Annotated in this window: 36 protein-coding genes and 2 rRNA genes (2 of these 38 only partly in view); 14 read left to right on the top strand and 24 right to left on the bottom strand. The window is 62.4% G+C overall.

Annotated elements, in window-relative coordinates; translation table 11 throughout:
* The 6 genes from KSS91_RS08740 to KSS91_RS08715 form a co-directional block, all read right to left on the bottom strand.
* On the bottom strand, positions 1-3,304 hold the beginning of the coding sequence (locus KSS91_RS08740) for a non-ribosomal peptide synthetase (RefSeq protein WP_217837640.1). Its footprint begins 8,504 nt before the window's first position; 3,304 of the gene's 11,808 nt are visible here — the first part of the coding sequence; it begins with the start codon at positions 3,302-3,304; the stop codon falls past the left edge of the window.
* The gene (locus KSS91_RS08735; RefSeq protein WP_217837639.1) at positions 3,301-6,399 is read right to left on the bottom strand and encodes a non-ribosomal peptide synthetase; all 3,099 of its coding nucleotides are present in this window, start codon (positions 6,397-6,399) and stop codon (positions 3,301-3,303) included. Before KSS91_RS08735 ends, KSS91_RS08740 begins: the two co-directional genes overlap by 4 nt.
* An 11-nt stretch (positions 6,400-6,410) precedes the next feature.
* On the bottom strand, positions 6,411-7,469 hold the full coding sequence (locus KSS91_RS08730; protein ID WP_217837638.1) for a TauD/TfdA family dioxygenase: 1,059 nt from the start codon (positions 7,467-7,469) through the stop codon (positions 6,411-6,413).
* 52 nt (positions 7,470-7,521) lie between these two features.
* Positions 7,522-16,755, bottom strand: coding sequence for a non-ribosomal peptide synthetase (locus tag KSS91_RS08725; RefSeq protein WP_217837637.1), 9,234 nt, complete (start codon positions 16,753-16,755; stop codon positions 7,522-7,524).
* Positions 16,756-16,998: 243 nt separating this feature from the next.
* A complete protein-coding gene (locus tag KSS91_RS08720) occupies positions 16,999-17,733 on the bottom strand; it encodes a thioesterase II family protein (protein WP_217837636.1) in 735 nt (244 codons plus the stop codon).
* A gap of 186 nt (positions 17,734-17,919) precedes the next feature.
* Positions 17,920-19,092, bottom strand: coding sequence for an MFS transporter (locus KSS91_RS08715; RefSeq protein WP_217837635.1), 1,173 nt, complete (start codon positions 19,090-19,092; stop codon positions 17,920-17,922).
* Positions 19,093-19,348: 256 nt separating this feature from the next.
* On the opposite strand from KSS91_RS08715, the gene KSS91_RS08710 reads away from it, so the two are divergent.
* Entirely contained in the window at positions 19,349-21,172 is a 1,824-nt protein-coding gene (locus KSS91_RS08710; RefSeq protein WP_217837634.1) for a glycoside hydrolase family 15 protein, read from the top strand.
* Positions 21,173-21,506: 334 nt separating this feature from the next.
* The gene (locus tag KSS91_RS08705; protein WP_217837633.1) at positions 21,507-21,896 is read left to right on the top strand and encodes a hypothetical protein; all 390 of its coding nucleotides are present in this window, start codon (positions 21,507-21,509) and stop codon (positions 21,894-21,896) included.
* An 11-nt stretch (positions 21,897-21,907) separates the two neighbouring features.
* On the opposite strand, the gene KSS91_RS08700 is transcribed toward KSS91_RS08705, so the two are convergent.
* A complete protein-coding gene (locus KSS91_RS08700) occupies positions 21,908-22,891 on the bottom strand; it encodes a GlxA family transcriptional regulator (protein WP_217837632.1) in 984 nt (327 codons plus the stop codon).
* A gap of 89 nt (positions 22,892-22,980) precedes the next feature.
* Here KSS91_RS08700 and inhA point away from each other — a divergent pair, with 89 nt between their 5' ends.
* Entirely contained in the window at positions 22,981-23,667 is a 687-nt protein-coding gene (gene inhA, locus KSS91_RS08695; RefSeq protein WP_217837631.1) for an isonitrile hydratase, read from the top strand.
* Positions 23,668-23,953: 286 nt separating this feature from the next.
* Here inhA and KSS91_RS08690 read toward each other — a convergent pair whose 3' ends face one another.
* Entirely contained in the window at positions 23,954-24,442 is a 489-nt protein-coding gene (locus KSS91_RS08690) for an SRPBCC family protein (protein ID WP_217837630.1), read from the bottom strand.
* Between the two features lie 199 nt (positions 24,443-24,641).
* Between KSS91_RS08690 and KSS91_RS08685 the strand changes: the two genes are divergently transcribed.
* Entirely contained in the window at positions 24,642-25,040 is a 399-nt protein-coding gene (locus KSS91_RS08685; protein WP_217837629.1) for a GFA family protein, read from the top strand.
* A gap of 63 nt (positions 25,041-25,103) precedes the next feature.
* Entirely contained in the window at positions 25,104-25,505 is a 402-nt protein-coding gene (locus tag KSS91_RS08680; protein ID WP_015094134.1) for a lysozyme inhibitor LprI family protein, read from the top strand.
* A gap of 138 nt (positions 25,506-25,643) precedes the next feature.
* On the opposite strand, the gene peaD is transcribed toward KSS91_RS08680, so the two are convergent.
* From peaD to peaA, 4 genes are all read right to left on the bottom strand, one after another.
* On the bottom strand, positions 25,644-26,762 hold the full coding sequence (gene peaD, locus KSS91_RS08675) for a quinohemoprotein amine dehydrogenase subunit beta (protein ID WP_217837628.1): 1,119 nt from the start codon (positions 26,760-26,762) through the stop codon (positions 25,644-25,646).
* A gap of 21 nt (positions 26,763-26,783) precedes the next feature.
* Entirely contained in the window at positions 26,784-27,107 is a 324-nt protein-coding gene (gene qhpC, locus KSS91_RS08670) for a quinohemoprotein amine dehydrogenase subunit gamma (RefSeq protein WP_007971075.1), read from the bottom strand.
* A gap of 1 nt (position 27,108) precedes the next feature.
* Complete coding sequence (peaB, locus tag KSS91_RS08665) at positions 27,109-28,539, bottom strand: quinohemoprotein amine dehydrogenase maturation protein (RefSeq protein WP_102701350.1); 1,431 nt, start codon at positions 28,537-28,539, stop codon at positions 27,109-27,111.
* Positions 28,540-28,634: 95 nt separating this feature from the next.
* A complete protein-coding gene (peaA, locus tag KSS91_RS08660; protein ID WP_217837627.1) occupies positions 28,635-30,215 on the bottom strand; it encodes a quinohemoprotein amine dehydrogenase subunit alpha in 1,581 nt (526 codons plus the stop codon).
* Positions 30,216-30,704: 489 nt separating this feature from the next.
* Here peaA and KSS91_RS08655 point away from each other — a divergent pair, with 489 nt between their 5' ends.
* The gene (locus KSS91_RS08655; protein WP_217837626.1) at positions 30,705-32,195 is read left to right on the top strand and encodes an aldehyde dehydrogenase family protein; all 1,491 of its coding nucleotides are present in this window, start codon (positions 30,705-30,707) and stop codon (positions 32,193-32,195) included.
* A gap of 140 nt (positions 32,196-32,335) precedes the next feature.
* Here KSS91_RS08655 and qhpG read toward each other — a convergent pair whose 3' ends face one another.
* From qhpG to KSS91_RS08610, 9 genes are all read right to left on the bottom strand, one after another.
* Positions 32,336-33,631, bottom strand: a complete 1,296-nt coding sequence (qhpG, locus tag KSS91_RS08650; protein WP_217837625.1) for a flavin-dependent monooxygenase QhpG — start codon at positions 33,629-33,631, stop codon at positions 32,336-32,338.
* Positions 33,628-34,305: a subtilisin-like serine protease QhpE gene (gene qhpE, locus KSS91_RS08645; RefSeq protein WP_217837624.1), complete on the bottom strand. Its 678-nt coding sequence runs from the start codon at positions 34,303-34,305 to the stop codon at positions 33,628-33,630. The genes qhpG and qhpE overlap by 4 nt, the downstream gene beginning before the upstream one ends.
* Positions 34,295-36,013: an ABC transporter ATP-binding protein gene (locus KSS91_RS08640; protein WP_217837623.1), complete on the bottom strand. Its 1,719-nt coding sequence runs from the start codon at positions 36,011-36,013 to the stop codon at positions 34,295-34,297. The genes qhpE and KSS91_RS08640 overlap by 11 nt, the downstream gene beginning before the upstream one ends.
* Positions 36,013-37,917, bottom strand: a complete 1,905-nt coding sequence (locus KSS91_RS08635) for a sigma-54-dependent Fis family transcriptional regulator (RefSeq protein WP_217837622.1) — start codon at positions 37,915-37,917, stop codon at positions 36,013-36,015. The genes KSS91_RS08640 and KSS91_RS08635 overlap by 1 nt, the downstream gene beginning before the upstream one ends.
* 292 nt (positions 37,918-38,209) lie before the next feature.
* Positions 38,210-39,043, bottom strand: a complete 834-nt coding sequence (locus KSS91_RS08630) for a class I SAM-dependent methyltransferase (protein WP_217837621.1) — start codon at positions 39,041-39,043, stop codon at positions 38,210-38,212.
* Positions 39,037-40,194, bottom strand: coding sequence for an acyltransferase family protein (locus KSS91_RS08625; protein ID WP_217837620.1), 1,158 nt, complete (start codon positions 40,192-40,194; stop codon positions 39,037-39,039). Before KSS91_RS08625 ends, KSS91_RS08630 begins: the two co-directional genes overlap by 7 nt.
* A complete protein-coding gene (locus KSS91_RS08620; protein ID WP_217837619.1) occupies positions 40,191-41,057 on the bottom strand; it encodes a class I SAM-dependent methyltransferase in 867 nt (288 codons plus the stop codon). Before KSS91_RS08620 ends, KSS91_RS08625 begins: the two co-directional genes overlap by 4 nt.
* The gene (locus KSS91_RS08615; RefSeq protein ID WP_217837618.1) at positions 41,054-42,358 is read right to left on the bottom strand and encodes a glycosyltransferase; all 1,305 of its coding nucleotides are present in this window, start codon (positions 42,356-42,358) and stop codon (positions 41,054-41,056) included. Before KSS91_RS08615 ends, KSS91_RS08620 begins: the two co-directional genes overlap by 4 nt.
* Positions 42,352-43,941 carry a glycosyltransferase gene (locus tag KSS91_RS08610; protein ID WP_217837617.1) on the bottom strand — a complete coding sequence of 530 codons (1,590 nt, stop codon included), beginning with the start codon at positions 43,939-43,941 and terminating at the stop codon, positions 42,352-42,354. Before KSS91_RS08610 ends, KSS91_RS08615 begins: the two co-directional genes overlap by 7 nt.
* 422 nt (positions 43,942-44,363) lie before the next feature.
* Here KSS91_RS08610 and KSS91_RS08605 point away from each other — a divergent pair, with 422 nt between their 5' ends.
* From KSS91_RS08605 to KSS91_RS08570, 8 genes are read left to right on the top strand one after another with little or no spacing between them, the layout of a single operon-like run.
* Positions 44,364-45,278, top strand: a complete 915-nt coding sequence (locus KSS91_RS08605) for a GDP-mannose 4,6-dehydratase (RefSeq protein WP_217837616.1) — start codon at positions 44,364-44,366, stop codon at positions 45,276-45,278.
* The gene (gene gmd, locus KSS91_RS08600) at positions 45,275-46,246 is read left to right on the top strand and encodes a GDP-mannose 4,6-dehydratase (RefSeq protein ID WP_015094126.1); all 972 of its coding nucleotides are present in this window, start codon (positions 45,275-45,277) and stop codon (positions 46,244-46,246) included. Before KSS91_RS08605 ends, gmd begins: the two co-directional genes overlap by 4 nt.
* Positions 46,247-46,249: 3 nt before the next feature.
* Positions 46,250-47,692 (top strand): mannose-1-phosphate guanylyltransferase/mannose-6-phosphate isomerase, encoded by a 1,443-nt coding sequence (locus tag KSS91_RS08595; protein ID WP_217837615.1) that lies wholly within the window; start codon positions 46,250-46,252, stop codon positions 47,690-47,692.
* Entirely contained in the window at positions 47,693-48,490 is a 798-nt protein-coding gene (locus KSS91_RS08590; protein WP_217837614.1) for an ABC transporter permease, read from the top strand. It abuts the gene before it with no gap.
* Positions 48,490-49,749: an ABC transporter ATP-binding protein gene (locus KSS91_RS08585; protein WP_217837613.1), complete on the top strand. Its 1,260-nt coding sequence runs from the start codon at positions 48,490-48,492 to the stop codon at positions 49,747-49,749. The genes KSS91_RS08590 and KSS91_RS08585 overlap by 1 nt, the downstream gene beginning before the upstream one ends.
* Positions 49,746-51,122, top strand: a complete 1,377-nt coding sequence (locus KSS91_RS08580; RefSeq protein WP_217837612.1) for a glycosyltransferase family 4 protein — start codon at positions 49,746-49,748, stop codon at positions 51,120-51,122. Before KSS91_RS08585 ends, KSS91_RS08580 begins: the two co-directional genes overlap by 4 nt.
* Positions 51,106-52,236: a glycosyltransferase family 4 protein gene (locus KSS91_RS08575; RefSeq protein WP_217837611.1), complete on the top strand. Its 1,131-nt coding sequence runs from the start codon at positions 51,106-51,108 to the stop codon at positions 52,234-52,236. The genes KSS91_RS08580 and KSS91_RS08575 overlap by 17 nt, the downstream gene beginning before the upstream one ends.
* A 1-nt stretch (position 52,237) precedes the next feature.
* The gene (locus tag KSS91_RS08570; protein WP_217837610.1) at positions 52,238-53,368 is read left to right on the top strand and encodes a glycosyltransferase family 4 protein; all 1,131 of its coding nucleotides are present in this window, start codon (positions 52,238-52,240) and stop codon (positions 53,366-53,368) included.
* Between the two features lie 169 nt (positions 53,369-53,537).
* Here KSS91_RS08570 and mrdA read toward each other — a convergent pair whose 3' ends face one another.
* The 3 genes from mrdA to KSS91_RS08555 all read right to left on the bottom strand — a co-directional run.
* A complete protein-coding gene (mrdA, locus tag KSS91_RS08565; RefSeq protein WP_217837609.1) occupies positions 53,538-55,430 on the bottom strand; it encodes a penicillin-binding protein 2 in 1,893 nt (630 codons plus the stop codon).
* Between the two features lie 201 nt (positions 55,431-55,631).
* Positions 55,632-55,747: ribosomal RNA gene (gene rrf / locus KSS91_RS08560) — 5S ribosomal RNA — on the bottom strand.
* 166 nt (positions 55,748-55,913) lie between these two features.
* A 23S ribosomal RNA gene (locus KSS91_RS08555) occupies positions 55,914-57,671 on the bottom strand; it runs 1,136 nt beyond the window's last position.

Below are 57,671 nucleotides of genomic sequence, written 5' to 3'. Positions count from 1 at the left end.
TGACCAGCCCGGCGCTGCGCACAGCGACCTTCGCCAGGCTCTGCACGGTCTGGTGCTGGAACAGGTCGCGCGGGGTGATGCGAATCCCGGCCTGACGCGCGCGGCTGACCACCTGGATGGAGATGATCGAGTCGCCCCCCAGCTCGAAGAAGTTGTCATCGATGCCTACGCGCTCGAGCTTGAGCACGTCTTGCCAGATCGCCGCCAACTCGGTCTGCATGTCATCCATCGGTGCCGTGTAAGCCTGCTGCGCCAGCGCCGCATCAGGCTTGGGCAGTGCGTTGCGATCCAGCTTGCCGTTGCTGGTCAGCGGCCAGTGCTCGAGTCTGAGCAGGTGCGCCGGCACCATGTAGTCCGGCAGACCGCCCTGCAAATGTTCGCGCAGGGACTGGCGCAAATCCTTGTCGTCGTTGGTCGCGGTGAACCACGCCACCAGTTGCTGGCTGCCGTTGACCTGCGGTGCCAGGACCAGCGCCTGCTCGATGGCCGGGTGGCTTTGCAGGCGGTCCTGGATTTCCCCCAGTTCGATGCGAAAGCCACGGATCTTCACTTGATGGTCGATACGCCCGGCGTACTCGATGCTGCCATCGGCGCAATATCGCGCCAGGTCACCGGTGCGATACAGGCGCGCGCCCGGCTCGGCGGCGAACAGGTCCGGCACGAAGCGCGTGGCGGTCAGGTCGGCACGCTGATGATAACCCCGGGCCAGACCGGCACCGCCGACGTACAGCTCACCGACGCAGCCCTTGGCCACCGGGTTCAGGCGCGGGTCGAGCACGTACCAGCGCAGGTCGGCGATCGGCTCGCCCAGCGGCGAGCTGTTGGCGCCATCGAGGTCGGCGCGGGACAGCGGGCGGTAGGTCACGTGCACCGTGGTTTCGGTGATGCCGTACATGTTGATCAGCAACGGCTGCCGGTCGTCGAAAGCGTCGTACCACGGCCGCAGGCTGGCCACGTCCAGCGCCTCGCCACCGAACACCACGTAACGCAGGGCCATGCCTTGTGCGTTGGCGCAGGCGAACGGCATCAACTGGCGGAAGGCCGAGGGGGTCTGGTTGAGTACCGTGACACCTTCATCGCTGAGCAAGCGGGCGAAGTCTTCCGGGGAGCGGCTGACCGCGTGCGGCACCACCACCAGCTTGCCGCCGTAGAACAGCGCGCCAAAGATTTCCCATACGGAAAAGTCGAAGGCATAGGAATGGAACAGGCTCCAGACGTCGTCCGCATTGAAACCGAACCAGTGCCCGGTGGCGCTGAACAGGCGGGTCAGGTTGCTGTGGGGCAGCAGCGTGCCCTTGGGTTTGCCGGTGGAACCGGAGGTGTAGATGACGTAGGCCAGGTTCGCTGCAGCGGTCAGGTTCGGCAGGTTATCGGCGCTGGCCTCATCGAGCCAGTCGCTGGCGTGATCGAGGCAGATCACTTCAATGCCTTCGTTCAACGGCAGACGCGGCATCAGGGCCGAATCGGTGAGCAACAGGCGCGTGCCGCTGTCGGCGAGCATGTAGGCCAGGCGATCCTGCGGGTAATCCGGGTCCAGCGGCACATAGGCGCCACCGGCCTTGAGGATCGCCAGCAGGCTGACGATCATCTCCAGCGAACGCTCCAGGGCGATGCCCACCAACACGTCCGGGCCGACCCCGCGTTCGCGCAGACGATGGGCAATGCGGTTGGCGCGGCTGTTCAGTTCGGCGTAAGTGAGGGTGATGCCCTCGCAGGTCACGGCAATGTTGTGCGGGTGCGCGGCGGCCTGGGCTTCGATCAGTTGATGGGCACACAGGGCATTCGCAGCTTCTGCCGTGTTGATTTCGGCGCTGCGATTCCAGTCCAGCAAGGTGGCCTGCTGTTCGGCAGCGTCGAGCATGCTCAGGTCGGCCAAGGCCACACCGGCATCGGTGCAGATGGCCTGCAACAGGTTCAGCCAGTGCCGACCGAGACGCTCGATGGTCGCGGCGTCGAACAGTTCGGTGGCGTAGACGAACGACGCGTGGATGCTCTCGTCGCTTTCGACGGTGTCGAGCATCAGGTCGAACTTGGTGGTCTTTTCGTCCCAGATCAGCGGTTCGACGCTCAGGCCCGGCAGGTCCCAGCATTGCGGGTCGCCACTGTCGCGCTGGTGGTTGAACATCACCTGGAACAGCGGCGTGTGGCTCAGGCTGCGCTCCACGCCCAGGCCATCGACCAGTTGCTCGAACGGCAGGTCCTGATGGGCCTGTGCGCCGAGTGCCGCGGCCTTGATCTCGGCCAGCAACTGCACGAACGGCTGGTCGGCCCGGGGCTGGCTGCGCAACACCTGGGTGTTGACGAAAAAGCCCAGCAGGTTTTCCACATCCTGGCGGGTACGGTTGGCAATCGGCACGCCGACGCGAATGTCCTGCTCGCCACTGTAGCGATGCAACAGCGTCTGCAGTGCCGCCATCAGCAGCATGAACAGGGTGCAGCCTTCGCGGCGGGCCAGTTCGCGCAGTTGAGCGGTCAACGCAGCGGGGATTTTCAGCTCGACGCTGGCGCCCTGCTGGCTCGGGATCGCCGGGCGACGGCGGTCGGTCGGCAGGTTCAGCCGTGGATGCTCGTTGCCCAACTGCCCACGCCAGTAATCGAGCTGACGCTCGGCCTCGCCGGCCTCCAGCCACAGGCGCTGCCAGCGGGCGAAGTCGGCGTATTGAATGCCCGGTTCCGCTAGCTGCACGGCCTGCCCGGCACTCAACTGCCCGTAGACCCGGGTGAATTCCTGCAACAGGATCGGCAGCGAGCCGCCATCGGTGACGATGTGATGGAAGGTCAGCACCAGCACATGTTGCCGGGCATCGAGGCGGATCAAGCGGCAGCGCATCAACGGGCCGTGCTGCAGGTCGAACGGCTGCTCGGCGTTGAGGCCGATCTGGCGTTGCAGTTCGATGTGGTCGGCGGCAGTGACCTCGACCAGCGGGGTGTCCATCTGCGGATGGATGTGCTGCAGCACTTGCTGTTCATCGAAGACGAACGTGGTGCGCAACACCTCATGACGTTGCACCAGTGTCGCCAGGGTCTGCGCCAATGCATCGCGGTTAAGCTCGCCATTTAGGCGAAAGGCACCGGTCAGGTTGTAGGCCGTGGCCTGGGGCTGCATCTGCCAGAGGAACCACAAGCGCTGCTGCGCGTAGGACGCCGGCAGCGTGTCGACGGCGCGGTCCCGTGGCGGGATCGGCAGCAATTCCAGGGTCAGCCCCTGAGCGTGCATCTTTTGTTGCAACGCACGCCGGGCGTCCGCGCTCAAGCCGCAGAAACGCTGGGCCAGGGTCATCATTCTGTCCGGTGCAGCACTCATTGCGCGTGTTCCTCATCCACTTCGTCGAACAACGCTTCGAGGGCGTCTAGATCGTTTTCCTGGTGTTCACTTTGCTCGCGGAACTGCTCGATCTGCGCCGCCAGGCGTTCCAGGGTATCGCCGTCGAAAAACAGCTTGAGCGGGATCGCCAGGTTCAGTTCGTCCTGAATCCGCGCGCGAATGCGCGTGGCCAGCAGCGAGTGCCCGCCGAGCTCGAAGAAGCTGTCGTGCACGCCCACGCGCTCGACGTGCAGCGCTTCGGCCCAGATCGCCGCCAGGGTTTTTTCCAGGTCGTTGCGCGGCGCGACGAAGGCGCTGCGGCGTACATCGAGATCGAGCAAGGCCTGGCGATTGAGCTTGCCGTTGGGCATCAGCGGGAAACGTTCCAGTACCTGCAAGCGCGCCGGCTGCATGTGCTCGGGCAGCGCCTGCCCCAGATGGCTGCGCAATTCGTTGAGGCGGATGTCGGCGGTGTCCGCCGGGGACACCACGAAGCCCAGCAGTTGCGGGCCGGTCGGGGTTTCCCGGGCGATGACGGCGGCGTCCTCGATGCCCGGCGCGCTGCGCATGGCCGCTTCGATTTCGCCCAGTTCGATGCGGAAGCCGCGGATTTTCACCTGGTGATCGACCCGGCCCAGATACTCCAGCACGCCATCGGCGCGATAGCGCGCCAGGTCACCGGTGCGGTACAGGCGTTGGCCCGCCGCGTTCACGAACAGGTCGGGGACAAAACGTTCGGCCGTCAGCGTGGCACGCTGCAAGTAACCCCGGGCAATGCCGGCACCGCCGACATAGAGTTCACCCTCCACGCCCACCGCCACCGGTTGCAGGTCCGGGCCGAGCACGTGAATGCGCATGCCGGCAATCGGCTGGCCGATCGGAATGCTGTCGGCGTCCTGGCTGAGCGGCAATTCCCAGGCCGAGCACCACACGGTGCCTTCGGTTGGGCCGTATTCGTTGACCAGTGCCACCCCCGGCAATGCCTCGCGATGTCGCTGCACCAGGGCGTTGCTGCAGGCTTCGCCGGCAACGATGACGCAGGCCAGGGTCTGTTGATCGAGGTGTTCGAGAATCTGTGCGTGGTAGGACGGCAGAGTCAGGTAGTGGGAAATCTCTTCGCGCCGGATCAGTGCCGCCAGTTGCGCCGGATCCTTGTAGCTGTCCTCGTCCGGCAGGCACAGGGTCGCGCCCTGCCCCAGCGCCCAGAACACCCCGGCCACCGAGCTGTCGAAGGAGAACGACGAGAGCATCAGGAACGCGCGCAGCGGCTGGCGATAAAACCCCGTGCGCGCCAGGGTCGAGGCCACGGCGTTGGCATGACTGATCATCACGCCCTTGGGTTTGCCGGTGGAGCCGGAGGTATAGATGACGTAGGCCAGATTGGCGCTGTCGCCCTGAGGCGCAGGTTCGGTTTGCGCGGCGGCCCAGACGTCGGCCCCCGGCATCAGGGAAGTTATCTGTTCATGACGCAATGCGTCCGGCAGCGGCTGGCAGGCCAGCACCTGGCGCGCGCCGGTATCGGCGAGCATGAACGCCAGGCGCTCGATCGGGTAGTTCGGGTCCAGCGGCAAGTACGCAGCGCCGGCCTTGAGCGTACCCAACAAGGCAATGACGATTTCCAGCGAGCGCTGGCCGTAGACCGCGACGATTTCATCCGCCGCCACACCTTGGGCGCGCAAGGTATTGGCCACCTGGTTGGCGCGCGCATCCAGCTCGGCATAGGTCAGGCGCTGACCGTTGATACTCAGGGCGATGCGTTGCGGATGCAGGCGTGCCTGTTCGCTGAACAGCTCTTGCAGGAAACGGCACGGCAAGGCCTGGCCGGTGGCGTTCGGGTTGAAGCCTTCGATCAGGCGGGTCAGTTGTGCAGCATTGACCAGACTCGCCTGAGCCAGGGTCAGCTCGGGCGATGCCAGCAATTGACGGCTGAACTCGACAAACTGCTCCAGCCATTCGGCCAGCATCGACTCCGGCAGCGCACCGTCGAGACACGACAGCTGCAACTGCTCGCCCTGGACACGCAGGCGCAAGACTTCGGGGTTGGCGTCGTCCACCTCGATACCGGCTTCAGGGGCGGCTTGATAGACGAAACCGTAACGCAGCGGCGCCGTGCCTTCGGCGCTCAGTTCGAACTCGTTGAGGCAGTCGAGCCAGGACAACGACTGCTCAACGCTGGCCACAAAGGCTGCCAAGGCTTGCGCCAGCGTCTGCTGGCTACGGTGCTCGAAGGCCACCGGCAGACGCCGGGCGAAACGGCCGAGGGTGGCGGCGGTCTGCTCGTTGCGACCGTCCACCTGCCAGCCCATCAGCAGTTTTTCCTGCTGGCCGATGCGTGCAACGAACGCGGTCCACAGCAACAGCGCCAATTGCTCCGGCTCAACGCCCGCTTCGACAGCGGCCCGTTGCACGCCAGCCAACCATGGGCCGTCAATCAAGGTGGCCTGACGACGAACCAAGGTGACATCGAGTGCTTTTTCGAAGGGCAAGCGATGGCCCACGGCGAACTGCTGTTGCAGGTTGCGCCAGAACGCGGTGCCCTGGTGGCCGATGTCTTCTTCGCGCAGCGCTTGCTGCCAGGCGCTGTAGTCCAGGTATTGCAGCGCGTCCTCGTCTTCGACCAGGGTTTCGCCGCGCAACAGACTGGCGAGTTCAGCCGACAACACCCGCAGCGAGGCCTCGTCGAAGCTGCACGCCGGGGTCAGCAGCGTGACGATGGATTGCCCTGCTCCGCCCTCGACCTGTGCCACCACCAGCACTTGGTTCGAATCTTCTGCCAGGATTTCACGGCTGCGGCTCAAGGCCTCGGCCACCGAAGGCTGGTCGCCCAGCACTGTCAGTGGCAGCGCCTCGCACAGGCTCTGCACCGGCCACTTCATGCCCGGCAGGCGGCGGTACACCGTGCGCAGGGTTTCGTGACGCCGGCCCAGTGTCTCCAGCGCCACACGTAACGCCTGGGCATCCACCGGCCTGGCGACCGGCAATGTCAGGGCGGCGAACAGCGGCTGTGCGCCCAGTTCCTGGACGCGCAAATAAAAGGCCTGCTGGGCCGAAGTCTGGAAGACGTCTACCGAAGGTTCGAGGGCGGTGGTGTTCATGTCGGGTGTCCTTATTCCTGATCCAGGTCGGCGCTTTTCTGCGCGATGGCCATGGCCGTGAGGATTTTTCTGTAGCCGGTGAATTCGTTGCGCGCATGCACGCTGAGGATGTTGTCGAGCAGGACCACGTCGCCCTTCTCCCAGGCGAACTCGACCATCACCTCGCGGTAGATGCCTTGCAGGTGGCGGATCACGTCGTCGGGAATCGGCGAGCCGTCGCCGAAGAAGGTGTTCTGCGGCAGGTCTTGCGGGCCGAACTCACGCAGCAGGTTGTCGCGGATGCTGTCCGGCAGGGTCAGCGCGTTGAAGAAGGTGCCGTGGTTGAACCAGATGCGCTCGCCGGTCAGCGGGTGGCGCACGATGGCCGGACCGTTCTGCCGGGTGCGCAGGCGGTTGCCGGACTTCCACTCGGCCTGGATACCGATTTTGGCGCAGTAGGCTTCGACCTCCGCGCGGTCCTCGCTCTGGAACACGGTCTGCCACGGCAGCCCCATGCCGTCGCCGTAGTTGCGCACGTACATGATGCGTTTACGGGCAAATTCTTCGCGCACCGCCGGGTCGATCCGCGCGAGGATTTGGCGGGTATCGCCGAAGGGTGTTTCGCCGCCGGTGGCCGACGGGGTGTCGCAGTAGAAATACAGGTGACGCGGGAACACCGGCGAATACGAGTGTTCGTTGTGCGGGAAGATTTTCTCCGGCGCCGGGTAATCGGTGGAGCTGTAGATCTTGAACTGACCGGTGATCTGGGTGCGTGGCGAGGCGCGGAACAGGTACTCCAGCGCGCCGCCGGAAATCGCATCGACACAGCGGTTGAACTCGCCGATATCGGCCACCTGGAAGCCACGGAACAGGATTACCGCGTGTTCCAGCAGCTTGCTTTCGATCAGCGCGCGATTCTGGCTCGCCCATTCCACCAGGTTCACGCCCGACACGGCCGGACGGCACACCAGCGGCATACTGTGGCCTTCGAACATCGGCGCAAAACTCACCAGCCGCGTCGGATCGGTGGACAGGCTTTTGCGGGCACCACGACCCATCTTGGGAATGGACTTGGTCGTTGAAACGGTCATAAACCCCTCCAGAAAATGTTGACGGCGGCGCTAAAGGACGCCGTCGCCTGAATCAGTCCGCTGCGGTTGGCGCTGTCGACGCGCCCCGGTTCGCCGAGCGGCGCTTGATCGCCATGGCACCGCCGAGCAGGGCCTTGCGTTGCTCGTTCAAGCGCACATCGGCACGGCGCTGGACATCGCTGGCCAGGTTCAGCAACTCACCGACCTGCAATGGCTCAGCGCCTACCAAGGCCTCGAGCACCGCCCGGATCTGTTCGAACAGACATTCCAGCGTGCTCGGCAGGTACTGGCCGGCCGGTGTCTCGAAGCTCAGGTGGATGTGCTGCGCGTCGTTGTAGAACGCAGCGACCATGCCGATCTCGGCGGCCTGACGCCCGGAGGGGAAATCCTCCACGTGCACCCCATCCATCGAGGGCAAGCGAGCGACGCCTTCCTGGTAAATCAGCTTGATGTCGAACAGCGGCGAACGGCCGGCCCGGCGCGGCAAGCGCAAGGCTTCCACCAGGCGCTCGAACGGCAGGTCCTGATGGTCCGAAGCCTCCAGCACCGCCCGGCGACAGGCCTCCAGCAACTGCGCTGCCGGCTGCCCGGCATCGACTTCCACTTGCAGTACTAGTTGGTTAACGAAGAAGCCGACCATTTCTTCAAGCTCGGCTTGATTTCGGTTGGCGATATCGGTGCCGATGCGCACCCGAGCGACCTCGGTACGCTGGTGCAACACCAGGGTGAAACCGGCCAGCAGCAGCATGAACAGCGACAGGTCGCGCTGTTGGGCAAAGTCGCGCAACTGCTGGCTGAGTTCGGCACTGAAGGTGAAATGCGCGCTGGCGCCTTCCTGCGCCGTGCGCCGGTCGCCATCGGCGGGCAACTCCAGCACGGTTTGCGGCTCGGCAAGGCGCTGCTGCCAGTAGTCGAGCTGGCGCTGCAACTCGCCGCCCTGCTCCAGCCACTGGCGCTGCCATTTGGCGAAGTCGGCGTACTGCACGCTGTGCGCCGGCAGTTGCGGGGTCTGGCCACGGTTGAGGGTTGGATACAGCGTGACGAATTCATTGATCAGCACGCGGAACGACCAGTCATCGGCGACGATGTGATGCACCGTCAGCAACAGCACATGCTGATCATCCGCGACCCGCAGCACCCGCACCCGCAGCAACGGGCCGTGGCGCAGGTCGAATGGCCGCGCGACTTCCTCGCGGGCCAGGTGTTGCGCCTCGACGTCCGGCGCCGGCAGATGCCGCAGGTCGCCGGCCTCGAAGCTCAACGGCAATTGCCGGTGTACCCGCTGCCAGGTCTGGCCGTCTTCTTCGTAGAAGGTGGTGCGCAACACCGCGTGGCGCTGCACAAGGGTTTCGAAGGCCTGGCGCAGGGCGTCGAGGTTCAGCTCGCCGCGCAGGCGCAAGGCACCCGGCATGTTGTACATCGAGCTGTCCGGCTCCAGGTTCCACAGGAACCACAGGCGCTGCTGGGCAAAGGACAGCGGCTGGCGTTCACCTGAGGTGTCCGCCACCAGCGCCGGGCGTTCACAGCGGTGTTGCAGTGTCTGTACCTGTGCGGCGAAATCCTCAAGGCGCGGGTGTTCGAACAGGCTGCGCAGGCTCACCGACAGGCCCATGCGCTGGCGGATCTGCGAGACGATTTGCGTCGCCAGCAACGAGTGCCCACCCAATTCGAAGAAGCTGTTCTCGCGGTCGACGCGACTGACCTGCAACACCTGCTGCCAGATCTGCGCCAGCTGGATTTCCAGTGCCCCTTGTGGTGCGCTACCGGTTGCGGCCTCCCAGACTGGCGGGGCCGGCAACGCGGCGCGGTCGAGTTTGCCGTTGCGGTTGAGCGGCAACGCGGCCAGTATCACCAGTTGCGTCGGCAGCATGTAGTCCGGCAGGCGCTCGCCCAAGGCGCGGCGCACGGTGTCGGTGAGTTGCCGCGCATCGGCGTCCAGCTGTTCACCCGAGGCTGGCACCACATAACCGATCAACTGCTTGCCGCCGACGCCTTCGTGCACCAGCACTGCGGCTTCGCTGATCATCGGCAGGCCTTGCAGGTGCGCCTCCAGCTCACCCAGTTCGACGCGGAATCCGCGAATTTTCACCTGATGGTCGATACGCCCCAGGTATTCCAGTGCGCCATCCTCGCGATAGCGCGCCAGGTCACCGCTGCGGTACAGCCGTGCCCCCGGTGTGGCGGAGAACGGATCGGCAATGAAACGCTCGGCGCTCAAACCCGGACGCTGGTGATAGCGCTGGGCGAGGCCGGCATCACCGCCGATGCACAACTCGCCGACGCAACCGGTCGGCAGCAGGTGGCCTTCGCTGTCCAGCACATACAACGCACGTCCCGGCAACGCCCGGCCAATCGGCACGCCAAGGGGGTTGCGGGTATCGGCCAAGGTGCATTCGTGGGTACTGGAAACGACTGTGGCTTCGGTCGGCCCATAGGTATTGAGCAGGCGCACATCGCCCAGACCGGCGGCATGCCACAACTTCAGGCCTTCCAGCGACATGGCCTCGCCACCGACGTGGACCTGACGCAAGCGCCCTTTCTCACGCTGCGGTTGCGCGGCCCACTCTTGAGCCAGCAAGAACCAGTAGGCTGCCGGCAGATCGGCCAGGGTCACGCCGCGCGCGATGATCTGCCGATAAAGCGTGTCGGTGTCCCACAACTCATCGCCGCGCATCACCAGCGCCGCACCCACGCACAGCGGCGGGTAGCACTGCTCGACAAAGCCGTCGAAGCTGAAGGTGGCGAATTGCAGCACACGGTCTTGCGCTGTGAGTTGTGAATAGTCCGCCGCGATCACGCAAAACTCGCGCAGCGCGGCGTGGGCCAGGCACACGCCTTTCGGGCGTCCGGTGGAACCGGAGGTGTAGATCAGGTAGGCGAGGTCTTCGGCGCTGGCGAGGTTGTCCGGGTTTTCGGTGGAGTAACCGTCAACGTTCGACTCCAGCGCCAGGCGCGGCAAACCTTGCGGCAACGCTACATCGGCGAGCAAGCCCGGTTGCGCCAACAGCAGATCCATGCCGCTATCTTCGATCATGTAGGCCAGACGCTCGGCCGGGTAGTCCGGATCGAGCGGTACATAACCGGCGCCGGACTTGAGGATGGCCATCAGGCTGACGATCATCTGCGCATTGCGCCGCACCGACAGGCCGACCCGCTGCCCCGGTGCCACACCCAGGGCGCGCAGGCGATGGGCGAGCTGGTTGGCTTGCGCATTGAGCTGGGCGTAGGTCAGGCACTCGTCGCCGACCATCACCGCCAGTGCATCGGGCGTGCGTGCCGCCTGTTGCTCGAAACGCTGATGGGCCAGCAACGGGCTGTCGAGTGGCGGCGCAGGTGGACGCGAACCGGTCAACACCTTGGCTTGAGCCTGTGCATCGAGCAAGCTGATCGCGCCCAATGCCTGCTGTGGTTGTGCGACGAACTGCTCCAGCACCTGCAACAGGCTGGCGCCCAACTGGCTGATCTGCGCCGCGCTGAACCGGCTGCGGTCGAAGCTGAAATCCAGACGCAGGGTGGCGCCGACTTCGATGCCCAGGGTCAGCGGGTAGCTGGTGATTTCGTGATTGTGCAGCGCACCGAAGGTCAGGCCCGCCGGCGCCCCTTGCTTGAGGGCTTCGGCCACCGGGAAGTTCTCGAACACCAGCAAGCTGTCGAACAGCGCCCCCTGTTGCCCGGCCCAGCCCTGAATGTCGTACAGCGGCACATGTTCGAACTCGCGCAGGCTCAGGTTCAGCGCTTGCAGGTGGTTGAGCCAGTGGGCCACCGACTGCCCTGCCGGCGGCGCGGCAATGATCGGCATGGTGTTGATGAACAGCCCCAATTGCTGCTCGATGCCCGGCAGCGGCGCGGAGCGTCCGGCCATGGTGGCGCCGAACGCCACGCAGGATTGGCCGGTGTAGCGCTGCAACAGCAGACCCCAGGCGCCTTGCAGCAAGGTGTTGAGGGTGATTTTCTGTTGGCGGGCGAAATCGCCCAGGCGCTGTAGTGCGGCACTCTCAAGGGTCAATTGATGCTCGCCCATGCCGCGTCCTTCGGTGGGCGCCGGCAAGGCTTGCGCCAGCAGTGTCGGCGTTTCCAGTGGCGCCAGCGCTTGCTTCCAGAACTGCTCGGCAGCCAGCAGCGGCTGCTGTTGAATCCAGCCCAGATAATCGCGGTATTGCCCCAACGGCCTGGCCAGCGTCTGCCCGGCATACTGCTGGATCACTTCGCCGAGCAACTGCGCGTTGCTCCAGCCGTCCATGAGGATGTGATGGCTGGTGTAGATCAGGTGCCAGTCCTCAGTGCTTCGGCGCACCAGCACCAGGCGGAACAACGGCGCGGTGCCGAGTTCGAAGCCGCGACTGCGCTCCTCGGCGGCCAGTGCATCCAAGTCGAGGTCGGCCGCTTCGATCACTTGCAGTTGCAGGTCGATCTGGCGATGAATCACCTGGTGCGCGCACTCAAGCCCCAGCCAGTGGAAGCTGCTGCGCAGAATGTCGTGTCGGTTGATCGCCGCCTGCCAGGCCCGGCCGAATGCCGCCAGTTCCAGCCCCTGGATGTCCAGGCGCAATTGATTGATGTAGGCCTCGGCCTGGGGCTCGTACAGGGTGTGGAACAGCATGCCCTGCTGCATCGGCGTCAGCGGGTAAACGTCCTCAATGGCCGGTGCCGGGACAGGCAAGGCATCGAGTTGCGCCTGGGTGATGCGCGCCAGCGGGAAGTCCGACGGCGTGACCTGGCCTGGCGTTGTCGCGCAGCAATGCTCGATCAGTGCCTTGAGTTCTTCGGTGTAGGCATCGGCCAGTCGCTGCACCGTGGATTCGGCGAACATGTCGCGGCTGAAACCCCATTGCAGCGAGAGCTGCCCGCCATACACCTGGCCTTCCACGGTCAGCCAGTTGGCCAGCGGCGCGTCCTCACCCTGGGCCTGACCAGCGCTTTCCGCGGCCGGGATGAACAGCGCAGCCTCATCGAACTGACGGTCGAACTGCCCCAGGTAGTTGAAGGTGATGCGGGGCGCCGGCAGGTCTTGCAGAAGCTGGCGCTGCGCCGGTTCGCCGAGATAGCGCAGCAGCCCATAACCCAGGCCTTTGCCGGGAATGGCGCGCAGTTGTTCCTTGATCGACTTGATCGAATTCGCTGCCCCAGCCTCGGGTTGCAGGCGCACGGGAAACAGGCTGGTGAACCAGCCGACGGTGCGGCTCAGGTCGAGGTCGTCGGACAGGTCTTCGCGACCGTGGCCTTCAAGCTGGATCAGCGTCGAGCCCTGCCCGCTCCAGCGGCAGATGACCCGCGCCAACGCCGTGAGCAACAGGTCATTGACCTGGGTGCGATAGGCCGCCGGTGCCTGTTGCAGCAACCGGCGGGTCAGTTCGGCGTCCAGTGTCGACTCGATCTTGTGCCCGTGGCGCTGCTGCAAGCTGCCCTGCGGCTGCTCACACGGCAGGTCCCGGGCATCCGCCAGTTGCGCCTGCCAGTACGGCAATTGCCCAGACAAGGTGCCGGCATGCTGTTGCAGGTGCGCGGCCCAGGCTTGATAGGCGCTGGTTTTCTCGGGCAGCGCCACTTGCCGGTAAGCCTGTTGCAAGTCTTCAAGCAACACCCGCCACGACACGCCGTCCACCGCCAGGTGATGAACCACCAGCAGCAGGCGCTGGCTGCCATCGTCGAGGTTGACCAGCAAGGCGCGCAGTAGCGGCCCGTTGGCCAGATCGAGGCTGCGTTGCGCTTCATCGCACAACGCGGTCAGGGCTTCGGCCGAAGACGCCTGACGCAGCCACAATCCAGCGGATTCGACCTGCGGCCCATGGTGTTGCAGCCAGCCTTGGGCACCGTCGATGAAACGCAGGCGCAAGGCGTCATGATGATGGATGACGGCCACCAAGGCCCGCTCCAACGCTTGCGGATCCAGCGCTTCCCGGGGCGTCAGCAGCAGCGACTGGTTCCAGTGCTGACGCTGGGCAATGGCCTGTTCGAAGAAGTAATGCTGCGCCGGGGTCAGGATCACCTCGCCGCTGGCCGGGCCTTGATCGATGCGGCTGCGGCTGTCGAACGTCGCGACCAATGCCAGGCTGCGCACGGTCTGGTACTGGAACAGATCCCGCGGACTGAGGCGAATGCCGGCCTGACGGGCGCGGCTGACCACCTGGATGGAAATGATCGAGTCGCCGCCGAGTTCGAAGAAGTTGTCTTCAAGGCCCACAGGTTGCGTGCCCAATACGTCCTGCCAAATCTTCGCCAGCGTGGTCTGCATGGCATCCTGCGGTGCGACGAACGTCTGCTGCGGCGCGGCGTCCGGTGGCGGCAAAGCCTTGCGGTCGAGCTTGCCGTTGGCGGTCACCGGCAAGGCATCCAGCGGCATCAAGTACGTGGGCACCATGTATTCCGGCAGGCTGCCGAGCAGCCAGGCCTTGAGGGTTTGCGGCCATTGCACATCGGCGTCGGCGTTTTCCAGCACCAGATACGCCACCAGATGCTTGCCGCCCTGCACCAGCACCACAGCCTCGCGCACCAGGTCATGCTGCATCAGGCGGGTTTCGATCTCCCCCAGTTCGATGCGCAGGCCGCGCAATTTGACTTGATGGTCGAGGCGCCCGAGGTATTCGATCACGCCATCGGCGCGCTGCCGCACGCGGTCACCGGTGCGGTACAAGCGCGCGCCGTCGTGGAACGGACACGGCACAAAGCGCTCGGCGGTGAGCGCCGGACGCCGGTGATAACTGCGCGCCAGCCCGGCGCCACCGAGGTAAAGCTCCCCCGCCACGCCGGCCGGGACCGGGAGCAATTGCGCATCCAGTACATGGGTGCGCAGGTTAGCGATGGGCCGGCCGATGGGCACGCTGTCGGCGCCTTCATCGACGCAGGTCCAGTGGGTCACGTCGATGGCCGCCTCGGTCGGACCGTACAGGTTGTACAACCCGGCACCCGGCAGCTTTTTGAACACCTGCAATTGCGCATCCAGCGGCAAGGCTTCGCCACTGCAAGCAATGCGCTTGAGGCTGGTGCACGTCTCGACACCCGGTTCGTGGATGAACGCCTGGAGCATCGACGGCACAAAGTGCATTGTGCTGATGCGGTGGTCAGCGATAAGGCGGATCAACTGCGCCGGTTCCCGATGTGCGCCCGGCGGCGCCACCACCAGACGCGCGCCGGTCATCAGCGGCCAGAAAAACTCCCAGACCGACACGTCGAAACTGAACGGGGTTTTCTGCAATACCGAATCGCTGCCATCGAGCCCATAGGCCTGCTGCATCCAGCACAAGCGGTTGACCAGCGCCGCGTGACTGTTGCCGGCGCCCTTGGGCTTACCGGTGGAGCCGGAGGTGTAGATCACATAGGCCAGGTTCAACGGATGCACCTCGACCTGCGGGCAGGCGTCGCTGTAGCCATCGAGCCAGTCGTGCTGCCGGTCCAGGGCGATGACCTTGACGCCGTCGGTGGGCAGTGCGCCGAGCAGGGAGCCTTGCGTGAGCAGCACGCCAATCGCGCTGTCGTCGATCATGTAGGCCAGACGTTCGGCCGGGTACTCCGGGTCCAGCGGTACGTAGGCACCCCCGGCCTTGTGAATGGCCAACAGGCCAATGACCATGTCCAGCGAACGCTCGACGCAGATCCCCACCAGTACATCCGGGCCAACGCCCTGCTCGCACAGGTAATTGGCCAGGCGATTGGTGCGGGCATCGAGTTGCGCGTAGCTCAACTGGCGCTCGCCAAACACCAGCGCCGTTGCCTCGGGCGTGCGTCGGGCCTGGGCCTGAATCAACTGATGCATGCACTGCTCGACGGGATAGACCTCGGCGGTGCGGTTCCAGTCCTGCACCAGCACCTGTTGCTCATCGGCACTCAGCATCGGCAACTCGCCGATTTTTTGCGTCGAGTCGTCGGCTAACGCCTGCAACAGACGCGTCCAGTGCCGGGCCATGCGTGCGATGGTGTCGGCTTCGAACAGGTCGTTGGCATAGGTCAGCGCGGCGTGCAGCTTGCCGCCCTTCTCCCAGGTGTCGAGGGTGAGGTCGAACTGGGTGGTGCGGCTTTGCCAGTCGATGCTGCCCAGCACCAGGCCGGAGGCGGTGCTGACCGACGCCATGTCGGCCACGTGCGGCTGGTGGTTGTACATCACCTGGAACAACGGCGTGTGACTGAGGCTGCGCTCCAGTTTCAACGCTTCGACCAGGCGTTCGAACGGCAGGTCCTGATGGGCCTGGGCGCCGAGGGCGGTTTCCTTGACGGCGCGCAGCAGGTCGTCGACCCGGGTCTGGCCGTCCAGCTGGGTACGCAGCACCTGGGTGTTGACGAAGAAACCGATCAGGCCTTCGATTTCCGCACGGTTGCGGTTGGCGATGGGCACGCCGACGCGGATGTCGGTCTGCCCGGTGTAACGATGCAGCAACGCATTGAAGGCGCCGAGCAACAGCATGAACAGGGTGATGTTGTGCTTCTGCGCGGTGCTGCGCAGTTGCTCGGCCAGTTGCGCTTGGACCGCGAATTCGTAGCGGGTGCCGCGATAGCTCGGCATGGCCGGGCGCGAATGATCCAGGGGCAATTCCAGCACCGGATGCTCATCGCCCAGTTGCGCCTGCCAGTACGCCAGTTGCCGCGCCTGCTCGCCCGCCTCCAGCCAGCGACGCTGCCACAGGGCATAGTCGCTGTACTGGATCGGCAACGCTACAAGCTGCGGCTGGGTGCCGGCATCGAAGGCGTCGTAGCAGCGGATGAATTCGTCGATCAGCACGTTCATCGACCAGCCGTCGGAGACGATGTGGTGCAGGGTCAGCAACAGCACATGCTCAAGTTCTGCGAGCTTGAGCAAGGTGACCCGCAGCAGCGGGCCGGTCGCCAGATCGAATGGCAGCATCGATTGCTGCTCGGCGGTGTGCGCCACGGCCCGTTCGCGTTCCTCGGCGGGCAGTGCGCTGAAATCCACCTGTTCGATCAGCAGCGGCGCCGTGGCCGGCACTTGCTGCAAGCTGTTGTCGGCCTGACGCTGGAACAGCGTACGCAGGGTTTCATGCCGCGTCACCAGGCTGGCGAACGCCTGCTCCAGTGCCGACAGATTCAATTGCCCGGTCAACCGCACCGCGCCCGGCAGGTTGTAGGCGCCACTGTGCGGGTCCAGCTGCCAGAGGAACCACATGCGTTGCTGGGCGTACGACAACGCCTGGCGATCCTCGGCCTCGACGCCGGCCGGGATCGGGAAACGGGCAAAATCCACGCCCTCCTTGTGCAAGGCCGCAAGGAACATCTGGCGCTTTTCCAGGGGCAACCCGATAAACCGGCGAGCAAGTTTCAAGGAGTCTTCAGCATTCATCTATCGGCATCCGCATCAGTAGGCAGCAGGCGCAAGGGCGCGTCGTCCCTATAAAACGAATGCAGGCGGGAAAAATTAGCGGATCAGGTAAAAGGCAAAACGCGGAAAAACAGGTTGATAAATACCCCTGTGGGAGCGGGCTTGCCCGCGAAGAGGGAGTGTCAGCAACATACTTATCGCTTGACACACCGCCTTCGCGGGCAAGCCCGCTCCCACAGGTTTTGTGGTGAATTCAGAATAGGGTCAGTTCACAGCCATCAACCCATGCCGCCGATGATGCCCCTCAAGCTGATCCTTGATCACCCGCAGCACCTTGGCCTCCTGCTCATGGATGAAGAAGTGCCCGCCGGCCAGCATGTCCACCGAGAAACTGCCGCGGGTTTCCTGGCTCCAGCCGATCAATTGCTCGGTGGTGGCGCGGTCGGCCTTGCCGCAGAGCACGTGCACCGGGCACTTGAGCAAGGGGCGCTCGATCGGCGCGAAACGCCCGCACAACAGGAAGTCCGCGCGCAGCACCGGCAGGGTCAGGCTCATCAACTCTTGATTGGCCAGGATCTCTTCGCTGGTGCCGTTGAGGGTGCGCAATTGCTCGATCAGTTCGGCATCGGTTTTCGGCTGGGCAAAGCCGCGGTCGTAGTCGGCGCGCAGGGTCGGCGCAGCGGTGCCCGAGGCGAACAGCGCGACCGGTTCCGGGCAACCCAGCGAGCGGAATGCATGGGCCATCTCGCAGGCCAGCAACGCCCCCATGCTATGGCCGAACAACGCATACGGCGCCTTGAGCGTGGCCTTCTGTTCGTGGGCCAGCTGCAGCGCCAGGCGGCGCATGTCGGTGTGCAGGGGCTCGCCATATCGCGCGCCCCGCCCTGGCAATTCCACCGGTTGCAGCTTGAGCCACTCCGGCAGTTTGCGCCGCCAGCGGCTATAGACCATGGCACTCGCGCCCGAATAGGGCAGGCACAGCAATGTCAGCGGGGTCACCGGGCTTTCCTCGAAGGTTGTCTGTTTGGAGAACGGATGAGGTGTTCCGGGAATTAGCCATATGAGTAACCCTGTGGGAGCGAGCTTGCTCGCGATGGGGGCGTGTCAGACACCAATGATGCCGACTGATACTGCGCCATCGCGAGCAAGCTCGCTCCCACAAGGAAATGCCCCGCAGTCAGATCTTCATTTCAGATGGCGATAGCTCGGGATCGCGGAGCCGAGCACCACCGCCCCCGCCGCAATCGCCAGCCAGAATCCGCTGCGCGCGCCGAAGGCGTCCACCAGCCAGCCGGAGCCGGCGGCACCGATCGCGACGCCAATGCTCAGCCCGGTGACCAGCCAGGTCAGGCCTTCGGTGAGTTTGGCCGGTGGCACGATCTGCTCCACCAGGGCCATGGCGACGATCAGCGTCGGGGCAAAAAACAGCCCCGCGACAAACACCGCCAGCGACAAGCCGAGAATGTTCGCCGCCAGCAACAACGGCAAGGTGGTCACCGCCGTTGCCACGCCGCCGTACAGGAACAGGCGCGCCAGTGGTACTTTCGAACGCAGCGCGCCGAAGGCCAGCCCGGCCAGGCACGAGCCGATGGCGTACACCGACAGCACGATGCTCGCCGCCGCCGGTTGACCCTGCTGCTGGGCGAAAGCGACGCTGACCACGTCCACCACGCCGACGATGGTGCCCATGGCGACCATCAACAGCATCAGCAATTGAATGTCGCGCGAGCGAATGATCGAGCCTTGATGGTGATCTTCGTGGGGATGTACCGGCGGCTCCGTGCTGCGCTGCAACACGAACGCGGTGACGCCGACGGCCAGCGCCAGCAAGGCCGCCAATGGCCCGGCCTCGGGAAACGCCACCACACACAGGCCAACGGAAAGCGGCGGCCCGACGATGAAGCAGACTTCATCCAGTACCGATTCCAGGGCGTAGGCAGTCTGCAGCTCGGGGCGGCCTCGGTACACCTCGGTCCAGCGGGCCCGCACCATCGCCGACATGCTCGGCATGCAGCCGGCCAGCGCGGCGAAGACAAACAGCGTCCAGTGCGGCGCCTGCAACCGCGTGCACAGCAACAACAGCAACAGCGCCCCGCCGCCGAGCAACGCCGCCACCGGCAGAATCCGCCCCTGGCCATACCGATCCACCAGTCGCGAGACCTGGGGCGCACAAAAGGCCGTGGCCAGGGCGAACGTCGCCGCCACCGCGCCGGCCATTCCGTAGCCCCCCTGCAACTGCGAAAGCATGGTGATCAGGCCGATGCCGGTCATGGAAATCGGCATGCGCGCGAGCATGCCGGCCAGCACGAATGCGCCGCTGCCAGGGGCTTTGAATAGTTCGCGGTAGGGGTTGGCCATAGGTCAGGTCTCATCAGGGGACTGCACGTTGCCATAACGGCTGATTGCGGGGGAAGCGTGGAATTGTTGGTTGAATGTGAAGGCCCCTTCGCGAGCAAGCCCGCTCCCACAGTTGATTTGTGCACGCCGTCCAATGTGGGAGCGGGCTTGCCCGCGAAGGGGCCAGTACAGACAACCCACGCCCCCCGCCAAGTGAACTCTCGGCCACCCAGACCAGTCAGCTAAATAGGCCCCAGACTCCCGGAGTTACTCGACAATGGCTGATCACCCCGAACGCCAAAGTCCCATAGACGCCCACGGCATCATCGGCGACATGCGCAGCGCGGCGCTGGTCAACGACAAGGGCAGCGTGGATTTTTTCTGCTGGCCGGAGTTCGACAGCCCGTCGATCTTCTGCTCGCTGCTGGACACCCCCGAGGCGGGGATTTTCCAGTTGTCACCGGACTTGCCCGACGCCCGCCGCGAACAGATTTACCTGCCCGACACCAACGTGTTGCAAACCCGCTGGCTCAGCGACCGCGCGGTGGTCGAGGTCACCGACCTGCTGCCCGTCGGCGACACCGAAGACGACCTGCCACTGCTGATGCGGCGGATCCGCGTGGTCAGCGGCCGCGCCACCTTCCACATGCGTTGCGCGGTGCGCCATGACTACGCCCGCGCCAACACCCACGCGAGCATGGACAAGGATGACGTGATCTTCGAGGCTGCCGACCAGCCGTCCCTGCGACTGTGCGCCGATCAAGCCGTGCACATTGATGCCAATGGCGCGGTCGCGCAGTTCACCCTTGAACAAGACCAGACCGCCCAGTTCCTGCTCGGTGCGCCTGGCGACCCACGCTTCAGGGAGGGTGCCGCCGATCTGTGCCTGACACGCACCCTGAAGTTCTGGCGCGACTGGATCGGCCAGTCCAACTACCGCGGGCGCTGGCGCGAGAGGGTCAACCGCTCGGCCCTGGCAATGAAGCTGCTGACCTCGCGCAAACACGGCGCCATTCTCGCCGCGGCTACTTTCGGCCTGCCGGAAAGCCCCGGTGGCGAGCGCAACTGGGACTATCGCTTCACCTGGATCCGCGACGCTTCGTTCACGGTCTATGCGTTCATGCGCCTGGGCTTCGTCGAAGAGGCCAATGCCTACATGCGCTGGTTGCGCGGGCGGGTCAGCGACTGCCAGGGCAAGACGATGAAACTCAACATCCTGTATGCCATCGACGGTCGCCAGGAGTTGCCGGAGATCGAGCTGACGCACCTGTCCGGTCATGGTGGCGCGCAACCGGTGCGCATCGGCAACCAGGCGTACGAACAGGTCCAGCTCGACATCTTTGGCGAACTAATGGACGCGATTTACCTGGTCAACAAGTACGGCGAAGCCATTTCCCATGAAGGCTGGAAACACACGGTGGAAGTCATCGATCAAGTTTGCCAGACCTGGGAGCAAAAGGACGTCGGCATCTGGGAAATGCGCGGTGAGAAGTACCACTTCCTGCATTCACGACTGATGTGCTGGGTCGCCCTGGACCGCGCCATCCGCCTCGCGTCCAAACGCTCGCTGCCCGCCCTGTTCGCCCGTTGGGACCAGACCCGCCAGGCGATCCATGCCGACATATGGGAGAACTTCTGGAATGACGAGCACGGTCATTTCGTCCAGCACATCGGCGGCACCGGCCTGGACGGTTCGATGCTGCTGATGCCACTGATGCGCTTCGTCAGTGCCCGCGACCCGCGCTGGCTGGCGACCCTGCAAGCCATCGAAAAGAGCCTGGTGCGCGACGGCATGATCTACCGCTACCGCAACGACGACAGCCAGATCGATGGCCTGCCCGGCAGCGAAGGCGCCTTTGCCGCCTGCTCGTTCTGGTACGTCGAATGCCTGGCCCGCGCCGGCCAGCTCGACAAGGCCCACCTGGAGTTCGAACAGTTGCTCAGGTACGCCAACCCGCTGGGGCTGTATGCCGAAGAATTCGACAGCCATGGGCGGCACATGGGCAACACACCGCAGGCGCTGACGCACCTGGCGTTGATCAGTGCGGCGTATTTTCTGGATCGCAGGTTGAGTGGGGAGAAAAACGTCTGGCAGCCTTGAGAATGCGTCGCCCCTTTCGCGAGCAAGCCCGCTCCCACACTTGATCTCGGCCGGACACAAAATTTGTGCCCATTGAAAAGCAAATGTGGGAGCGGGCTTGCTCGCGAAAGGGGCATCAGCCACAACACAAGATTGACTGAATACCGCCGGGTGAACCGGTGACCGGTGCAAGCCAATCTCCTGCAACCACTAAACAAACCTGCCCGGTTATCAGCAAGCAAGGCATCTCCATTGCCCGAAAACGATTGTTGCCAGCCGCTATCACCCCACCTACCATCCTCAATCAACGGGTACAGCGGAGCTGTCCAGAACCACCCGAATTCAAGGAACCAGAATGACCCAACGCATCCATCGCAGCATCGACACCCCGCTCCGAACCGGTTTGAACCGCGAAGAACTCTGGGAGGCCGACGACAAGGGCCTGATCAAATGCTGGGAAGTCGGCCGCCAGCGCGCCGCCCGTTTCCCCGAACTCGCCCGACAGTGCCTCGCCGGCGAGTTGCCGGTACTGGGCTGGAAAGGTGGCGTCAGCCGCAGCCTGAAGAAAACCGAAAAATACGGCTCCCTCAAATACCTCGCCCAGTGGCAAGGCTTGCGCGGGGAAGACCTGGACGTGGACCTGGCGCAAGAACGAGCGCTGACCTGTGCACGAACAGCCATGGTGGTGACGTTTACACCGGATCGGGCGAAGTATTTCAATCAGGTGGCAGAAACGGAAGCCTGATAGTAACGGGCTCAAGTCATGGTGGAATCTGCGCCAGCACTGACCGAAAACCGCTCCCGATAAGCCTGCGGTGTCACCCCCATGGCCCGCAGGAAGCTGCGGCGCAGGGTTTCTTCGCTGCCGAAGCCGCATTGCACCGCCACCCTTTTGATCGGCACACCGGTATCGCTGAGCAGACGCCGCGCGGTTTCGACGCGGATCAGTTCGATGGCCCGGGCCGGGGTCTGGCCGGTGTCGGCGCGGTAGTGGCGCACGAAGCTGCGTTCGCTCATGCCGGCCTGCAAGGCCAGGGTCGGGATGCCGAGGTCCTTGGTCAGGTTTTCGCTGATCCAGGCGTGAAGTTCGTCGAATCGCTGACCTTCCTGTTGCAGGGACAGGGTCACACTGAATTGCGACTGGCCACCCGGACGCTTGAGAAACACCACCAGTTGCCGGGCGACTTCCAGGGCCATGTTGCGCCCCAGGTCTTGTTCGACCATGGCCAGTGCGAGGTCGATGCCAGCCGTCACTCCGGCCGAGGTCCAGACCGGGCCGTCTTTGATGAAGATCGGGTTGGGCTCGACCTGCAAGCGCGGGTGCTGTTGCGCCAGTTGCTCGCAGCGGGTCCAGTGGGTGACCACCCGCCGGCCATCGAGCCAGCCGCTGGCCGCCAGCAGAAACGCACCGGTACACACCGAGGAAACCCGTCGGCAGCCACGGGCATGCTCGCGCACCCAGGCGACCAACGACGCATCTTGCGCCGCCGCGTAGACACCCCAGCCACCGGCGATGATCAGGGTGTCAGTGCCGTCATCCGGTAAGGGTTCGGCCAACAGCGCCAGGCCCGCCGACGACATCACCGCCCCGCCGCCGCTGGCAATCACCTTCGGCGCGTAGGGTGGCGGCAGGTTTTGCTGGCGGGCAATGTCGTTGGCCGAGGCGAATACCTGCAACGGCCCGGTGACATCGAGCAATTGCACGTTGGCGAACGCGAGTACACGGATGGCTTTCGACATTTGGCGTAATTCGTGGGGATATTGGCGTATACGCCAAATCCTACGAGCCTACAGTCAAGCCGTCCACCTCACTTCACGAGAAAAACACCATGACGTTGCAGATCGGCTTTCTGTTGTTTCCACAGGTTCAGCAGCTGGACCTGACCGGCCCTTATGACGTACTGGCCTCGCTGCCGGATGTGAAAGTGCATCTGATCTGGAAGGACCTGATGCCGGTCACCGCCAGCACCGGCCTGCTGTTGAAACCCACTACCACCTTCGAGGATTGCCCGGCACTGGACGTGATCTGCGTACCCGGTGGCAGTGGCGTCGGGCCGTTGATGGAAGATGACCAGACCCTGGACTTCCTCAGGGCCCAGGCCGCCAACGCCCGGTACATCACGTCGGTGTGCACCGGCGCGTTGGTGCTTGGCGCGGCGGGATTGCTCAAGGGCAAGCGCGCCACCACTCACTGGGCCTATCACGAATTGCTCAAGCCGCTGGGCGCAATCGCGGTGAAAGATCGGGTGGTTCGCGATGGCAATCTGTTGACCGGTGGTGGGATCACTGCCGGTATCGACTTCGCCCTGACCCTGGCCGCCGAACTGTTCGACCCGGCAACCGCCGAGTTGGTGCAGTTGCAACTGGAATACGCTCCGGCCCCGCCGTTTACGGCGGGCAGCCCCGAGACGGCGCCGGCCAGTGTGCTGGAAGAGGCTCGCCGGCGGGCTGCCGGCTCATTGAAGCTGCGGGCGGAAATCACCGAGCGCGCGGCGGCGAAACTCGATCGTCAGTAAGAAAACGGCGGCGGGCATCCGCTTGCTGCCGCCCCGACCTTTCCTGCGGTCACAAAAAAACCCGCCGAAGCGGGTTTTTCCAAGACCATGACGACTCCCTGTCGCAGCGTTCCTTGCATATGGTCGATCATCCGTGATCCTGAGCACATCCTGTGCTTCAGTGGGTGAGGCCAGAATACGCATCGGATCCAAATTGTAACAGGCGATATCGCTACCATCGCGTGTAAGACATTCGCTATAAGCCACCTTCCGAAAACCCTTAGATGCCTCAGGCGTCGAGCCGACTTCAGCCACCCTGTTGCTCGTGGGACTTTGCATTGTCGATCAAAAACTGCTCGATATTGTTCATTTGCTCTTCCCATCCACGACTATCCATTCGGAAAGCCTTTTCCCGGCGCACATCGGGGATGTGATCGAAACCGGACTCGGAGACTCTGAGCAAGGTGCCTGCGTCATGATCTTCCAGTTCGAACTTGACCAGGGTGGTTGGCTCCTGGGAATAGTCGATCTCGGGACGCACCGCGTACGGATGCCAGCGAAACGAAAACAACCGCTCCGGCTCGACCCGCTCGACCAACACGTTCCACAATACGTGTTCATAACCGGGGTACGTAACCCGGCCCTGGGTCCACTCGCCTGCCACAAAACGCTTGCCTTTCAGCTCCACGCCAAACCACTGTCCGAACACTTCGGCATTGGCCAGCACGCGCCAGACCTGCGAACGCTTGGCCTTGAGCAGGACTTTCCTTTCGATGCGATCAGATGCTGGGTTCATAAGTCACCTCCTGTACTTGAACAGTAGGTCAGTAAGACCACAAGACCAACCCTAAAGTTGTACCAATCGGGATGCGCAATCAACCATGCCTGAGATATTCGGTTGCATTTGCGCGGATAAGTTCTGGGGCCGGAGAAAAGTCAGAGGCTCGAAACTGCTAACGTTCTCCCTCCAGATCGCCCCACGAAAGGAGTCGTCCATGAAAAAACTGCGCGGCAGTTGCCTGTGTAAAACCGTCGAGTACCAACTCGATAGCCTCGACATGCCCATCAGCCACTGCCATTGCCAGACCTGCCGCAAGGCTCACGCGGCAGCGTTTGCATCGACCGCCGGGGTCATGCGCAAGCACTTTCGCTGGATCAAAGGCGAGGATCGCCTGAGTCGCTACGAATCGTCGCCGGGTAAGTTTCGATATTTCTGTTCGGTCTGCGGTTCACACCTGATGGCCGAACGGCCGGTCCAGCCTCACGTGATTGTTCGTGTGGCGACACTGGATGATGACCCGAAAATGACACCCCAAGCGCATATCTGGACGTCTCATGATGTGCCTTGGCTTGAATACCCATCGGTGGAAAAGCATGCGCAGTGGCAAGCGTAGCGGGCTGATTCCGTCACAGCGCTACACTGCACCTCAACTTTCGGTCACAGCGAGTAATCCGGCATGAACCCACGCTTACTATTGGCATTGACGCCCCTGCTGTTCACCTCCATGGCTGTCGCCGTGGACTGCGACAACGCCAGCGACCAGGCGACGATGAACCAGTGCGCGGCGCAACAGAATGCGGCCGCCGACAAGGAATTGAATGCGCTGTACCAGCAGATCACTTCGCGATTCAAGGGCAACCCGGACAACAAGAAACTGCTGGTGGGTGCACAGCGGGCGTGGGTTGCGTTCCGCGATGCCGAGTGCAAGTTCTCGGCGTCCGGGGTGGAAGGCGGGAGTGTGTATCCGCTGATCTACAGCAACTGCACCACGGAATTGACCAAGGCACGGGTTCAGACGTTCAAGAACTACCTGAAGTGTCAGGAGGGGGATATGAGTTGTCCGGTGCCGGGGGTTTAAGATATTCAATGTTTTTGAGGGCCTCTTCGCGGGCAAGCCCGCTCCCACAGGGGGTCGGTGTGAATGCAAATATGCGTTCCAACTCGATCACCTGTGGGAGCGGGCTTGCCCGCGAAGGCGTCAGTTCAGTCGCCGCAATTACCGGACAAATATCTGCGCCGTGGTAATCGCCATGTCCCCGCCCGGCAATTTGATGCTGCCCGTCTGTTTGAGGCTGTCGGCATCGAAGATCGCCACGTCGTTGAACGTCCCGGCCAGGTAGATCTTGCTGCCGTCCTTGTTGAAGGAAATGCAGTAGTAGGAGTGATCAAGCGTCGCCGCCTGGAGCATTTTCTTCTCCTTGATGTCGTACTTGGCCAGGCGATTAAGCACACCGAACATCAGGTTCGGGTCCTTGGGCGAGCGCATGCCGCTGAAATAGATTTCCGTCAGTGGCCCGAAGTCGGTGGTTTCGGTCTTGCCGGTTTTCAGGTCGACGCTGAACAGGCCATACAGGTATTCGGCGGTGGCCGGGTCCTGCTTCTTGTCCTTGAATTTCGCGGCGGTGTAGAGCAGCGAGAAGTCATGCCGGTACGTCTGCTGGTTCCACACGTAGAGCACGTCCGGCGCGCTGTAGTTCGGGCGTTTCCAGTGACGGCTGGGGATCAGCACGTCGAACTTGCCGGTTTGCACATTGACCTTGTAGACGTCCGCCCCGGCTACATACAGGGTCCCGTCGTCGCCACTCTGCATGATGGTCAGCTGCCTTGGCGCCGGGAAGCTGCGCAGCGGCTTGGCATCCATCCCGGCGTCGGTCGAATACACATCGAGCCGAGGCTGCTGCACTTCGTAGCGGTCGTTCATCATCAGCGTCGGGTTGGCGATGGTGTACAGCTCCTTGCCGTCGTGGCTGACCGTGAAGGCGAACATGGACTTGGCCTTCTCCCCCGGCTTCTGGGTGATGCTGGCGTGGAACACCTGCTTGCAGTTGTCCAGTTCGACGCCGTAGACATCCGCATAGTGATTGTTCAGCACGTAGGCGGTCTTGCGATCCGGCGACAATTGCACCGTGCCGGGGCCGAAGGCGTCTGGCATCTTGCAGGTCTTGAACAGGGTGTCGGTGGCCAGGTCGATCACGTGCAGGTTGTTCGGGTAGTTGGTGGTCACCATGTATTCGTGACCGACTTGCAGCGCGGTGTTTTCATCGGCCAGAACACTGACAGAACAGCTGCTCAGGACGGCGAACGCGGCCAGGCCGCAGGCTTTGATGTTACGCATGCTGGAATCCTTCTTCTGTGATCACTTGTCTTTGGGGAAGACAGTGCCGAGGTTGCGCCAGTTTTCGTTGGACGCCTGGGCATCCTTGTTCCAGTCCGGGTAGGTGCTCATCATGTCGGGCACCTGGGCAGGCCACCAGCACGGGTCGGAGCAACCGTAGAGATCGGCCTCCATCGGCTGGCACAGCGACGACACACCGCCGAATGCATCGATTTCCCAGCCCGGGTCAGTGGTCGAGGCACAGCCCGCCACGGAGCTCATGGCCACCACTTCTTCTATGCGGTTCTCGTCCGCGGCCTGATCCAGCTTCAACGCTTTGTTATTGATTGCCTTGAGATGTTTCATATCAGTGAGCCTTGCGCGGAGTGATGTAACTGCTGATGAACGCAGGGTTATGGGCCATGATCCGGGTGTAGACCTCGATGCCGAAGTCGACCCAGTCACGCATCAGTTCGCAGTAGTGATAGGTCGGGTGCGTCGGGTCGCCGTAGCGGGCGTAGCTCTCGTGGTAGCAACCGCCGGAGCACAGGTTACGGATCTGACAGTCTTCGCAACCGGTATTGGTGCGGTCCAGGCGCTGGGACAGGAAGTCGTTCAACTCCACCTGCTTGACGCCGCTGTGCACGTTGCCGAAGGTCGGCAGGCTCGAACCCGTAAAGCGGTGGCACAGGTTCAGCTCGCCCTTGTGATCGACCGCCAGCATCTTCAGGCCCGCGCCGCACGGCAGGGCCTTTTTGTGGCCTTCGTGGATGTCGGTGATCAGCTGGTGCAGGTTGGAGAAGCCGATGTTGCGGTGCTCCAGCGCCGCTTCCAGATAGCGTCGACCGAGTTTTTTCATGTTGGCGAAGACTTCGATCAACTCGTCGCTGGTCAGGTTGAACGTGCTGATGTCGCCGGAAGTTACCGGGGCAAATCCGACCTCGGCGAAACCCAGCTCGTTGAACAGGTGATCCCAGATGGTTTCAACGTCGGTCACGCCGGTGGTCAGGGTCACCCGCGCGCCCACCGGACGGCTGTTGTAGCGCGACAGCAGCATCTCGGCCTTGCGCCGCACCACGTCATAGGTGCCCTGCCCGCCCACGGTGATGCGGTTGCGGTCGTGCACGGTTTTCGGCCCGTCGATGCTCACCGACAGCCCGAAACGGTGGGCGTTGAGGTAGTCCACGGTTTCTTCGGTGAGCAGCGTGGCGTTGGTGGTCATGACGAATTCGACGAACTTGCCGGCCTCGCGAAAACGCTTCTCACAGTAATCGACCATGTACTCGATCAGCTTGCGATTGCTCAGCGGTTCGCCGCCAAAAAACACCACGGTAAAGCGCTCTTCATCCGGGGATTCGCGCAGCAGCATTTCCACCGAGGCGATGGCCGTTTCGACGTCCATCTTCTTGCCGGCTGACGGCTTGTCGAGGTCTTCCTTGTAGCAGTAGGTGCAGCTCAGGTTGCAGCCGGTGTTGACGTTGAGCACCACGGTGTTGATCGCCGTGCGCTCGACCCGTTTGGTGGCGATGTCCGGGGTCAGCGGCGAGCCGTCGCTGACCAGTTCCAGGGCCATCAGCTCGCGCAGGGTCTCGGTGATTTCCTCGCCGTTGAAGCGCGCCGCCAGGCGCTGGATCAGGTCGTCCGAGGAGCAGCCGGGACCGCGCAGGGTATCGATGATGGTGCCCGTCAGTTCATCGCTGGCGAACAGCGAACTGCTGGGGATGTGAAACAGCATGCGGTCGGCATCGACCTGCACTTCGTGCAGGTTGCGTTCGACCAGATTCAAGATAGCGCCCATTGCCAACCTCCTGTGCAGGCCCCGGTTTGCGGGGCTTGCGGTCATTCCGAAAAGTGTCTGAAGCCGTTGTTTTCAACGCAGCTCAGGTTTCAACATCACGGAATGGGTGGATTGTTCCAGCGTTGCACGGTCACGATCAGGTGGCCTTCGCCGGTCAGGGATTTCCCTGCGTCGTCGACGGCGGCGATCACCTTGAGGTTGCCGGCGTTGTTGGTGGACATCTTGCGTGCCGGGTTCGGCCCGGCATCGCCCGGGGTGAACACGCCCGCGTCGGCCTGCATGGTGCCGGCGAACTTGACGTCTTCGTCTTCCCTGGCACGGTCGTCGAAGGCTTCGACCTTCCACTGCGCCGGGAACACTCCAATGCGATACGGCTTGCCATCGGCGCCCTTGCCCCAGGCTTCCGCGTCGAAACGGCCCTGGACTTTCGGCGTCGATCCACCACCATCGCCGATCCGCGCCACCGAGAACTCAGGCACGACCTTGACTGCATCGATCTTGCTGTACACCGACAGGCTCGGGCCTTTCAGCGTGCCGATGGTGACTGCACGCGCGCCCGGCTGGGCATTGGCGGCGGCCTTGAGCTTGACCTTGATCTGCTCCGGGCTCTGCGAGACGACTTCGACCACTTCCACGCCTTTGCCGAAGTTCGGTTTTCCGGAAAGACCGCTGCCGATCAGGGTCACTTCGGTTTCGCTGCCGGCCTTCACGTAGCCCGGTTGCACCGCCAGCAAACGCTGGGAACCCTGTTTGGCGGCGACGAAGTCCAGACCGCGCTCGTCGTGCTCGGCCTCGAACATGCGGCCCTGCATGGCATTGCCCTGCGCTGCGAACACCTGGCGCATGGTCACGCCATCGATGGTCACGTTGCCGCGCCATTCATAGCCGGTATAGAGAATCGCGCTGCCGTCGCCGTTGAATGGCGTGCCGTCGGCATACTGGCCTTTGACGCTGACCTTGAAGGTGTCGCTGCCGTCGGCGGTCACGCTCATGACACCGGCCAGTTCGCCTTTGCCCGGCAAGTGGCCGCTGAAGCTCCAGTCACCCGCCAGGGCTTCGCTTTTCGGCGCGGCGCTCTGCCATTTTTTCCAGGCCGGGTTGTCCAGCGGATAACGCTTGGCCAGCAGCGGCACCATCTCTTTGCGGGCCAGATCGAACCAGTCGCGGTCGCGGGACAGGGCCTGGTATTCGAGAGACGGCCATTGGCCGAGGTGGAAGTTCACCAGGCGTTCCCACTCCTGGGCGGGCCGCCGTTGCAGGGCCACCCGCGCACCGGAGTGGCAGCGGCCGCACATTTGGCTGGTCTGCTCATCGAATTGCTCAACGGTATTGAGCCGGCGTTCCAGCGCATAACGCACGCCGTCGGTTTCGCTCGGTGCCAGGCCCTGGGTGTCGGCCAGGTATTTGACCAGCGTGCGGCGGTCGTCATCGCTGATCTGCAAACCGTGCATGATCTGCATCCGGGCAATGCTCATCAGCCAGCCTTCCGGCGTCTTGCGCTGGTGGCTGATACGGCTCAGGGCGTTATCGGCTTCGGGGGTATGACAGCCCTGACAGGTTTCCTTGAGGATGGTCTGGGCGTCACGGGCTGCCAGGCTGTGAGGCGAATGCAGCGCTACACAAGCGGCTACGGCCAGCAGGCTGGCGCTCATGCCTGATCGGAGTTTTCTCTTCATCAACGTCGAACCTCGCACGGTGCGTTCTTATTGTTGTGGCTTATCGTTTTTATGGTTTCTGCCGTCGGCGGTGAACCGCTGACGGAGGCAGGAGAAACGTCTGCGATGAGCAATACACGGAGCGTGCCAGCTTATGAATAGTGATATTTATCAGTCGTTTGGAAAAAATATTGGGTGTTTTGCCTCGGCCGCAGGCGGGGGTTTGCGTCTAATATCGCGACATCTGTTGCACTCTGAGACAAGCATAGGATCAAGATCAGAAGATCGCAGCCTTCGGCAGCTCCTACAGGTGCACGCCGATTTTCGTGTGGGAGCTGCCGCAGGCTGCGATCTTTTGATCCTCGCTGTCGCAATTTGCGACGCTCACTGGTTCCCCTGTCATGGGCAAATAGCCCAATAGGCCCATCCGATCAGGGTTCCAATCAAACAAGCACAACTGGCACAGCCATTGCGAAAGACCTCGCCACACGAACAAGACGAGGTTTCATCATGTCGCTCCCACACCTGCTTCCCGCCACTTCGGCATTCATCCAGCGCGCCCCGCGCATGCTCATCGGTGGTGACTGGGTCGAGGCCGCCGACGGCCAGACCATGCCCCTGCACAATCCGGCCACCGGTGAAGTGCTGTGCGTGGTGCCACGGGCAACGCCGGAGGATGTCGATCGCGCTGTACTTGCCGCCCGCCAGGCATTCGACGATTCGTCCTGGACCCGCACCCGCCCCCGGGAGCGGCAGAACCTGTTGTGGAAACTCGCCGACCTGATGCAGCGCGACGCCGAACTGTTGGCACAGCTGGAATGCCTGAACAATGGCAAGAGTGCCGCCGTGGCCCAGGTGATGGACGTACAACTGGCCATCGACTTCCTGCGCTACATGGCCGGCTGGGCGACCAAGATCGAAGGCTCGACGGTTGACGTCTCGGCACCGCTGATGCCCGACGATCAGTTCCACAGCTTCATCCGTCGAGAAGCTGTGGGCGTGGTCGGTGCCATCGTTGCCTGGAACTTCCCGCTGCTGCTGGCCTGCTGGAAACTCGGTCCGGCCCTGGCCACCGGTTGCACGGTTGTACTCAAACCCGCCGATGAAACCCCGCTGACCGCACTTAAACTCGCGGAGCTGGTGCTGGAGGCCGGTTATCCCGAAGGCGTGTTCAACGTGGTCACCGGCACCGGCATTACCGCAGGCTCCGCCCTGACCCACAACCCGCTGGTGGACAAATTGACCTTCACCGGCTCCACCGCGGTGGGCAAGCAGATCGGCAAGATCGCCATGGACTCCATGACCCGGGTCACCCTGGAACTGGGCGGTAAGTCGCCGACCATCGTCATGGCCGATGCCGACCTGAAAACCGCCGCGGCCGGGGCCGCCAGCGCGATTTTCTTCAACCAGGGCCAGGTCTGCTGCGCAGGTTCGCGGCTGTATGTGCAGCGCAAGCACTTCGACAATGTGGTGGCGGACATCAGCGACATCGCCAACGCGATGAAACTCGGCAACGGCCTGGACCCGAGCGTCGACATGGGCCCCTTGATCTCGGCGCGCCAGCAGGAACGCGTCTACGGGTACATCGAAAAGGGCCGGGAAAGCGGTGCGACCATCGCCTGCGGCGGCGAGCAGTTCGGGCCGGGCTTTTTCGTCAAGCCGACGGTGATTGTCGATGTCGATCAGAAGCACTCACTGGTGCAGGAAGAAATCTTCGGCCCGGTGCTGGTGGCGATTCCGTTCGACGACGAAGCCGATGCCCTGCGCATGGCCAATGACAGCCCCTACGGCCTGGGGGCGAGCATCTGGTCGAATGATCTGGCGGCGGTGCACCGGATGATTCCACGCATCAAGTCGGGGTCGGTGTGGGTCAATTGCCACAGCGCGCTGGACCCGGCGCTGCCGTTCGGCGGCTACAAGATGTCCGGGGTCGGGCGTGAAATGGGGTATGCGGCGATCGAGCATTACACCGAGTTGAAGTCGGTGTTGATCAAGTTGTGATTTGTAGCGTCCTTTAGGCCGCCTTCGCGGGCAAGCCCGCTCCCACAGGGTTTTGTGGTGTAGTTGCAATTTTGGGCAACACACCAATCACTGTGGGAGCGGGCTTGCCCGCGAAGAGGCCAGTCCAGACAGCTCAAACATCAGGGTTTGAATCCCTGAGCCAACAACCAACCCCGAACCATCCTCCCCTGTTCGACGGTCAACCCGGCCAACACCTGCTCAGCCGGCTCAGTGCGCAATCGCCGCACCAGTGGCGCCACCTCAACCCCCTGCACATGCCAGATCCCCAGCGGCTGATCCACCGTGATCACCACCTCGGCCTCATCGACAAATCCGTCACGCAACACCGGTGCGAGTTCGATTCTCAGGGCATTGAAATCGGCCTCGGCATGGGCAATTTCAGCATCCGGCCATTGCCGTCGTGCCTGCCAGAATGGCTGATCCAGCCAACGCTGCTCATCAGCATAGAAATCCCGGCCGATCCGCGCGAACCGCAGGAACAGCTGTTCCACCCGCTGCTCGTGGAAACGCCGGGCCAGAGCCGCTCGCTCAGGCTTGCACAACAGCGTGTTGATCACCGTCGGCGCCTGCAACGCCGAGGAGAGGGATTGAAAGATGCCATTGCCCGACAACGGGTCCACGGCCATCGCCGCATCACCGACCCGAATCCAGTTATCGCCGCACACCTGCGGGTTGAGAATCGCCGTGCTGCTGCGGGCATGCAGCTGCAAATCCAGCTCCGGTTCGCCGCCGAAAAAACCACGAGCCACTGCCGACTCCCCACGTCTTTGCCGGCAGTAATCGAGCAACATCGCCTTGCCCGGCAACCCGGCGCTAGCCACGTCCACCGTCCATTGCCAGTAACACTGGCCGTCGGCGCGCCGCGCCATCCATGCCCAGCCGTCCGCAAGGCTTTCCACGGCGCTGACGGTGCTGCCCGGCGTACCTTGCCAGCGATTGAGCAGGCTGACCGTCTCGGGGCCGCGCAAGCCTTTACCGAGGGTCGGCGCCTGGCGTCCACGGGCTTCCACCAGAAAGTCCGCTACCAGCGATTCGTGGCCGTCGATCTCGATTCGATGTCCGCTCGCGCAGGTCTGTACCGACAGCACTCGACCTTCAACAAGATCAATTCCAGCCAAGCGCAAATCCTCGCGCAAGCCGCGATCAAAGGTCGGGCGATCGAGCAGGTATTCAACGTTCTGCGCATGCTGCTGGCCGTTCCAGTTCACCTGTCGCCGGGAAGGCAACGCCGCTTGCGCCGACGCCTTTTGCAGGCCTGCGCCATGTAACGCTTCCAGCACCCGCACGGACACGCCTTCCAGCGCAGCAAAGCGGCGCCACTCGCTGACCAGTGTCACGGCATAACCCAGTCGCCGCAGCCCCAAGGCCACCGCCGCGCCCGCCGGCCCCGCACCCAGAATCACAATCGCGGTCATGGTCCGGAACGCCGTTCGGGGCCGCGATAACGTGCGTTCTGTCGCAGAAACTCGAGGATCTGCTCATTGCTGGCATCAGGCTGCTCGACGAGGAACGCGGCGATGTGTCCGCTCAATGCGGCGCAACCGAGGCTCGCCCCGGATTGCCCCGGGTAAGTGCCATGCACACAGGCGGCGAAATCCGCCTGGGCACTGTTGAGCCACGACCATTCCCGCTCGGCGCAGCGCGCATCGCCGGTCACCCGCAACACCTGCGGATAATTCGCCGGAAACACCCCGCCCCCCTGGGCCGGGCTCGATGCACACAGCAGCACGCCCTGCGCCACCGCCGCCGCACAAGCCGCGCGCAACAGGCTGCGATCCTGGCGCAGGCCGAGGCTCAGATTGATCAGTCGCACGTTCTGCGCCACCAGCCAGTCAATCGCCGTGGCGATCTGCAGGGCACTGGTGACACCGCGCTGGTCGAACACCTGGGCCACGCAAAACAGCGCCGAGGGTGCACGCCGGCTGATCGCCTCGATCACCGCGCTGCCATGCCCCAGCGGGTCTTCGCGCAAGTCGCCCTCGGCCAGGCCATCTTCGAGCAATGAAAAGCGCCGACCGGCGATCACTTGCACCCTTTGCGCCGCCGAATGGCCGCTGTCCACCACACCCACGCGCAACTCAGGTTTCATGCAGCACCGTTTTCGAGGTCAGCACGCCGTCGAGCAATTCGAAACGCAGATCGGCATCGGCCAGGGTTGAAGGGCGATGGCTGATCAGGATGCGCGTGCGTGCGGCAAACAAGCGGTCGATGGCGTCGATGACTTCGCGCTCGGTGGCTTCGTCCACCGCGGAGGTCGCTTCATCGAGCACCAGAATCAAAGGGTCCTGCAACAGCGCCCGGGCAATCGCGATGCGCTGCTTCTGCCCACCGGACAACTGCTGGCCGCGTTCACCCAGCGGACTGTCGAGGCCTTGGGGCAAGGACTCGATCAGGCTGTCGAGTTGCGCCAGGCGCGCCACTTCGGCAATCGCTTCGCGGCTGGCATCCGGCACCGCGTAAGCCAGGTTGTCGGCGAGGCTGCCGCGAAACAGCACGATGTCCTGGCTGACGATGGCAATGCGTCGACGCAACTGGAACAGGTCCAGCTCGCGCACATCGACGTCCCCCAGCAGTACCCGTCCCGATTGCGGATCGTGATGGCGTTGCAGCAGGTCGATCAGGGTGGATTTACCCACGCCCGAGCCGCCGCTGAGGGCCACTTTCATACCGTAAGGAATCCGCGCTTCGATACCGCGCAGGGTCGATTGGCGACCGGGGTGGGCGAAGTGCACGTTGTCGAACCAGAGATCGCCGCCATCGGGCATCGGCCGTGGTCTGGCAGGCGTCGACACGGTCGCCTGTTCGCCGCGCAACTCCATGACCCGGCCGAGGCTGACGGTCATCCGCTGAATCGCCACATAGAGCCCGAGCAGGCTCTGTACCGGCCCCACAGCCATCCCCAGGTAGGTGGAAAACGCGATCAGCGCACCGAGCTGCCAGGTGCCCTGCACCACCCAGTATCCGCCGATCAAAAAGGCGCAGGCCCGGGACAGCGAGGTCAGCGTGCCGGGCACGGCCTGGGTGAAAAACTCGGTGACTTGCAGGCGCAGCAACTGGCTCATGTAGCCCTGCCCCAGTGTTTCGAGGCGCCGCGCTTCGCGCTGTTGCTGGCCGGCGGACTGGATGAACTTCATCACCGGCAAGGTCTCGACCATGAACGACGACATGTCCGCCGAACGCTCGCGCAGCTGCCGCACATCGCGCTCGACCTTGCGCCGCATCCAGCGCAGCCAGAGGACATCGAGAGGGATCAGCACCAGGGCCAGCAACGAAAGTTTCCACGACAGCGTAAACAGCATCGCGATGGCAACCACCAGACCGATCACGCTCGACACCGCCGAGAACAGCGAGTCCACGGCGAATCGCTGGATCTCCGCGACGTCACCATCGAGTCGCGACATCAGGTCACCGATGCGCCGCTGCCCGTAAAAGCTCGGCGACAGGGATTGCAGATGCCGGTACAGGTCATCGCGCAAGGCAAACAGCATGCGCCCGGACAGTCGCGTATGCAGGTAGCGGTTGATTCCCGAAAGCGCCGTGCCCAATAACCCGGCAACGATCATCAGCCCGGCGATCAGCACCAGCATCGGGAAGTTGCGCGCCAGCAGGCCGTCGTCGATCAACAGTTTGGTCAGCCAGGGTTGCACCAGCACCAACGCCGAAGCGCAGACCGACAAGCCCAGCAGCCCGGCAATCGCCAGGCGATGGGGGCGCACGAAGCTGTACAGCCAGCGCAGCGACGCTTGCAGGGCCTCGGGGTTCTGGCTGTCGATCAGCCGAACGATCAGGCGTTGCATCAGGAGCGCAACTGTTTGAGCTTGCGATACAGGGTCGCGCGGCTTATACCCAGGGCGTCGGCGGCAGCCGAGACATTGCCCTGATGCGTGTCCAGGGACTGACGGATCAGCTCCAGTTCGTTTTCCCGGATGCTGCCGGCCTGAGGCCGTTCGCTGGCGGTCAATTCGTCGAGCATGCTGTCGGGCAGGTGGTCGAGGGTCAGCACGGTATCACCCGGTTCGCGCATGGCCAGCGCGGTGCGCAGGACCATTTCCAGCTGGCGGATGTTGCCCGGCCACTGATAGCCGCTGAGCAAACGATCGAGATCATCGTGCAGGACCACGGCGGGCGCGCCCAGTGTCGTCAGCAGGCGGCTGACCAGCGCGGCGAAATCTTCGCGTTCGCGCAGGGCCGGGAGCATCACGCTGATGCCGTTGACCCGGTAGAACAGGTCCTCGCGAAAGTGTTTTTCTTCCACCAGACGCTTGAGGTCGCGGTGGGTGGCGCAGATCAGCGCGACGTCGATGTCCTGCTCTTCGCCGGCACCCAGTGGCGCGACCTTGCGATCCTGCAACACCCGCAACAGTCGGGCCTGCAAGGCCAGGGGCATGTCGCCGATTTCATCGAGGAACAAGGTGCCGTCATGGGCCTGTTGCAGGCGCCCGACCATGCCGCCCCGGCGTGAACCGGTGAACGCACCCTCGCGGTAGCCGAACAGTTCGGACTCGATCAGGCCTTCGGGAATGGCCGCGCAGTTCACTGCCACGAAGGGTTTGTCGCAGCGCGCGCCGGCCATGTGCAGGGCGCGGGCGATCACCTCTTTACCGGTGCCGGTTTCGCCCAGCAACAAGACCGGCAGTTCGTTGGCCAGCCCTTGACGGGCCATGCGCAAGGCACGCGCGTACCGCGTATTGCTGCCAGCGAGCGCTTCCAGATCCGGTTGCGCCTTGGCCGGTTTCGCGACAGTGCGCGGCGGGCTGCTGACGTTGATCGAGCGTTGCGGCGCGCGCAGGGTTTTATAGAAGAACTCCCCCTTGGCGGTCTGCAGGCTGCCGGTGCCGCCCTGATGCAGGCGCGCCAACAATTGCAGACCGTCGACCCCGAGAAATTCCTCACAGCGCCGACCGATCAGGGCCGAGCGCTCGGCGTGGAGCAACTGACAAGCCTGGGCGCTGACCGCGAGGATCTGCCCGCCGAGACTCACCGCCAGCAAGCCTTGCCACGGGGATTCGAGGTATTGGCGACGGCTGTGGAAGGCGAAGACGATTTCGTCCGGGTAACTGGCATTGAACACCCGGCTTTCGATCTGGCTGACAGCCATGGCCAGCAGCGCCGTGCTGTCGTGGGCGCGGCCGAGTGGGCCTTCGCGGGTCAGGTCGAGAACACCGAGGATGTCGCCCTGTGGGCAATGGATCGGCACCGAAGTGCAGGAAAAATCACTGAGGCGATCCAGATAATGCTCGCCGCAATCGATCAGGGTTGGCCGCGCTTCCACCAGTGCCGTGCCGAGGGCGTTGGTGCCGCGAACCGCTTCGCTCCAGCAGGCGCCGAGGGTGATGTCCTGCAGGCCGCTGCCCTTGAGGCGGTCGCCGCGGCCTTCGACGGCGAGGATGGTAGCGTCGGAGTTGGCGAGGATGATCAGCCCTTCCTTGCCCTGACGCTCGGCCAGGTAATCGATGGCCGGCAACGCGGCGTCGATCAGCAGGCGATTGTTGGCCAATAACAGGTCCAGGCTGGCGCTCGATTCCAGCGCCAGTTCGTGCTTGGCATTGAAATGCACGCCATGACTCAGGCTGCGCCGCCATGAGGCATCGATTTCTGCACGCAGGACGCCATCCGGCACTTCGCCTTCCAGGTGCAGCTTTTCCCGGGCCAGCCGGGCTTCGCGATGCAATTTGGGGGAGTTTGTTTTTATTAGCGTCATCAAGCGCTCCGGGTCGTCCGCCCTTGCGCCTTCATACATCGGCGCCCTGCTGCAATCTTTACGTTAACGGAAGGGCTATGGCAAGTCCTGCAGTGAGGGGGCTTGTCGGATCGCCGCACCGCCCCGTTCGGCTGCGCAGCAGTCGTAAGCCGACGAACATAGTGCTTCTGCAAAAATGCGGTCGCTGGTTTGGCCCAGGAAAGTTGCGCCGGCCTTTCGGCGCATGCTCGCCGGTCACCGAATGGCGGTGACGGACGGCCTGTTGCAGGCCGTCGTTTGCAGCGCTGGTGGATCAGGGTTTACGCGCAATGATCACCTGGCTCTTGGCTACCACCGCATCCAGCGCCTGCTTGATCTGTGTACCCCGTGGCGAAGCCAGGATTGCCTGCCAGGTGTCCGCCCAGTGGTTGAGCAACGGATGGTCCGGGTTGCTGAAGTCGACCTTGGCTTCCCAGAACAGCAGCATCCACATCGACCAGTAGAATCCATACTGGCTGTGGCTGATCACTTCCAGGCCGGCATCGCTGACCATCGCCTTGAACTGCTCTTCGCTGATGATGCGAATGTGGTTGGGCTTCTGGAAATACTCGGCCGCCGCGATGTCTTTCTGCAGCTCTTCAGAGCTGGGGTGCGGGACGCTCAGCAGATACAGCGCGCCCGGTTTACCGACGCGCACCAGTTCCGCGAGGAACTGGGCCGGATCGTCCACATGCTCGATGACCTCGGTCGACACCACCCGCGTGGCGGTCGCATCGGCAATCGGCAGCGGGTTGCAGTCGGTGACGTGACATTCGACGTCACGGGCCGGTGTATCGCTCAGGCGCTGGCGGGTCGCTTCGACCTTGGCCGCGTCGATATCGGCGATGATGATCTTCGCCCCGCGCATCCCGCAGAAATGCACGTTGCCGCCGTCGCCACAGCCCACATCCAGCAGTGTGTCCTCGGGGGTCACCGGGAAACCGCTGAACAGTTCGCCGGTCTGCTGATTGAACCAGCCGCTGAGCATCGCGTCGTGCAGGCCGAGCATATAGGGGTCGACCTTCTCCGCCACGGGTGGCGCAGGCGCAATCTCTGGCTGCACCGGCGCGGGCGTGCCCGCCGTGAGTTTCTTCAAAAGGCTCAGCATGAGGTGGCTCCAGAGGATGAGACGGCTGTTCGGGAGGTGTCCAGGCGCTTGACCAGCGAGGCGCCGCGGTTGCGCATGGGCATTTCAATGAAGCGATAGTTGAGTTCGCTCAGCAGCACGATCAGGCCGCCAGCCATCAGCAACATCAGTATCGGATGGCCAGCCGGGCTGGGGAGCCCGGCAGCCTGTAGACGGAAAATGAATTCACGTACCAGCAAGTAGGCCGGGATATGGATCAGGTAAATCCCGTAGGAACGGCTGCCGACCCACGTCATCAGGTTCTTGAGCACGCCGCGCGGCCACAGGTAATCGCGGTTGTAGGAAGCGATCCAGACCAGCACTGCGCACAGCACCGCGATCACACCAATGCGGTAATGGGTGAAGGTAAAGCGGTCCGTTGCCATGAAACCGAGCAGCAGCGACACCGCGATCAGTGCGGCGACACCCGCCCATGGACGACGCAGGAATGTTGGCTCCCAGCGCAGGTACGACGGTTGCGTACTCCACATCGCCAACAGCACGCCAAGGGCCAGCGCGTCGGTGCGCACCACCATCAGGATCGGCGTGCGCAGGGTGAACAACTGCACCGCAACCAGCGCCAGCAAAGCCCATACAAGGTGTTTGCGAAACAGCACGATCATCAGCGGGAACAGCAGGTAGAACTGCTCTTCCAGCGACAGGCTCCAGTACACGAAACTGGTGCCGTACTCGTAGCGATAAAAACTGTCGGCAAAGCGGAAATTGGCGTACTGCGCGACGCCGGCCAGGGTCGCCTGAAGGTTCGCGTGCAGGGTGCCGAAGGCGCCGGAGCGGTTGAGAAAAAGACACGCCAGCAACATCAGCGCCAGCCACAACCAGGCCGACGGCAGCAATCGAAAGGCCCGGCGCAACCAGAAATTGCGCGTCTGTTGCCAATACTCCTGACGCGTTGTGCAGCGGCGCATGGCCGGGATCAGGCTGCGGGCAATGACAAAGCCCGAAATCGCGAAAAACAGATCCACGCCCCACCACGGCTGGCCGTACAGCGTGATGGCCTGCAGCAAGGGCACAGCCGCCGCGAACAGGCTGTCCTGCAGGTGGTGAAACAGCACGCCAAGCACCGCAATGCCACGCAACAACTCGATGTCCATGATCCGTTTTTCGTTGCTCATGCGCCCTCCTGGACATGAGGTTTTCGAGCAATGATCACCTGGCTCTTGGGCATGAACCGGTCCAGCATCTGCTTGATCGCCAACCCGTCGGGCTGGGCCAGCAAGTCCTGCCAGGTTTTCGCCCAGCTCTCCATCAGCGGCGGGTACGGCGCCTGGATCCGGTCGCGAACCGCCCCCCCCAGGTCGCGCCCGGCGGCCCGTTCACTGGCCCAGAAAAAAATCATGCCCATGACCCAGAAAAACCCGGTGGCCTGGCGATGCTCGATGACCAGGCCCGCGTCCTCCACCAGCGCGGCAAACCGCTCGGGGGTGAAAATCTGCACATGATTGGGCGATTGAAAGTAGCTGGCCGGGGCGATGCCTTTCTGCAAATGCTCGCCCACCGGCGACGGTACGCTCAGCAGGTACTGCGCGCCGGGGCGGCCCATGCGCACCAGTTCGGCCATGAAGGGTTCCGGCTGGTCGATATGCTCGAGCACTTCCATGCACACGACTTTGCTCGCGCAACCATCGGCCAATGGCAGCGGCAAACTGTTGCTGACCAGCCCCAGGTTCGCTTGGTCCGATTGTGCCGTCACTTGCCGGGCAAGCTCGCGGACCTTGTCATGTTCACTGTCGGTAAAGATCACCGAAGCACCCTGGCGGATCGCAAACAAGGTCGCCACGCCTTCGCCGCAACCGACATCCAGCAAGGTGTCGTCGGCGGTGATGGCAAACCCTTTGAGCAGTTCGCCGCTGTCGCCCAGAAACCAGCCGTCGAGCAGGGCATCGTACAAACCGATATCCCTGGGCGAGACTCGTGTTTCGGGTGCGGCGACCACCACCGGTGCAGGCCGCAACTTCGCAAGCAGGCGCCGGATCATGTGTCAGACGCTTGTGCGCAGTTTGCTTCACGCCGTTGCAGCAACTGCTCGAACACGGCTTTCAGGCGCTGCTCGGCAACGGCCTGGCTGCAAAATCCCTGCAGGCTTCGCACGGCATGGGCCGACATCCGTTGATAGCGCTCGAGGTCCTGTCTGGCAACGTCATGGCTGGCAGAAAAAGCCGTGCACAGCGAGTCCCAGTCCGTGACGTAACGCAGGGTACGATAGGCTGCGCGAGGATCGTGGGGCCAGGATGTCAGCTCGTCGGTGCTGTCGACGATAAACGCGTTGTCACGGTCGATGTAGTCGGCCATGGCGGTGTTCAGCGGCGCAATCGCCGGCTTGCCGCAGGACATGAACTCCATCAACGGCAGACATTGCCCTTCGCCGTAGGAGCAGTTGACGACGTAGCTGGTGGCCTCGACCAGGCGCTCGTAGTCGATATCGGCCAGATAGCCGTGGATCAACACGATGCGGCACTGGTAGGACTGGTTCTTGTAGACGTGGTGCATCATGTCGGACAGTGCGTTGGCGATGTCATGGTGCGTGAGCTTGAGCACCAGGGTCGCGTCGGGCGTATCGCGAAAGGCGCTGCAGAACGCACTGATCATGTCCTTCCAGTTCTTGCGGCCGTCGTACGGATTGAACACCGAGGTGTAGACCACGCCCTCGAGCAACAGCTCGCAGTCGCGCGGCGGTTGATCGAAGGCGATCGGCGTGCCCTCGCGCAAACGCTCGGGGCCATAGGGGCGCAAATCCGCCGTGCGACTGTCGATCAACAGCCCGCGCAGGTTCAGGCGCGTGGGGCCCACGACCGGACGCTTGTCCAGAAGCTCGCCACGGGCGGCAAAACGGTCCCAGACGGGGGCCGCGATGGCACTGACCGGATAATCGCGGCCCATCACATCGTGCACGGCATTCACGGTGAAGCTGGAGTGGGTGATCGCCGTCCCGCACGCGCCCAACACCATCCGCCAGTCATGCCGCGGTTCGCCCTGCCAACTCTCGGTGGGAATGGTGCTGAACTCCCAGGCGAACACCGGAATCGTCGGGCACGCGTAGTGGACCGGCGTGCGATGCGGCGGGGAGAAGGACAGGAACACGCAGTCTTCGCCCCGGCTCAGGCAATCGAAATACAGCCGGTCGACCAACTCGTCGGGGTTGCTGACCTCGATCACCTGCCCCAGCCGTTCGAGCACCGGGCGGAATTCCTTGAGGACGAAGTAATAGCTGTACTCGGGCCGCCCCAGGTTCTGCTGGATGTTGCTCTTGTTGGTTTCCGAATGAATGATGATCAGCACGATGCAGCCCCTGTTTCGGCAACCACCGGCACGACGTCACGGACCGATTCCTGTTTGAAGAACAGCGCCAGCCGCTGCTGTACCGGTGCGAAGCTGCAGTATTCGTGCATGCGTTCGCTGGCCGCGTCCGCCATGGCCTGCCAGGCGTCCGGCTGGTTTTTTGCCATGGCGTAGCTGTTCTCGTAAGCCATTTTCAACGAGCCCCAATCCGGACGGTGGCGCAGGGTGCGATACAGGATGCGCGCGTCTTCCGGCCAGATCGTCGGTTCCTGGCTGGACTTGACGACGAAGGCCACGCGGTCGTCGATGTAGTCGCGCATCGCCGTGTGGTTCGGGGCGATCACCGGCCGGGCGCATGACATGAATTCCATCAGCGGCAGGCACAGGCCTTCGCAGCGTGAAGCGTTGACGTAGTAACTCGCCGCGCCATAGAGACGGGCGAACTGCTCGTCCTGCAGATAACCGTGCATGACCACCACGCGACAGGCGAAGGGCGAGAGTTGGGACAGCAAGGTCATGAGCTCGACGTAATAGGTCGACAGGTCGTTCTGGGTCATCTTCAACACGAGCGTGGCGTCCTCCACATCACGCAGCGCCCAGCAGAACGCGGTGATCAGGTGGTGCCAGTTCTTGCGCCCGTCATCAGGGTTGAACACGCTCACGTAGATGACGCCGTCGACCACGATTTCGACCGTTTGGCTGGTGTCGGGGAAAGCCGCTTGTGGATGCTCGTCCTGCGCGCAAGCTGCGCTGATGACGGGTTCATCCGGCACGGCGGGTGCACTGACGACGGGTTCGATCGGCAATGGCTGAGGTCTGCGAAACCTGGCCAGCCATGGGCGAACGGCATCCGGCACGAGATCGCGAATGGCTTCGCGATACCACAGCAGCACGTAATGCCTGGTGATGAAGAGGCGTCGCCGCAGGGTCAACGGCGGCGCGGGTTGCGGTTCTGGTTCTGGTTGCGGTACTGGCTCCGGCTCAACGATTTCCACGGGTGGTTGCTCGATGATCGGCGCGATCAGGCCATCGGCGGACAACCCCATCGAGCGGCTGTCCAGGATGCAACCCTTGATCTGCAGCGTGGCACCGGCGTTCACCGGCGTGCCGGGGTATTGCTGGCGAATGTCGGCAAAGCGCTCCCACAATGGCGTCGGCAGCACCAGCACCGGGAAGTCGTCACCCAGAGTCCGGTGGATGGCTTCGGCGGTATGGGTGGACAAGGTAATCACCCGCCCCAGGCGTGCCAGTGTGCGGCTCCAGTCATGCCGTGGATCGTTGTCCCAGTGCTCGGCGGGAATGCTGTCGAACTCCCAGGCGACCACGCACACCATCGGACATTGCAAGTCAGTGGGGGTCTTGTGCGGTGGCGCGAACGAAATGAACAGGCAGTCCTGACCGGACTGCTGCAACTGCCGGTACAGCGGATCGACTTCGGCGGCCGATGACACGACATGCACCGGTCCCAGGCTTTCGAACAGCGGTCGATACGCCTTGAGCACGAAGTAGTAACTGTACTCGGGACGGCCGAGACTCTGGCTGATGGAGCTGTCGTTGACGTCGGAGTAAAGAATGAAATTCATGGCATCCCACGGTGACGCCGCCATCCCGGCAGCCTCACGCTATGACGGGGAGGACACGGTTCGAGCCCGTGTTTACCGGCGCTCGCCCATCGTCTTCCTGCCCGTCTACGTTCTTGTTTTAGTGGTCAGTTTCTCGCAGTTTCGAAGCGACGCTGCCGAACCCCGGGTAATAGTGACGAGGGGCATTCTAAACACATCCATCGAGGGTTCGTGAACCGCCCGACGAGAATAAATCGGGCTACGCTGACGAGAACTGACCAGTCACGGTTGGACCTGTTGAAATTGCCGAGCAAATGGCACAGATTGGCTACCAAACAACTACAACAAACATTTCACCCGCCATTCGAGCGATCATGCCGCTCGCAAGTTTTTCCATGGAGCCTGTGGGAAATGGATGAAATGCATGACCAAGGGGTCGCTGTTTGAAAAAACGTCTGTTTGTCACGGGTCTGAGCGGATTCGTAGGACAACACATCCAATCGCGTTTGCAGGCTGATACCTCGGAATGGGAGCTGCTGCCTGTTCCCGACCGCTACGATCTTGCTGCGCCGCAGAGCCTCGAAGGCTTGTGGCCGCAAATGCCCGATGCGGTGATTCACCTGGCCGGCCAGACGTTCGTCCCGCAGGCCTTTCGTGATCCGGCCGGCACCCTGAATATCAATCTGCTGGGCACCCTGAACCTGCTGCAAGCCCTCAAGGCGCGCGGCTTCACCGGCACGTTTCTGTACGTCAGCTCCGGTGATGTCTATGGCCAGGTCGCCGAAGAGCATCTGCCCATCACTGAACTGCAGCCCCCCTGCCCGCGCAATCCCTATGCCGTAAGCAAACTGTCGGCAGAGTTCCTGAGTCTGCAATGGGGCCTGAGCGAAGGCTGGCCCGTACTGGTTGCCCGCCCGTTCAACCATATCGGCAGCGGGCAGAAAGACAGCTTCGTCATTGCCGGCGCCGCGCATCAGATCTGCCGGATCAAGCAAGGCCTGCAGGCACCACGACTGGAGGTCGGGGACGTCGACGTCACGCGCGACTTCCTTGATGTCGCGGACGTGGTCTCGGCCTACCTGGCCTTGCTGGAAAAAGGCACACCGGGGCAGGTCTACAACATTTGCTCGGGACGCGAGCAGAGCATTCGCAGTTTGATCGAACAATTGGCAAATCTTGCCCAGGTCGACCTGCAACTGGTCCAGGACCCTGCGCGACTTCGCCGCGCGGATCAGCGTCGGGTGTGTGGCAGCCCTGACAGACTGGCCCAGACCACCGGATGGAAGTCTGAAATCACAACACAACAATCCCTGCGGGCGATCCTGTCCGACTGGGAGAAGCGAGTACGACAAGTATGACTAAAAGTGCATTGATCACAGGTATCACCGGCCAGGATGGCGCCTATCTGGCCAAACTGCTGCTCGACAAGGGTTACAAGGTCCACGGCCTGGTTGCGCGTCGCAGCAGCGACTCGCGCTGGCGCCTGCGCGAGATGGGGGTCGAGGCAGACATCGTCTACCTGGATGGCGACATGGCCGATGCCTGTTCAGTGCAGCGCGCGGTGATCAAATCGGCACCGGACGAGGTCTACAACCTCGCCGCGCAAAGCTTTGTCGCGGCCTCGTGGGATCAACCGGTGACCACCGGCATCGTCGACGGCCTGGGCGTTACGCACTTGCTCGAAGCGATCCGCCAGTTCAGTCCGCACACGCGTTTCTATCAGGCGTCCACCAGTGAAATGTTCGGCCTGATCCAGGCCGAGCAGCAGGACGAGAACACGCCGTTCTATCCGCGCAGCCCTTATGGCGTGGCCAAGCTGTATGGCCACTGGATTACCGTGAACTACCGCGAAAGCTTCAACCTGCACGCCAGCAGCGGGATTCTGTTCAACCATGAATCACCGCTGCGCGGCATCGAGTTCGTGACACGCAAAGTCACCGACGCCGCCGCCCGGATCAAACAGGGCAAACAGCAGGAACTGCGTCTGGGCAACATCGACGCCAAGCGCGACTGGGGCTTTGCCGGCGACTACGTCGAAGCCATGTGGCTGATGCTGCAACAGGACAAACCCGACGACTTCGTGGTGGCCACCGGCGTGACCACCACCGTGCGCGAGATGTGCCGGATCGCCTTCGATCATGTGGGCCTGAACTACCGCGACTACGTGAAGATCGATCCGGCGTTCTTCCGCCCGGCCGAAGTCGAAGTACTGCTCGGCAACCCGGCCAAGGCCCAGCGAGTGCTGGGCTGGAAACCAAAAACCGATCTGGATGCCTTGATCCGCATGATGATGGATGCGGACATGAAACGCGTTGCCAAGGAGTAGGCCATGCTGATTCCCGTGATTCTCTCCGGCGGTGCCGGGACAAGGTTGTGGCCGGTGTCGCGTGAAGGCCATCCCAAGCCGTTCATGGCCTTGCCTGACGGCCAGTCGCTGCTGGGCAAGACCTATCGGCGTGCCGCAGAGTTGCTCGACGGCTGGGGCGATATCGTCACGGTGACCAACCGCGAGTACTACTTCCAGAGCAAGGATCACTTTCGGGACGCGCACCTTGGCCGTCATCGCGGGCACTTCCTGCTGGAACCGACGGGGCGCAATACGGCGCCGGCGATTGCCGCCGCCGCCCTCTCCCTCCAGGCCCTGCATGGCGACGACGCGATCATGCTGGTCATGCCGGCCGACCATCTGATCGTCAATGTCGAGGCGTTGAAGGACGCAGTCGAACATGCCGTGACGCTGGCCAGGCGCGGTCACCTGGTGACCTTCGGTGTGGTGCCGACGGCGCCGGAAACCGGTTTTGGCTACATTGAAGCCGGCACGTCACTGGACGACAAAGGCGCTGCCAGCGTGCGGCGTTTCGTCGAAAAGCCCGACCTGCAAACCGCGACGCATTACGTGGAAAGCGGCAACTTCCTGTGGAACTCCGGGATGTTCTGCTTCTCGGTCGCCACCCTGCTGGCCGAACTGCAAACCCACGCTCCCGATTTGCTGGAGCAGACGCAAACCTGCATGGCCGCCAGCGCTGCGGTGGAAAACGCCGGGAGCGTGCAACAGGAACTGTCACCGGCGCTGTTTGGCGAAATCATGGACATTTCCATCGACTACGCGTTGATGGAGCGCTCCGACAAAGTGGTCGTCGTGCCCGCCCGTTTCGATTGGAGCGACATCGGCTCCTGGGGTGCGGTGGCCGCGCTGGTGCCGGCGGATGCACAGAACAACCGTGCCGTCGGCGAGGCGATTTTCATCGACAGCCACAACAACTTTGTCCAGAGCGACAACCGTCTGGTAGCGACCGTGGGCGTGGATGACCTGATCATCGTCGACACCGCCGACGCGGTGCTGGTGGCCCACGCCGACCGCGCCCAGGATGTGCGCCGGGTGGCCAGGCAACTCAAGGACAAAGAGCACGAGGCCTACCGCCTGCACCGTACGGTCAGCCGGCCATGGGGCACCTACACCGTGCTCGAGGAAGGCCCGCGCTTCAAGATCAAACGTATCGTGGTCAAGCCCGGCGCCAAGTTGTCATTGCAGATGCACCACCATCGCAATGAGCACTGGGTGGTGGTCGAAGGCATGGCCAAGGTCACCAACAACGGCACCGGCACGCACCTGGTGGCCAAGAACGAATCGACCTTCATTGCCGCCGGTCACAAGCATCGCCTGGAGAATCCCGGCGTGATCGACCTTGTGATCATCGAAGTGCAAAGCGGCGAATACCTGGGAGAGGACGATATCGTCCGCTTCGAAGACCAATATGGGCGGACGGTTTGAATGCTGCGTAATCTTTACCAATCCCTGTGGAGTTACCGGGGTTTCATCCTCGGCAGCGTCAAGCGGGAGTTCCAGGCGCGTTATCGCAACTCGCTGTTCGGTGCCTTGTGGACCGTGCTCAATCCGCTGTCGATGATCCTGGTCTACACGGTGATCTTTTCCACCATCATGCGCGCCCGCTTGCCGGGCGTGGATGACGGGCTCGCCTACAGTGTCTACCTGTGCGCCGGCCTGCTGACCTGGGGCCTGTTTGCCGAGATCACCACGCGCAGCCAGAGCATGTTCCTGGAAAACGCCAACCTGCTGAAGAAAATCAGCTTCCCGCGCATCTGCCTGCCGGTCATCGTGCTGCTCAATGCCGGCATCAATTTCGCGATCATCCTGGGCTTGTTCATCGGCTTCCTGCTGATCAGCGGGCGACTGCCCGGCATGGCATTGTTGGCACTGGTGCCGTTGCTGATCCTGCAAGTGATGTTCGCCGCGGGGCTGGGGATGATCCTGGGCGTGCTCAACGTGTTCTTTCGCGACGTCGGGCAGTTTTTTGGCATCTGCCTGCAATTCTGGTTCTGGCTGACGCCGATCGTTTATCCGCTGTCGATCCTGCCGTCGGGTATCCAGAGCTTCATCGAACTGAACCCGATGACGGCACTGATGAACAGCTACCAGAACCTGTTTCTCTACAACCAATGGCCGAACTGGAACTCGCTGGTCCCCTTGCTGGTGATCGGCCTGTTGTTCTGCGCGATGGCGCTGCGGCTGTTCCGCCAGCGTGTCGGTGAAATGGTGGACGAGCTCTGATGGGACATATACGTGTCAGTGGCCTGGGCAAGGCCTATAAGCAGTACCCCAATCGCTGGAGCCGGCTGTTCGAATGGCTGGTGCCGTTTTCCCGCAACCGGCATCACCTGCACTGGGTGCTGCAAGGGGTCGATTTCGAGATTCAGCCGGGCGAAGCCGTGGGCATCGTCGGGGTCAACGGTGCCGGCAAAAGCACGCTGTTGAAGATGATCACCGGCACCACCCAGCCCTCCTGCGGCGACATCCAGTTGCAAGGTCGCGTAGCCGCGCTGCTTGAACTGGGCATGGGTTTCCACCCGGACTTCACCGGTCGGCAGAACACCTTCATGGCCGGCCAGTTGCTCGGCATGCAGGTGGAAGAAATCGAAGCGCTGATGCCGGAGATCGAGAGCTTCGCCGAAATCGGCGAGGCCATCGACCATCCGGTTCGCACCTACTCCAGTGGCATGCAGATGCGTCTGGCGTTCAGCGTGGCCACCGCGCGCCGGCCGGATATCCTGATCGTCGACGAAGCGCTGTCCGTGGGTGACGCCTACTTCCAGCACAAGAGCTTCGATCGCATCCGCAACTTCCGCAAGGCCGGCACCACGTTGCTGATCGTGTCCCATGACCGCTCCGCGATCCAGTCGATCTGCGACACCGCCATCCTCCTGGAAAACGGGCGCATGGCCATGCGCGGCAAGCCCGAAGAAGTAATGGACTACTACAACGCCATGCTCGCCCAGCGCGAGGGCCAGACGGTGCGCCAGGAAATGCTCGCCAACGGGCAGGTGCAAACCATTTCCGGGACAGGCGAAGCGGGCATTCTCAGCGTCCGCCTGCTTGACCCCAAGGGCCGTTCGGTGGAAGTGGCAGAAGTAGGTCAGGCGATGGTCCTCGAAGTGCAGGTCGAGGTGCGCCAGGACATCGAGCGGCTGATTCTCGGCTTCATGATCAAGGATCGCCTCGGCCAGCCCATGTATGGCATCAACACCCACCGGGTCGACAAAGCACTCACCGACCTGAGTGCCGGCGAACGCATCACCTACCGTTTTGCCTTCGACATGCGCCTGGGCAAGGGCAACTATTCGGTGGCCCTGAGCCTGTCGCGTCTGGACTCGCACCTGGATCGCAATTTCGAATGGCGAGACTACGGGCTGGTCTTCCACGTGATCAACAATCGCCAGGAAGACTTCGTGGGCTGCTCCTGGCTCGAAGCGCAGACCAGCGTGACCCGTTCCAGTGAGAGTCGGGTGGAATCCATTGGGGAAACACGATGACCAGACTGTTGGTGGAATGTACCTACGTCTTCGAACACCCGGATGCCAACTCGGGCATTCAACGGGTCGTTCGTAATGTAATTCAGCAATTGCCGGCCGCAGACACCCAACGTGAATGCATTCCGGTGGTAATGCTCAATGGCGCGTTGTTCGAGGTGAAAAGCCTGGCGCCCTTGCCGACCGTCAAAGTGGATCTGGTGAGCCTGCGGGTGAAGCTCGAACAGTTCGCCAATCAGTTCTGGCTGCGCCACCGCGCGCTGGAACGACGCCGCCCTTTCAGCCAATCGAAGTTCGCCCGCCGGGTGCTTTATGTCGGTTGCCGCCTCACCGCGTTCGCCTGCCTGAGCCTGCCGATGCGCCTGCTGGACCGGGTACTCAAGGGCAAGCCGGTTCCCGAGCGCTGCGTGCCATTGCAACATCGCGCTGGCGACCAGTTGGTGCTGCTGGACTCGTCCTGGCATGCCAACTTTTTCCCCCTCGCCGAGCAACTCAAGCGTGACGGGGTCGGCATCGTGTCGGTGATCTACGACCTGATTCCCCTGACCCACCCGCAATTCTGCGACGCCGGGCTGGTAAAGGTGTTCAACGAATGGTTCGACTGGATCGCCCGCACCGCCGATGGCTACGTGGCGATCTCGACCACCATCCGCGACCAGGTGCGCCAGGAGATGACCCGCAGGATCGGCACCGCGCAGGTCCAGCAACGCTGGTTCGACTACTTTCACCTCGGCTCAGAACTCGACCTGAGCGATGCCCGCTCCGCCGTCGACCCGGGGCTGCTGCAGATGTTCAAGTCGGCGAGCCCTGTATTCCTGATGGTCAGCACTATCGAGCCGCGCAAGAACCATGCGTATCTGCTCGACGCGTTCGAGCGAGCCTGGGCGGCCGGATCCAGGGCCCGGTTGTGCATCGTCGGCAAGATCGGCTGGAAGTGCGAGGCGCTGATCGAGCGTATCCGCCAGCATCCAGAGTTGAACCAGCGCCTGTTCATGTTCAATACGCTCTCGGACAAGAGCCTGGAACACGCCTATTCCCACGCGACATCGCTGGTGTTCCCGTCCTATGTCGAAGGGTTCGGGTTGCCGCTGGTGGAAGCCATGCAGCGTGGCCTGCCGGCAATGGCCAGCGACATCCCGGTGTTTCGCGAAATCGGTGGCGAGTACATGGCGTACTTCGACCTCACCGACCCGCAGAACCTGGCCGAAATGGTCATCGACATGGAAACGAGCGGCGCATTTCCCGCGCCCCTCAACCTGGAAAACTGGCGCTGGCTGAGTTGGCGCGAGGCGAGTGCGCAACTGGTCGACCGTATCCAGTGCAACCTGCACAGCGATGCGAAGGTGCCTGAGAATCAGCATGCGAATTGCCCTTAACGCCCGCATCCTCCAGGCCCCGCGCACGGGCATCGGCCACTACGTCGCCGAACTGGCGACGGCCCTGGCCCGCGAACCGGACGTCGAGTTGTCGTTGTTCCATGGCTGGGGCTGGAGTTCGGTCCTGCCCGAGGCGGCGATGCCCGGTTACTCGCGCTTGACACCATTGCTGCGACAGATCCCGGGGGCCTATCAGGCGCGGCGCTGGCTGGAACAGAAGCGCTTCGACCAGCGCCCCGCCCAGTCCATCGATCTGTATCACGAGCCGAGCCTGTGGCCGCTGTCGTTCAACGGCCCGACCATCATCACGCTGCATGACCTCACCCACCTGCACTATCCCGACACCCAGCCACCGGCCCGTCTGCGCGAAATCGAGCGGCGACTGGCCGACGGCTTACAACGCGCGCGGCTGATTCTGACGGACTCGCAGCACATCGCCGATGAAGCGCAGGCCTGGTTCGCTCTGCCGGCTGAGCGCTTCGTGGTGGCACCGCTGGGTGTGGCCACGCGATTCCACCCGCGTGAACCCGAGGCCATCGATCGCGTCCTCAAAACCCACGGCGTCGAGGCGCGGGAGTATTTTCTCTGCGTCGGCACCCTGGAGCCGCGCAAGAACCTGATCCAGGCCCTGCGCGCCCATGCCCGACTACCGGAAACGGTGCGCCAGCGGTTTCCCTTGCTGATCGCCGGTATGGCCGGCTGGCAGCGTCAGCAGTTCAATGACGAGTTGCGTTTGGCCCTCGCCTCAGGTCATGTGTGCCTGCTGGGGTACCTGCCCGACGAGGATCTGGCGCAGTTGCTGGCCGGTGCCCGGGCGCTGGTCTTCCCGTCGTTGTACGAGGGGTTCGGCCTGCCGGTGCTGGAAGCCATGGCCAGTGGCACCCCGGTGATTCTGACGGGAATATCGGCGATGCCGGAGGTGGCTGGCGATGCCGGCAACTACATCGAGGCGCACGACCCGGACACCTTGCGCGATGCCATGCAGCGGCTGATCGACGACCCGGCACACTGGCAGGTCTGTCGCGAGGCGGGCTTGCAGCGAGCGAAGCTTTTTTCCTGGGAGCGTTGCGCGACGGTGACCGCCCGCGCCTACCGCCAGGCTATGGAGAACTGATATGCGCGTTCTGCACTTTTACAAAACCTACTTGCCCGACTCCATGGGCGGCATCGAACAAGTCATTTTCCAGATGAGCGAAAGTGGCGTGCGCCATGGTGTCGACAGCACGGTACTGACCCTGAGCAATAACCCGGCGCCGGGCGCGTTGCAGATCCGCGAGCACCAGGTGCATCAGGCCAGGATGGATTTTCAGCTCGCCTCCACCGGCTTTTCCTACAGCGTGTTCAAGCAGTTTCGTGAGCTCGCCGCCGAAGCCGACGTGGTCAACTACCACTTCCCCTGGCCCTTCATGGACCTGGTACATTTTGTCAGCGCCACCAAAAAGCCCAGCGTGGTGAGTTATCACTCCGACATCATTCGCCAGCGTCATCTGCTCAAACTGTACCGTCCGTTGATGCGCCGGTTCCTGGACAGTGCGGATCGAATCGCCGTGGCGTCCCCCAACTACTTTCACACCAGCGACGTGCTCAAGGACTATCGGGACAAGACCCGGGTCATCACCTATGGCCTGGACAAATCGGGTTATCCGAAGCACGACGCGGCACGTACAGAGCGCTGGCGCCAGAAACTGGGGGACAAGTTCTTCCTGTTCGTCGGTGTCATGCGCTACTACAAGGGGCTGCACATCCTGCTCGAAGCGATGCAGGGGCTGAACTACCCCGTGGTGATCGTCGGCGCCGGCCCGCTGGAAGAGGAGTTGCATGCCCAGGCCAGGGCACTGGGCCTGCAGAACCTGCACTTTCTCGGCTTCCTCGGTGATGAAGACAAGGTTGCCTTGCTCGAGTTGAGTTATGCGGTGGTGTTCCCGTCGCACCTGCGCTCCGAAGCATTCGGCATTTCACTGCTGGAAGGCGCGATGTATGGCAAACCGATGATCTCCAGTGAGATTGGCACGGGCACCAGTTACATCAACATCCATAACGAAACCGGGCTGGTGGTGCCGCCAAGTGATCCACTGGCGTTTCGTGAGGCGATGCGCACGCTTTGGGAAAACCCGGTGCTGGCGGCACAAATGGGCGAGAAGGCGCAGGCCCGCTATCAGAATCTGTTTACGGCGGACGAAATGGGTCGCAAATGGGCGGCGTTGTATGAGGAACTGCTGGAAGAAAAAAACCTCGCCTACGCATGAGGCTTTTTTGCGGGATCCGACTTGCCTTGGCTGCGGCCGGGGAAATCTAAGGGCAAATGTCCCAGGTCAGCAGCGTGCTGGAACAACCGGCCGATGAAGTAATTGGCAAATTGCCGATGTCGAGATTCATTTGCTGTGGAACCGCGAACAGAAGATGAGCCCTGACGGTTCAGACGTGAGGATCGCCCGGCGCCTTGCCCGGTGCCGCATACTGCGGCTTCAGGTGCCCGTCCTGATCGAGTAGCCAGGCGTCCATGATCTGCCGTACGACCGGTCCGGCGACGCGGCCACCCGCCTCACCGTTTTCGATCATCACCGAAATCACGATCTTCGGATGCTCGGCCGGGGCGAAACCGACGAACAAGGCATTGTCGCGGTTACGCTCACGGGTTTTCTCACGGTTGTAGCGTTCGCCCTGCTTGATCGCCACCACTTGCGCGGTACCACTCTTGCCAGCAATACGGTACTGCGCGCCCGCGGCTGCGGCCCGGGCAATCCCGCGGGCATCGTGCATCACCATCTGCATTCCATGGTTGACCTGCTCCCAGTCGCGTGGATCCTTGAGCAGGATGTCCGGCATCGGATGCTCATCCACCGGCGCGACACCGTCCACGGTTTTGGCCAGGTGCGGGCGATTCCACACGCCTTTGTTGGCAATCAGCGCCGTGGCCTGGGCCAATTGCAGCGGCGTGACCTGCATATAGCCCTGGCCGATTCCGAGAATCACCGTCTCGCCAGGAAACCAGGCCTGTCGACGCGTGGCGCGCTTCCATGCCTGGGATGGCATCAGGCCGGGGGACTCTTCGTTCATGTCCAGGGAGACTTTCTCACCCAGTCCGAACATTGCCATGTAGTCGTGCAGGCGATCGATCCCCAGCTTGTGTGCGAGGTCATAGAAATAGGTGTCGTTGGAACGCATGATCGCTGCATCCATATCCACCCAGCCATCGCCACTGTGGTTCCAGTTGCGGTACTTGTGATCGAAATCCGGCAGCTGGTAATAACCGGGATCGAACACACGGGTCTGTGGCGTGACGACTCCCGTGTCGAGGCCGGCGATTGCCACTTCCGGCTTGATGGTCGAACCCGGCGCGTACAGGCCGCGCAGCACACGGTTGAACAGCGGCCGGTCGACGGAGTCGCGTAGCGCAGAGTACTCCCTGGAACTGATGCCGGTGACGAACAGATTAGGATCGAAACTCGGGTTGCTGACCATGGCCAGCACTTCACCGGTCGACGGATCGAGCGCAACCACCGAGCCGCGACGATCACCCAGAGCTTGTTCGGCTGCTTCCTGCAGCTTGACGTCGAGACTCAGGACAATGTTTTCACCCGGCACCGGATCCGTGTGCTTGAGCACTCGCAGCACGCGGCCCTGGGCATTGGTTTCGACTTCCTCATAACCCACATGGCCGTGCAGTTGCGACTCGTAGAATTTTTCGATCCCGGTCTTGCCAATGGATTGGGTGCCTCGGTACTCGACCGTATCCAGGGCCCTTGACTCTTTCTCGTTGATGCGTCCGACGTAGCCGACCGAATGCGCGAAGTGCGCGCCCAACGGATAGTGCCGAACGAACTGCGGCTCCACATCGATGCCCGGCAAACGGAACTCGTTGACGGCGAGTACAGCGATCTGTTCTTCGCTCAGTTCATAGAACAGCGTCACCGGTACGAAGGGGTGACGTGCCTGCCTCATCACCTTGTCGAATTGCGACCGGTCTTCAGTGGACAAGTGCAGGAGATTGACGACTTCGTCCAGCTCTTCGTTGGCATTGGAAGCACGTTCGCGGGTGATGGTCAGGTTGAAGCTGGGGCGGTTGTCCGCAAGGAGTACGCCGTTGCGGTCATAGATCAATCCGCGGGTAGGCGTAATCGGCAGGACATGTACGCGATTGTTTTCGGAGATGGTCGAGTGATAGTCGAACTCGACGACCTGCAGGACATACAGGCGTACCACCAGAGCACAGGTTATGGCGGCAACAAACAATGCGCAGGCCATGAGTCTCTTGTTGACCAGGCGTGTTTCTTTTTCGTGGTCCTTGATCGGTATCGGTTCAGGCACTTGTGCAGCAGCTCTTTGAAAAGAATGCCGATCCGTGGTCGCAGACTCAGTCCATTAAAAATGAGCTGCACCTTAGCAAAACCGGGGGGTCCGGTTTGTGTGATTTTTTTTACAATTGACTTTGAATGGAACGCTCGTGTTTTTTCGCGCGCAAAAACAAAACCCCTACCTGCATACGCAGATAGGGGTTTCGGAATTTAATCTTGACGATGACCTACTCTCACATGGGGAAACCCCACACTACCATCGGCGATGCATCGTTTCACTTCTGAGTTCGGGATGGGATCAGGTGGTTCCAACGCTCTATGGTCGTCAAGAAATTCGGGTACTGAGTCGTGACCGGTTGGCCTCGCTTCAGCAAATTGGGTATGTGATAGCTTCGGTGTTTTGTGAGTCTTTCGAACTTTCGGTTCGTTTCGTCTTCACACACCGCAATCTGGTTGCTCTGGATTAGAGAGCCGACGCAAATTGCTTGGGTGTTATATGGTCAAGCCTCACGGGCAATTAGTATTGGTTAGCTCAACGCCTCACAGCGCTTACACACCCAACCTATCAACGTCGTAGTCTTCGACGGCCCTTCAGGGGACTCAAGGTCCCAGTGAGATCTCATCTTGAGGCAAGTTTCCCGCTTAGATGCTTTCAGCGGTTATCTTTTCCGAACATAGCTACCCGGCAATGCCACTGGCGTGACAACCGGAACACCAGAGGTTCGTCCACTCCGGTCCTCTCGTACTAGGAGCAGCCCCTCTCAAATCTCAAACGTCCACGGCAGATAGGGACCGAACTGTCTCACGACGTTCTAAACCCAGCTCGCGTACCACTTTAAATGGCGAACAGCCATACCCTTGGGACCGGCTTCAGCCCCAGGATGTGATGAGCCGACATCGAGGTGCCAAACACCGCCGTCGATATGAACTCTTGGGCGGTATCAGCCTGTTATCCCCGGAGTACCTTTTATCCGTTGAGCGATGGCCCTTCCATACAGAACCACCGGATCACTAAGACCTACTTTCGTACCTGCTCGACGTGTCTGTCTCGCAGTCAAGCGCGCTTTTGCCTTTATACTCTACGACCGATTTCCGACCGGTCTGAGCGCACCTTCGTACTCCTCCGTTACTCTTTAGGAGGAGACCGCCCCAGTCAAACTACCCACCATACACTGTCCTCGATCCGGATAACGGACCTGAGTTAGAACCTCAAAGTTGCCAGGGTGGTATTTCAAGGATGGCTCCACGCGAACTGGCGTCCACGCTTCAAAGCCTCCCACCTATCCTACACAAGCAAATTCAAAGTCCAGTGCAAAGCTATAGTAAAGGTTCACGGGGTCTTTCCGTCTAGCCGCGGATACACTGCATCTTCACAGCGATTTCAATTTCACTGAGTCTCGGGTGGAGACAGCGCCGCCATCGTTACGCCATTCGTGCAGGTCGGAACTTACCCGACAAGGAATTTCGCTACCTTAGGACCGTTATAGTTACGGCCGCCGTTTACCGGGGCTTCGATCAAGAGCTTCGCGTTAGCTAACCCCATCAATTAACCTTCCGGCACCGGGCAGGCGTCACACCCTATACGTCCACTTTCGTGTTTGCAGAGTGCTGTGTTTTTAATAAACAGTCGCAGCGGCCTGGTATCTTCGACCGGCGTGGGCTTACGGAGCAAGTCCTTCACCCTCACCGGCGCACCTTCTCCCGAAGTTACGGTGCCATTTTGCCTAGTTCCTTCACCCGAGTTCTCTCAAGCGCCTTGGTATTCTCTACCCAACCACCTGTGTCGGTTTGGGGTACGGTTCCTGGTTATCTGAAGCTTAGAAGCTTTTCTTGGAAGCATGGCATCAACCACTTCGTCACCCAAAGGGTAACTCGTCATCAGCTCTCGGCCTTAAGATCCCGGATTTACCTAAGATCTCAGCCTACCACCTTAAACTTGGACAACCAACGCCAAGCTGGCCTAGCCTTCTCCGTCCCTCCATCGCAATAACCAGAAGTACAGGAATATTAACCTGTTTTCCATCGACTACGCTTTTCAGCCTCGCCTTAGGGACCGACTAACCCTGCGTCGATTAACGTTGCGCAGGAAACCTTGGTCTTTCGGCGTGGGTGTTTTTCACACCCATTGTCGTTACTCATGTCAGCATTCGCACTTCTGATACCTCCAGCAAGCTTCTCAACTCACCTTCACAGGCTTACAGAACGCTCCTCTACCGCATCACCCGAAGGTGATACCCGTAGCTTCGGTGTATGG

It is taken from the genome of Pseudomonas azerbaijanorientalis (assembly GCF_019139795.1).
GTDB classification, from domain to species: domain Bacteria; phylum Pseudomonadota; class Gammaproteobacteria; order Pseudomonadales; family Pseudomonadaceae; genus Aquipseudomonas; species Aquipseudomonas laurylsulfatiphila.
The sequence above is the reverse complement of the archived record's forward strand: the minus strand, read 5'-3'. Positions and strand labels throughout refer to the sequence as shown.

Excerpts from the sequence above, each read along its gene's own strand:
- KSS91_RS08735 (WP_217837639.1), bottom strand. The coding sequence starts at position 6,399 with ATGAACACCACCGCCCTCGAACCTTCGGTAGACGTCTTCCAGACTTCG.
- KSS91_RS08730 (WP_217837638.1), bottom strand. The coding sequence starts at position 7,469 with ATGACCGTTTCAACGACCAAGTCCATTCCCAAGATGGGTCGTGGTGCC.
- KSS91_RS08725 (WP_217837637.1), bottom strand. The coding sequence starts at position 16,755 with ATGAATGCTGAAGACTCCTTGAAACTTGCTCGCCGGTTTATCGGGTTG.
- KSS91_RS08715 (WP_217837635.1), bottom strand. The coding sequence starts at position 19,092 with ATGGCCAACCCCTACCGCGAACTATTCAAAGCCCCTGGCAGCGGCGCA.
- KSS91_RS08710 (WP_217837634.1), top strand. The coding sequence starts at position 19,349 with ATGGCTGATCACCCCGAACGCCAAAGTCCCATAGACGCCCACGGCATC.
- KSS91_RS08705 (WP_217837633.1), top strand. The coding sequence starts at position 21,507 with ATGACCCAACGCATCCATCGCAGCATCGACACCCCGCTCCGAACCGGT.
- KSS91_RS08700 (WP_217837632.1), bottom strand. The coding sequence starts at position 22,891 with ATGTCGAAAGCCATCCGTGTACTCGCGTTCGCCAACGTGCAATTGCTC.
- inhA (WP_217837631.1), top strand. The coding sequence starts at position 22,981 with ATGACGTTGCAGATCGGCTTTCTGTTGTTTCCACAGGTTCAGCAGCTG.
- KSS91_RS08690 (WP_217837630.1), bottom strand. The coding sequence starts at position 24,442 with ATGAACCCAGCATCTGATCGCATCGAAAGGAAAGTCCTGCTCAAGGCC.
- KSS91_RS08685 (WP_217837629.1), top strand. The coding sequence starts at position 24,642 with ATGAAAAAACTGCGCGGCAGTTGCCTGTGTAAAACCGTCGAGTACCAA.
- KSS91_RS08680 (WP_015094134.1), top strand. The coding sequence starts at position 25,104 with ATGAACCCACGCTTACTATTGGCATTGACGCCCCTGCTGTTCACCTCC.
- peaD (WP_217837628.1), bottom strand. The coding sequence starts at position 26,762 with ATGCGTAACATCAAAGCCTGCGGCCTGGCCGCGTTCGCCGTCCTGAGC.
- qhpC (WP_007971075.1), bottom strand. The coding sequence starts at position 27,107 with ATGAAACATCTCAAGGCAATCAATAACAAAGCGTTGAAGCTGGATCAG.
- peaB (WP_102701350.1), bottom strand. The coding sequence starts at position 28,539 with ATGGGCGCTATCTTGAATCTGGTCGAACGCAACCTGCACGAAGTGCAG.
- peaA (WP_217837627.1), bottom strand. The coding sequence starts at position 30,215 with ATGAAGAGAAAACTCCGATCAGGCATGAGCGCCAGCCTGCTGGCCGTA.
- KSS91_RS08655 (WP_217837626.1), top strand. The coding sequence starts at position 30,705 with ATGTCGCTCCCACACCTGCTTCCCGCCACTTCGGCATTCATCCAGCGC.
- qhpG (WP_217837625.1), bottom strand. The coding sequence starts at position 33,631 with ATGACCGCGATTGTGATTCTGGGTGCGGGGCCGGCGGGCGCGGCGGTG.
- qhpE (WP_217837624.1), bottom strand. The coding sequence starts at position 34,305 with ATGAAACCTGAGTTGCGCGTGGGTGTGGTGGACAGCGGCCATTCGGCG.
- KSS91_RS08640 (WP_217837623.1), bottom strand. The coding sequence starts at position 36,013 with ATGCAACGCCTGATCGTTCGGCTGATCGACAGCCAGAACCCCGAGGCC.
- KSS91_RS08635 (WP_217837622.1), bottom strand. The coding sequence starts at position 37,917 with ATGACGCTAATAAAAACAAACTCCCCCAAATTGCATCGCGAAGCCCGG.
- KSS91_RS08630 (WP_217837621.1), bottom strand. The coding sequence starts at position 39,043 with ATGCTGAGCCTTTTGAAGAAACTCACGGCGGGCACGCCCGCGCCGGTG.
- KSS91_RS08625 (WP_217837620.1), bottom strand. The coding sequence starts at position 40,194 with ATGAGCAACGAAAAACGGATCATGGACATCGAGTTGTTGCGTGGCATT.
- KSS91_RS08620 (WP_217837619.1), bottom strand. The coding sequence starts at position 41,057 with ATGATCCGGCGCCTGCTTGCGAAGTTGCGGCCTGCACCGGTGGTGGTC.
- KSS91_RS08610 (WP_217837617.1), bottom strand. The coding sequence starts at position 43,941 with ATGAATTTCATTCTTTACTCCGACGTCAACGACAGCTCCATCAGCCAG.
- gmd (WP_015094126.1), top strand. The coding sequence starts at position 45,275 with ATGACTAAAAGTGCATTGATCACAGGTATCACCGGCCAGGATGGCGCC.
- KSS91_RS08595 (WP_217837615.1), top strand. The coding sequence starts at position 46,250 with ATGCTGATTCCCGTGATTCTCTCCGGCGGTGCCGGGACAAGGTTGTGG.
- KSS91_RS08590 (WP_217837614.1), top strand. The coding sequence starts at position 47,693 with ATGCTGCGTAATCTTTACCAATCCCTGTGGAGTTACCGGGGTTTCATC.
- KSS91_RS08585 (WP_217837613.1), top strand. The coding sequence starts at position 48,490 with ATGGGACATATACGTGTCAGTGGCCTGGGCAAGGCCTATAAGCAGTAC.
- KSS91_RS08580 (WP_217837612.1), top strand. The coding sequence starts at position 49,746 with ATGACCAGACTGTTGGTGGAATGTACCTACGTCTTCGAACACCCGGAT.
- KSS91_RS08575 (WP_217837611.1), top strand. The coding sequence starts at position 51,106 with ATGCGAATTGCCCTTAACGCCCGCATCCTCCAGGCCCCGCGCACGGGC.
- KSS91_RS08570 (WP_217837610.1), top strand. The coding sequence starts at position 52,238 with ATGCGCGTTCTGCACTTTTACAAAACCTACTTGCCCGACTCCATGGGC.